Source organism: Kitasatospora sp. NPDC058184 (assembly GCF_042883725.1).
Classification (GTDB): domain Bacteria; phylum Actinomycetota; class Actinomycetes; order Streptomycetales; family Streptomycetaceae; genus Kitasatospora.
In genome coordinates this window covers 1-55,187 of sequence record NZ_JBHVVE010000026.1, presented here as the reverse complement: position 1 = coordinate 55,187, position 55,187 = coordinate 1, and the positions used below count along the sequence as shown (strand labels likewise).

Below are 55,187 nucleotides of genomic sequence, written 5' to 3'. Positions count from 1 at the left end.
ATACCGCGCTACCGTACCGTTCCCCGGTCCCGGGGGCCGATCAGGCGTCCAGCAACACCACGTCCACCTCGCTGCCGGCCGGCAGTTCGGTGGTCTCCTCGGGGACGGTGATCAGGCAGTCGGCCCGGGCCAGCGCGCCCACCAGGTGCGACCCGGCGCCGCCGACCGGCTCGACCGTGCCGTCGGCCGCCGAGTAGCGGCCGCGCAGGAACTGCCGGCGGCCGGCCGGGGAGCGCAGCGGGGACGGGCAGAGCGCGCGGACGACCGGGCGGTGCACGTCGGCGGCGCCGAGCATGGTGCGGATGACCGGGCGGACGAAGAGCTCGAAGGAGATGTAGGCGCTCACCGGGTTGCCGGGCAGGGCGAGCAGCGGCACCCCGGTCGCGCCGCCGATCCGGCCGAAGCCCTGCGGCTTGCCGGGCTGCATCCGCAGCCGCCGGAAGTCGACCCCGCCGTAGGACTCGAAGACCTCCTTGACCACGTCGTACGCGCCGACGCTGACCCCGCCGCTGGTGACGATCAGGTCGGCCCGGCCGAGCTGGTCCTCCAGGACGGCGCGCAGCCGGTCGGCGTCGTCCGGGACGGCGCCGACCCGGAAGGCGATGGCGCCGGCGTCCTGGGCGGCCGCGGTGAGGGCGAAGCTGTTGGAGTCGGCGATCTGCCCGGGGCCGACCGGCTCGCCGGGCTGGACCAGCTCGCTGCCGGTGGACAGCACCACGACCCGGGGGCGGGGGCGGACCTTCACGGTGGGCCGGCCGATCGCGGCGAGCAGGCCGAGCTGGGCGGGGCCGAGCCGGGTGCCGGCCTCCAGTACCCGGACGCCGGCCGCGACGTCGCTGCCGCGGCGGCGGATGTGCGCGCCCGCGGCGACCGGGCGCAGGACCCGGACCTCCTCGTCCGGGACCGGCGCGGTCATCGCGGCGGCGGCCACCCCGGTGCCGGTGCCGCCGTCGGTCCACTCGACCGGGGCGACGGCCTGGGCGCCGGGCGGCATCGGGGCGCCGGTCATGATCCGGGCGGCCTGGCCGGGGCCGACCCTGGGCAGCGCGTCGGCACCGGCCGCGATGTCGCCGACCACCGAGAGCACCGACGGGTAGGTGTCGGTGGCGCCCTCGGTGTCGGCGGTGCGGACCGCGTAGCCGTCCATCGAGCTGTTGTCGAAGGGCGGCAGGTCGCCGTCGGCGACCACGTCCTCCTCGAGCCGGCAGCCGCGGGCCTCCAGCAGCTGGAGCTCGATCGCGGGCAGCGGGCCGACCGCGGCCAGCACGTCGGCGAGGTGCTCGTCCACCGTCCAGAGGCGGGGGGCCGCCGGGGCCGGGTCCGCTCCGGCGTCGCAGCAGGCGCTGGGCATGGTGCTGTGCTCGGTGGACCCGGTCATCGGCGGCTCGCTCCCTCGGTCGTGGTCCTGCGTCAGTCCTGCATCTCGGAGCCGACGAACTCCCGCAGCCAGGAGCGGAACTCCGGGCCCAGGTCCTCGCGTTCGGCGGCCAGACGGACGATAGCGCGCAGGTAGTCGGCGCGGTCGCCGGTGTCGTAGCGGCGGCCCTTGAAGAGCACGCCGTGCACCTGCCCGCCGTCCGCCGCCTCGCGGTTGGTCAGCTCGCGCAGGGCGTCGGTCAGTTGGATCTCGCCGCCGCGGCCGGGCGGGGTCTCCCGCAGCACGTCGAAGACCAGCGGGTCGAGGACGTAGCGGCCGATCACGGCGTAGCTCGACGGGGCCTCGCCGGGCTCGGGCTTCTCGACCAGGTCGGTCACCTGGAAGACGTCCTCGCCGAAGCCGTTCGCCTTGACGGCGGCGCAGCCGTAGAGGTGGATCTGGGAGGGGTCGACCTCCATCAGGGCGACGACCGAGCCGCCGAGCTGCTGCTGCACCTCGATCATCCGGGAGAGCAGCGGGTCGCGCGGGTCGATCAGGTCGTCGCCGAGCAGGACGGCGAAGGGCTGGCCGGCGACGTGCTGCTCGGCGACCGAGACGGCGTGGCCGAGGCCCTTCGGGTCGCCCTGGCGGACGTAGTGCATGTTGGCCAGCTCGACGGACTCGCGGACCCGGGCCAGGCGCTGCTCGTCGCCCTTGCGGACCAGCAGCTCCTCCAGCTCGTAGGCGCGGTCGAAGTGGTCCTCCAGGGCCCGCTTGTTGCGCCCGGTGACCATCAGTATGTCGGACAGGCCCGCGGCGGAGGCCTCCTCGACGACGTACTGGATCGCCGGCTTGTCGACGACCGGGAGCATCTCCTTCGGGGTGGCCTTGGTCGCCGGAAGGAAGCGGGTGCCCAGTCCGGCCGCGGGCACCACGGCCTTGGTCACCGGAACTCGGGGGTTGGTCGTCGTCATGCGTTCACCTTACTCAGGCACGTTTTCGCCCGGCCGAGTACGGGCGGACGGCTAGGACAGCACGTCGCTGGGCCCGGCCGCGGTGGCAGTCGTATGGGTCGCGACCGGCTGGGCGAACGGGTCCCGGCCGACACAGGCCGACACACTACCCGCCTTTTCCGTACGGTCACGTTCGGCATCCGTTCCGTGATCGGGCGTGCGAGCGGCCTGTTCGGAGCGGTCGGCGCGGGGCTCCCCGGACTCCCCGGGCGGCCGGGCCGAGAGCCGCCAGCAGTCGCCGCCGGCCGCCCGGGCCGCGGCGAGCGCCGTGTCGGCGGCGCGCAGCAGGACGGCCGCGTGGGTGCCGTTCTCGGGCAACACGGCGATGCCGGCGGCGGCGGTCAGGCCGTTGCCGGCGGCGGGGCGGGACTCGCGCGGGCCGGAGGACCAGTCCAGCAGCAGGTGCCGGCGGACCGACCAGACCAGCCGCTCGGCGACCTGGGCGGCGCCCTCGGCGCCGGTGTCCGGCAGCACCACCAGGAACTCCTCGCCGCCGTAGCGGCCGAGGGTGTCGGCCCGGCGGATCTCCATCGCGAGCCGCTGGGCGAGGTCGCGCAGCACCGCGCCCGCCCGGCCCCGGCCGTGCTCGGCGACGACCGCGTCGAAGCCGCTGATGGCGAGCATCAGCACGGCGAGCGGGCGCGGGCCGTCGGCCTGTCCGGTGTGCTCGGCGCGACGGGCCCGTTCGATCTCCCGGTCCAGGGTGAGCTGGAGGTGGCGGTAGTTCCACACGCCGGTGAGCGGGTCGCAGGAGGCGGTGCGCTCCAGGTCGGCGCAGCGCTCCTCGAGTTCGGCGATCCGCCCGCGCAGCCGCTGCGCCCCGGCGGCGGCCCGGGCCCGCTCCCGGCGGCCGCGCAGTCCGAGGGCGGTGGCGCCGGCCAGTGCGGGGACGCCGAGTGCGGCCAGGGCCTGGACCAGCAGCGGGGTGGTCAATGGGGGGTGCCCCTTCGCGTGTCAGGCTCTGCGCGTCGGCGGTGCGGAGGCCAGGAGGATCGGATGAACGAGGATCGGATGCCCAACGAGAAGAGCGGCCTGAGGACACGGCTGTTGTCGCGGCGGCGCGAACTGGCCGTCGAGGAGCGGGCGGCGGCGGCCGACGCGCTGGCCGGGCACGCCGGGGAGCTGGCCGCCCCCGGCGCCACGGTGGCCGCGTACGTCTCGGTGGGAGCCGAGCCCGGGACCAGGCCGCTGCTGGACGCGCTGCGGGCGCGCGGGGTGCGGGTGCTGCTGCCGGTGCTGCTGCCGGACAACGACCTGGACTGGGCCGCGTACGCGGGGCCGGACGCGCTGGCCCCGGCCGGGCGCGGGCTGCTGGAGCCGGTCGGTCCGCGGCTCGGCCCGGAGGCGGTCGCGCGGGCCGCGGTGGTGCTGCTGCCGGGCCTGGCGGTGGACCGCTCCGGGCTGCGGCTGGGCCGGGGCGGCGGCAGCTACGACCGGGTGCTGGCCCGGCTGGCGCGGGCGGGGGCGCGGCCGGTGCTGGCGGTCCTGCTGTACGAGCACGAGCTGCTGGAGCGGGTGCCGGCCGAGCCGCACGACCGGCCGGTGGACCTGGCGGTGCTGCCCTCGGGGGTGCGCCGGCTCGGGTGAGACGGCGGCGGCCCCGCTCCCTCGGGGGGAGCGGGGCCGCCGGTGTCCGGGCCGTACGGGCGTCAGCCGGTGGTGAGCACCAGCTTGTGCTTGGTGGCCTTCTCGACCGCGTCCGGCGTGTAGGCCCAGGTCAGTAGCTTGCCCTTGAGCCAGAGGTCGGTCTGGTCGTTGTAGTTGTCGTGGAAGGCGTGGCCGGAGGCGCCGCCGACGTTGATCCAGCGCGAGGAGTCGAGGTCGTTCAGGTCGACCACCATGCGCATCGACGGGATCCAGTCCACCTGGTAGCCGGCCGCCGCGTTCCAGCCGGCCGCGTCGACCGCCGCCGAGCCGCCGGAGAGCCGGTACGGGCCGCGGTTGAGCAGCTTGTGCACCGCGCCGGAGGCGATCGAGGAGTCGTCGGTGCCGAGGGTCTGCTCGCGCAGCTCCAGCTTGTGCAGGCGGCCCCAGCTCCAGGTGGAGACATCCTTGCTGAGCAGCGAGGTCAGCTCCTGGCGGGCGTTCTTCATCGCCTCCTGGAGCAGGTTGTCCAGGCCCTTCTGCTCCTTGTGCTGGTCGTCGATGTACGTCCACCACGAGCTGTCGGGCTTCTCCAGCTGCTGGCGCACGACCTCGGTCCAGCGGTCGCCACCGTCCGGCTGGGCCTTGCCCGGTTCGCGGGTGCCGCACTCGGTGACGATCTTGGTGGCGCTGTCCGGCTTGGTGGGGTCGTCCTGCTGGCGGACCAGCAGGCAGTTGTCCTTGGCCCGCAGGTCGGCCGGGAACTTCTGGCCGAAGGCGAGGATCAGCAGCTGGCGCCAGACGCCGTTGTAGTAGGCGGCGGCGGCCGAGTCGGCGTCCTGGTGGAAGTTCCAGTCCTTCAGCAGGTCCTGGGCCTCGCGCACGTACGGGTCGTTGACCGGCTGCTTGAGCAGCAGCGGGACCAGCGTCTTGGCCATCACGCTGGTGTTGTCCAGCTGGAGGGTCTGCATGTCGTCCGGCGAGATCTTGCCGTTGTTCTTGAGCAGGCCCTCGATCTGGTCGGTGATCTCCTTGGCGCGGGTGCCGTACTCCCAGTCCTTGGTGAGGGTGTACTTGTAGCTCGGGTCCACCACGGCCTGGTTGGCGGTGACGATGTAGCCGGCCGAGGGGTTGAGGCTCCACGGCAGCGCGTTGAAGGGGATCGGGTCCTTCCACTGGTACGCGGAGTCCCAGCCCAGCGCCGGGAGGGTGCCGTCGCCCTTGCCGCGGACCGGGATGGTGCCCGGGGCCTGGTAGCCGATGTTCTTGGCGTCGGCGTAGATCAGGTTCTGCGCGGGGACGGTGAAGTCCTTGGCGGCGGCGCGGAACTCGTCCCAGTTCTTCGCCTTGTCCAGCTCGAAGACGGCGTCCATGGTCTTGCCGGGGCTGAGCGCCGTCCACTGCAGGGCGACGCCGTAGCCGCTGGTGCCGCGGTCCGGGGCGGAGGGGCCGTTGGGGGCGTACTTGCCGACGTTCTGCTGCTCGGTGCTCTGGTCGGAGATGAGCGGGGCGCCGGTCTGGGTGGTGCGGACGGTGATGGTGCGGTCCTCCCCGCCGGCGACCTTGATGGTCTCCTTGCGGAGGTCGAACTTCACGTCCTTGCCGTCCACCTGGTAGGTCTCCGGGCCGGTGACCTTCTCCAGGAAGAGGTCGGTGACGTCGGCGCCGAGGTTGGTGAAGCCCCAGGCGATGTCCTTGTTGTGGCCGATGACCACGCCGGGCATGCCCGCGAAGGTGAAGCCGGAGACGTCGAACTGGCAGGCCGGGGAGCTGGTCCGGCAGTGCAGGCCCATCTGGTACCAGACCGAGGGCAGGCCGGGGCCCAGGTGCGGGTCGTTGGCCAGCAGCGGCTTGCCGGTGGTGGTGTGCGAGCCCGCGACCACCCAGGAGTTGGAACCGATGCCCTGGCCGGGGCGGCCGAGCAGCTGCGGCATCGCGTCGACCCGGTCCGTCAGGCTCTGCAGCATCGCCTTGGTGGTGGCCGCGCCCTGGGCCGTGGCGGCCGTTCCGGCGGCCGTGCCGGACTGCGGGGAGCCGTCCGCGGGGCGGTAGTTGTCGCCGGTCACCGCGCCGGTCTTCACGATGGTGCCGTTGCGGGCGTACGGGTAGTCCGGGTACAGCTCGGCGATCTTGTCCGGGCCGAAGTCCTGGGCCAGCAGCGAGCGGTCGATCTCCTCCTGGAGGTTCCCGGAGAGGTTCCAGGCCATCGCCTTGAGCCAGGCCACCGAGTCGACCGGGGACCACTGCTCGGGCCGGTAGCCGCCGTTGACGACGCCGAGCAGGCCGTACTCCAGCGAGGCCTTCGCGCCGCCGGGGTGCTCGGAGAGCCAGGCGTTCACGCCGTCCGAGTAGGCCTGGAGGTACTTCTTGGTCTCCGGCGAGAGCTTGGTGTCGAACTCCTTCTGCGCCACCTGCCGCCAGCCCATGGTGCGGATGAAGGTGTCGGTGTCGACCTGGCTGTCGCCGAACATCTCGGAGAGCCGGCCGGCGGTGATGTGCCGGCGGACGTCCATCTCCCAGAAGCGGTCCTGCGCCTGGACGTAGCCCTGGGCGCGGAACAGGTCCTCGTCGGTGTCCGCGTACAGCTGCGGGATGCCGTTCGCGTCCCGCTTGACGTCGACGGGCGCGCTCAGGCCCGCCACCTTCACGCTGCCGTCGACCTCCGGGAAGGAGGCGCGAACCGCGGAGACCCCGCGGTAGCCGCCGTAGCCGGCACCGGCCACCAACAGCACGACCAGCACGATCACGATCAGACGGGCGCGCCGGAACTTCTTCGAGCGGGGCATCTGGGTCCTTGCGGTCCTGACTTCGGGGCGGGCGGGCGTGTCCAGGGCCTGCGGCCGTGGCAGGGCACCACATTAGGCCGAGTCGGCCGGGCACCGTGAACGGGGGACCAAGCTAAAGATATGGCAAAATGTTAGACTGCGTAACGATCCGCAAGGGGAGCATTGACGACTTCTTAACGGGTCACCCCACAGCACCACCAGACACCCCGCCCGCCCCTGCCTGCCCGAGGTGCCCCTGCGTGAACATCTCCCATCTGAACCAGCTCCTGCTCGAGTCCTCCGTGATCCTGCTGTTCGCGGTGGGCGCCGTACGACTCTCCACCCGATCAGGGCTGCCCAGCCTGCTGATCTATCTGGGGATCGGCGTGGCGCTGGGCCAGAACGGGATCGGTGTCACGTTCAACAACGCGGAACTCACCCAGGTGCTCGGCTACGCGGCGCTCGTGGTGATCCTGGCCGAGGGCGGCCTCAAGACCAGCTGGCGCGAGATCAAGCCCGTGATGCCCGCCGCGACGGTGCTCGCCACCCTCGGCGTCGGCGTCAGCGTGTTCGCCACCGCGGCCGGCGCCCACTGGCTGGTCGGCCTGGACTGGCGCACCTCGCTGCTGCTGGGCGCCATCGTCTCCTCGACCGACGCGGCCGCCGTCTTCTCGGTGCTGCGGATGGTCCCGCTGCCGCACCGGCTCACCGGCCTGCTGGAGGCCGAGTCCGGCTTCAACGACGCGCCCGTGGTCATCCTGGTCGTCGCCTTCGCCACCACCGGGGAGCTGGACTCCTGGTACGTCCTGATCGGCACGATCGTCGCCGAGCTGGCCATCGGCGCCGTCATAGGCCTGGCCGTCGGCAAGATAGGGGCCTACGGGCTCAAGCACGTCGCACTGCCCTCCTCGGGCCTCTACCCGATCGCCGTGATGGCGCTCACCGTGCTCGCGTACGCCGGCGGCGCGCTGCTGCACGGCTCCGGCTTCCTCGCCGTCTACATCAGCGCGGTGATCCTCGGGAACTCCAAGCTGCCGCACGGCCCGGCCGTCCGCGGCTTCGCCGACGGGCTCGCGTGGATCGGGCAGATCGGCATGTTCGTGCTGCTCGGGCTGCTCGTCACGCCCGAGACCATGGGCGACGCGGTGGTGCCCGCGCTGGTGATCGGCGGGGTGCTGGTGTTCCTGGCCCGGCCGCTGTCGGTGATGGTCTCGCTGACCCCCTTCAAGGTGCCGGCCCGCGAGCAGGCGCTGCTGAGCTGGGCCGGGCTGCGCGGGGCGGTGCCCATCGTGCTGGCCACCATCCCGGTGGTGTCCGGCGCGCACCGGGCCGAGGACGTCTTCAACATCGTCTTCATCCTGGTCGTCGTCTTCACCCTGCTCCAGGGGCCGACCCTGCCCTGGGTGGCCAAGCGGCTGCGGATCGACGAGGGCGACATGGGCCAGGACCTGGGCATCGAGTCCGCCCCGCTGGAGAAGCTGCACGGACACCTGCTGTCGGTCGCGCTCTCCCCCACCTCGAAGATGTCCGGCGTGGAGATCAGCGAACTGCGGCTGCCCAAGGGGGCCGCGGTCACCCTGGTCGTGCGCGAGGGGAACTCCTTCGTGCCGGACAAGGCGACGGTGCTGCGGGCCGGCGACGAACTGCTGGTGGTCACCACGGACGAGGTCGGCGAGGCCGCCGAGCGGCGGCTGCGGGCCGTGGACAAGGGCGGCAAGCTCGCGGGGTGGCTGAACGGGCGGTGACGGGCGCCGGGCCCGCCCCGGCTCTCCTCGGTCCGCCTTGGCCCGGGGGCCCGGACGGGCCTGCGGGCCGGGGTGGGCTGGCGGTGTCTACGCGCGTAACTGTATGCTGGTTCGACCACGCCGTATAACCACCGCTAGACCACCCCAGCATCTGCCTGACGCAGAGTTGGCGCGACCGCTCGGCGGCCGCGGTCCGGCCCCCGGCCACCACGCCGGACCGACCCGGTATCTACCCCGGTCGACGCGCGAGAGGACGACTCTCGGCGCCGTCGGGGCCACACCATGCCCTGCCGCGCTACCAGGCAGCAGGAAGGACCGACCGTGACGGCGCGCCGAACGGTCGACACCGCCGCGCACCCCGCGGCCACCCCCGCAGCTCCCGCCCCCGCCCGCGTCGGGTACGGCGAGCTGCTGCGCACGCCCGGGGCCTGGACGTTCCTGTCCCCCGCCCTCGTCGCGCGACTGCCGTACGCGATGCTCAGCATGGGCATCCTGCTGCTCGTCACGCAGACCCACGGCTCGTACGGCACCGCCGGTACGGTCACCGCGGTCGCCGCCGTCGCCCAGGCCCTGATCGGGCCGCAGACCGGGCGGCTCGCCGACCGCTACGGCCAGGCCTCGGTGCTCGTCCCGACCGTCCTGGTGCACGCCGTCTCGGTCGGCGTGCTGGTCGCCCTCGCGCTCGGCCACGCGCCCGCCTGGAGCCTGTTCCTGGCCGCCGTGCCGGCCGGTGCGAGCGTGCCGCAGGTCGGCGCGATGGTCCGGGCCCGCTGGGTCGCCAGGTTCACCGCCGACGGCGCCTCCGACGCCTCCGCGGCCCGGGTGAGCACCGCCTTCGCCTTCGAGTCCGTGACGGACGAGTTCACCTTCGTGATCGGCCCGATCCTGGCCTCCGGCATCGCCGCCCTCGCCAACCCGGCCACCGCCCTGGTCGCCGAGGCCGCGCTGACCCTCGTCGGCGGCCTGGCCTTCGCCGCCCAGCGGGGCACCGCCCCGGCCCGGATCGTGCCGCAGCCCGGCACCAGGCGCGCCTCGGCGCTCGCCTCCCCCGGCGTCCGGCTGCTGGCCGGGACCTTCCTCGGGGTCGGCGCGGTGTTCGGCGGCATGCAGGTCTCGGTGAACGCCTTCGCCGACTCGGTCGGGCAGCACGACGCCGGCGGCACCGTGTACGGGATCTTCGCCGGCGGCTCCATGCTGGCCGGCGTGCTGTACGGCGTGATCGCCTGGCGGCGGCCGGTGCAGCAGCGGATGCTGTTCAGCTACGCGCTGCTGGTGCTGGGCTGCTCGGTGCTGTGGGCGATGCCCAACCTGGTCGCGCTGACCGTCGCCGGGCTGGTCTGCGGACTGGCCATCGCGCCGACCCTGATCAGCGGCTACACCCTGGTCGAGACGCTGGTCGCGGACGGGGCCAAGACCGAGGCCTTCACCTGGCTGACCGGCGCCATCGGGCTGGGACTGGCGGTCGGCTCGATGGCGGCCGGCCGGCTGATCGACGGGCACGGGCCCTCCACCGGGTTCCTGGTGCCGGTGGTCGGGGCCGGGCTCGGACTGGTCGTGCTGGCCTCGCTGCGGCACCTGCTGGTGGCGCCGCGGGGCGAGGAGACCGCCGCTGCGGGGACCGCGGAAGGCGGGCGTCCGATGCAGCTGGCGGGTGTCGCCGAGGGCTGAGCGGGGCGGCGGCCGGGGGCCGGGCCTCCGGCCGCCCGGGGCCGAGCCGACGGCGGCCGGAGGCTGCGCGGGTGTCGTCCGGGAACCGGGCCGACGGCGGCCGACGGGTGCTCCGGGGCCGATCTCACACCGGGGTCGCTGGACTGATCCCGCGGAATGCCGCATCATTGACCATCGTTAGCACTCATCAGGCGAGAGTGCCAGGAGGAAGACAAGTGCCCACGTACCAGTACCAGTGCACCGAGTGCGGCAACGGCCTGGAGGCGGTGCAGAAGTTCACCGACGAGGCGCTGACCACGTGCCCCGACTGCCAGGGACGGCTCCGCAAGGTCTTCTCGGCCGTGGGCGTCGTGTTCAAGGGCTCCGGCTTCTACCGGACCGACAGCCGTTCGTCCTCCAGCAGCTCGGTGGGCGCCGGGTCGTCGTCGACCCCCTCGACGTCGTCCACCGCGTCCACGTCCTCCTCGTCGACGTCGTCGGGCTCCGGCTCCTCGACCTCGTCCAGCCCGGCTCCGGCCGCGAGCTGATCCCGGCGCCGGGCACCATCGGCCCGGACGGCCCGTAGACCAGGGAAAGGCCCGTCGACCCCGCTTCCACGCGGGGCGGCGGGCCTTTTCGCATGCCCGCCCGGGCGCCCTGTCACCCCGGAGGGGTCGACCTCACTCCGGCGAGTGAACGAAGTTGTCCACAGGGGCGAGTTGTCCACAGGCCTGGGGAAAGGGCTTTCCGAGTTCGCCGGAAACGCCCATCGTGTGGGCATCCGGTCGGTCCGCGAGGGGCCGGCCCGCCGACACCTCGGAGGTGCGTCGATGACGACCGCGAGCTTCTCCCTCCCCCTGCCGCTGCCACTGCCCGCACCCGCCGTGCCGCCCCGGCAGGAGCTGCCGAGCTTCCCGCCGATCCGGCGCGGGTGCGGCGGGTGGCACCGCTGGCGCAGTGCGGTGCGGCGGCGGGCCGCAGTGCCCGTCCTGGTGCTGCTCGCGGTGGCGTCGGCGCTGGCACTGGGGCCCGCGCGGGCCGGGCTGCCACCGCCCCAGGGAGGCGCACTGGGCCGGACGGGTTGTCAGTCCGGGGCTGCGGAAGATCACCCGTAACCGGGAGGCGACTTCGTCGTTCGAGGCGGCATGAAAGGCTTCAAGGAATTCCTGCTGCGTGGAAATGTCGTCGAACTCGCCGTCGCCGTGGTCATCGGCGCGGCTTTCACCAACATCGTCAACGCCTTCGTCAAAGGCGTGATCAATCCGATCGTCGGCGTCTTCGGGACCAAGGACCTCGCGTCCTACAGTTCCTGCCTCAAGGGGCCCTGCGAGGTGAGCCCGACCGGTGAGGTCACGTCCGGGATCCTCATCCTGTGGGGATCGGTGCTCAGCGCCGTGCTCCAGTTCCTGATCACCGCGGCGGTCGTCTACTTCGCCCTGATCGTGCCCATGAACAGGTTGGCGGCCCACCGCAAGAGCCTCGCCGAGGAGGCGGCGGAGGCCGAGGCCAAGGAGGTCCAACTGCTGACCGAGATCCGCGACGCGCTGGTCGCACCGCTGCGCTGACCGGCGGGCGCCGTTCGGCCCCGGTCCCCGTTCCTCAGTCCCCGTGGTGCGGCGGGCGCTGGCTCAGGTACCAGTCCAGCCCCCGTCCACCGCTCTCCCCCGCCCCGGGGCGGCCGCCCCAGCCTGCGTCGGTGTCGTCCCCGGACTGCTGGTCCAACGGGTCCCGGAAGACCAGCCGGGCCTTCACGGCCGCGGCCTTCCGGAGCTCCTGCTCCTGCTCCCCGCCCTGCTCCCGGTCCTTTTCCTGCCCCTGCTCGCTCACGCCGTCCACTCCGTCCGCTCGTCCCTTTCCTCCAGCCTAAGAGCCCCGTGGCACGCCTCGGGCCCCGGTGCGGGGCGCTCCGCACCAGGGCCCGATGAGGGCGGGTCCAGGCAGCCTGCCGGGAGGCTTCCCCGGCGGCCTCTCAGGCGGCTTCCTCAGGCGGCTTTCCCGGCGGCCTCTCAGGCGGCTTCGAAGCCCGCGTGGTCCGCGATCTTCTTCAGCTCGGCCAGCGCGTGCTTCTCGATCTGGCGGATCCGCTCGCGGGTGAGGCCGTGCTGCTTGCCCACCTCGGTGAGGGTGCGCTCGCGGCCGTCCTCCATCCCGTAGCGGGAGCGGATGATCGAAGCGGTGCGGTCGTCCAACCGCCCGATCAGGCCGTCCAGTTCCTCCCTGCGGAGCATGACCATCACGGCGTCCTCGGGGGACGTGGCCCCGGTGTCCTCGACGAGGTCGCCGAACTGGGTCTCGCCCTCGTCGTCGACCGACATGTTGAGGCTGACCGGATCGCGCGCCCAGTCCAGCACGTCCTTGATCCGGGCCTCGGTGGTGTCCAGCTCGGCCGCGATCTCGGCCGGCTCCGCCTCGCGGCCCAGCTCCTTGGACTTCTCCCGCTGCACCCGTCGGATCCGCCCGAGCTCCTCCACCAGGTGCACGGGCAGCCGGATGGTGCGGGACTGGTCGGCGATGGACCGGGTGATCGCCTGCCGGATCCACCACGTCGCGTACGTGGAGAACTTGAAGCCCTTGGCGTAGTCGAACTTCTCGACGGCGCGCACCAGGCCCGCGTTGCCCTCCTGGATGAGGTCCAGCAGCGGCAGGCCGCTGCGCGGGTAGCGACGGGCGACGGCGACCACGAGCCGGAGGTTGGAGCGGATGAAGACGTCCTTGGCGCGCTCGGCGTCGGCGGCTATCGCCTCCAGCTCCTCGCGCGTGACGCCGTCGGGGAGTTCGCCCTCGTCCAGCATGTGCTGGGCGTACACGCCGGCCTCGATCCGCAGCGAGAGCTCGACCTCCTCGGCGGCATCGAGCAGGGGTGTCCTGGCGATCTCGTCGAGGTACATGCCGACCAGGTCGCGGTCGGCCTCGAGGTTGGTCGGGCGGGCCGCGCGACTCCGGTCGGCCCTGTCGCGAACGACGGCACGGGTGGCCATGCTTGCTCCCTTTGCTGGTGTTGCCGAGGTCTGCCTGCCTGCCTCGTGAGGGCAAGAAATGCGGGCCCCTCGGGGCCTCACACGTAACGATCCAACGAACAGATTCCGGACAACATTCCCAAGTCACTCAGATTCTTCCCGGCGATGCAGTATCCTGCCGGTTTTCACCCCGCTTCTGGACACTGGGTGACCGGTCGGGCACTTCCCGTGTCATCGGGTGACCGCTCCGGGAGTGTTTTCTTCACTCGACCCTCACGCGACCACCGCCCACCCCTTGAACCCGCGAACGGCCGCCGACGTTCCCCGCGCACCCCGCCGTCCGTCCCGGCCCACACCCCGGCGCACGCAGGTCCTCCGCACAAACGATGCCGAATCGCTATCACTCCGGCCCTTGCTCGGCACGGGACACTGGGAAGGTGTCAGCCATGCACCTGACCAACAGCACGACCATCCTCACTGCGCGTAATCGCAGTCTCCTTCGGGACGCCGCGCTCGCGCTGGGCTGTGCCGCGCTGTTCGGCCTGCTGGCGGCCCTGGTCACCGGCCAATGGCGCCCGCTCGCCCGCTTCGACCAGGAGTGGATCGGCGAACTGCACACCTACGCCCGGGAGCACCGGATCTGGACCGCCTCGGTGCAGACGCTCTCCGACATCGGCGGCACCGTCACGATGCGTACGCTTCTCGGAATCGCCGCCGGGTGGCTCTGGTTGATCGGCGCCCGGGTGCTGGCCGGCTGGGTGGCCGCCCAGGCCCTCGTCGGCTGGGGCGTCCTGTGGGCGCTGAAGCTGTCCTTCGACCGCGCCCGCCCCTCCTTCACCGATCCGGTCTCGCACGCCGGCGGGCCGTCCTTCCCCTCCGGGCACGCCATGGCCTCGGCGATCACCTGCGCCGTCCTGGTCGGCCTGCTCTGGTACCGGGTCCGCCGGCGCGGCCGGACCGCCGCCTGCCTGGTGGCCGCGGCGACGGTGCTGACCATCGGCTGGACCCGGGTCGCGCTCGGCGTGCACTGGCCCAGCGACGTGCTGGCCGGCTGGCTGGCCGCCGGGATCGTGCTGGGCACCGTGACCGCCGTGATCCAGGTGTGGCGCCCCGGCGCGCTGGCCCAGGACGTACGGCGGGTCAACTGGCGTACCAGGCCCCGGGTGCAGCGGGTCCTCGTGTCGGCCGGGCACCCCTCGGGCACCGCCGCCCCGCTGGACGAGGACGGACCGCACGGCGCGCGGGACGGCGCCCCGGGCGAACCGGTGGACCCGTCCGACCCCGTCGACCGGCCGGACGAGGCCGTGCGCTGAGGCGCCGTCACCCCGCTGCCCCGCCCCCGCCGCCCCGTTACTCCGACGCCGGCCGAGAGCCGTCGCGCTAGGTTGGCGGCCATGTCCGACACCCCTGCCCCCACCGCTCCCACGGCTCCCAACGCCCCCACCGCACCGGACGGTTACCCCGGGCGCCCGCTGCGGATCGCCACCGTCCAGGCCCAGGCCGTGGCCGGTGACATACCGGCCAACGCCGCCCAGGCCGCCGGACTGATCCGCGAGGCCGCCCGGGCCGGCGCCCGGCTGGTGCTGTTCGCGGAGAAGTTCCTCTCCGGCTACGAGCCCGAGCTGATCAGCGCCGACCCCGTCAGGTACGCGGTCCAGCCCGGCGATCCGCGGCTCGCGCCGATCGCCGAGGCCTGCCGCGAGACCGGCACCGCCGCGATCGTCGGCGCCGCCGTACGGGACGGCGACGACCTGCGCATCTCCGCCCTCGTCCTCGGGCCGGACGGCGGCTTCGTCACCCGCTACGACAAGCAGCACCTGTTCAAGAGCGAACGCGAGCACTTCCGCCCCGGAACGGCCGGCTGCACCGTGGAACTGGACGGCTGGCGGCTCGGCCTCGGCGTCTGCTACGACTCCGGCTTCCCCGAGCACGCCCGCGCCGCAGCGCTCGACGGCTGCCACGCCTACCTGGTCGGCGCGCTGTTCAGCATGGGCCACGGCCACCACGAGTCCCGCACCTGGTTCCCGGCCCGCGCGCTCGACAACACCCTCTACACGGTGCTCGCCAACCACATCGGCCGCACCGGCGAGTGGCACACCTGCGGCGGCAGCGCGGTCTGGGGCCCGGACGGCCGGCTGATCGCCGAGGCGGGCGAGGACCGGCGCGAACTCGTCGTCGTCGACCTCGACCCGGACGTCCTGCGCACCACCCGCGAGACCGAGACCCTCCTCGCCGACCTCGCCCTCGCCGCCGACCGGCCGCCCGCGCCCCGGACCCGCTTCACCCTGGCCTGAGCACCCCGCCGGGCCGGCCACCCGAGAGCCGGGAGCCGGTTGCCGGGCACCCGGCTGCCGGCCCGGTCAGGAGGCCCGCATCGCCGCCACCGCGCTCATCCGCCCGACCCGGCGGGCCGGGAGCACCGCGGCGGCCAGGCCGACCAGGACGGTCAGGCCCAGGGCGGCCAGCACCGGCAGGACCGGCGGGGTGCCGACCGTCCCCACCGTCGAGGTGATCGAACGGGCGGCCGCCCAGCCGTAGGCGGCCCCCAGGCCCGTCCCGACCAGGGCGCCGGCCAGGGAGAGCAGCAGCGCCTCCAGGGTGAGCATCCGGCGGAGCTGTTCGCGGGACATCCCGATCGCGCGCAGCATGCCGATCTCGCGGGAGCGTTCGCTGATGCTGAGCATCAGGGTGGCGGCGACGCCGAGGCCGGCGATGGCGACGGAGAAGGACAGCAGGGCCATGCTGATGGTCTTCAGCCGGTCCAGCAGGGAGCGCAGGGTGTCCGCCTGGGCGGCCGTGTCGGCGACGGTCACCTGCGGGTGGTCGGCGAGGGCGTGGTCCAGGGCGCGGCGGGCGGTCGGCCGGTCCTCGCCGGCGGCCGGGCTGATCCAGGCCGTGGTGACGGGCGCGCCGGGGGCGAGGCGGTCCAGGGTCGCGGGCGCCACCAGCAGGGTGGCGCCGCTCTGCAGGGTGAACGGCAGGCTGCTGCGGCCGGGTTGGAGCCGCAGCTCGACGCCGCCGACCCGGCGCACCCCGGTGTCGCCGAGCCCGCTCAGCGCGCCGCCCTCGGTGAGCGCGCGGGCCCGGTCCACGTCGTCCGTCGAGGAGTTGAGCCGGGTGGCGTCGACGGCGGCGACCACGGTGGGCCGGCCGTCGAGGTCGACGGTGGCGGACCGGACCGGGGTCACGGTCAGTCCGTGCTCGGCGCCGAGCGCGCCGAGCGCCCCGGCGGGCAGGGCGCCGCCGCCGGTGGCGGCCGCCGAGAAGACCCCCGGCTGGCGCGCGGACACCACGGGCACCAGCGACTGGGAGGTGATGTCCAGCGCGGTGACCGCGCCGACCATCACGGTGACGCCGAGCAGCAGCGCCGAGCCGGTGGCCCCGGTGCGGCCCGGGTTGAGCCGCAGCTGCTGGGTGGCGAGCCGCCCGGCCGTACCGCCGAGCCTCCGGGCGGGCCGGCCGAGCACGGCGACGACGGCGGGCAGCACCCGGTGGGAGAGCCGCAGCACCCCGAAGAAGTTGGCGATGGCGCCGACGGTGACGGCGAGCAGCGACAGCGGCGGCGGGGCCACCGCCCCGGCCACCAGCAGCGCGGTGCCCGCGACCAGCAGTCCGGTGGTCCACACCGCGGCCCGCACCCGGGCGGCCCCGTCGGCCGGCGCGGGGGTGCCGCCGAGCGCGGCGATCGGCGGCACGGCCGCGGCGGCCTTCGCCGGGCCGCGGACGGCCAGCAGGGTCAGCAGCACGCCGAACAGCCCGGCCAGCAGGCAGGTCAGCGGGGAGGGCAGCAGTGACAGGTGCACCGGGCCGAGGTCGAGCCCGCCGACCACGGCGGTGCCGGCCGCGCCGAGGGCGACGCCCAGCAGCACGCCCGTCGCCGAGGCGCCCACCCCGAGCAGCAGCCCCTGGCGGCGGATCAGCCGGCGCAGCTGCTGCCGGTCGGCGCCCACGCAGCGCAGCAGGGCGAGCTGGCGGGTCCGCTGGGCGAGCACCACGGTGAAGGTGTTGCCGACCACCATCCGCGCCACCGCGAGGGCGATCAGGACGAAGGAGAGCGAGGCGATCAGCACCATGCCGTACAGGGTGCTGCTCTGCCGGGTCGCCTCGTTGACCGAGGCCTCGTGGCTGTGCACCTGGACGTCGGCGCCGAGGGCGGCGCGCAGGGCTTCGACGGTCCCGGTCCGGGAAACGCCGGGCGCGACCCGGACGTCGAGCCGGTCGGTGACGGCGCCGGCCGCGTAGCCGGCGACCGCGTCCGCCGGGACGCCGATGATCGGGACCCCGGCGAGGCTCGGGGCGCCCCGCTCGTCCAGGGTGCCCACCAGCCGGGCGGTGGCGGTGGTGCCGTCGGCCCGGGCCAGGTGCACCTCGGCGCCCACGGCGGCGTCCAGCCGGTGCGCCGTCCCGGTGTCGAGCAGCACCTCGCCGGGTCCGGCGGGCCAGCGGCCGTCCTTGAGCAGCTGCCAGCGCAGCGCCGGGTCCTCGGCGACGGCGCTGACCGCGGCGGTGCGGTCGAGCGGCCGCCCGTCGGCGGCCAGCACGCCGCCCTTGCCGGTCAGCCTCGGCGCCACCGCAGCCACCCCGGCGGTCTGCCGCACCCGCTCCGTCGCCGCCGCGTCCAGCCCGCCGGCCGCGGTCTTCCCGGTCACCTGGATGTCACCGGGCCCGACCTCGGCGGCCGCGGTCTGGCTGAAGGAGTCCACCAGTGCCCCGCTGCCGCTGACGGAGGCGATCAGGAAGGCCACCCCGAGCGCGATCGCGGCGCCGCTCAGGAGCAGTTGGCGCAGTTGGCCGCGCAGTTCGGCCACGGTGTATCGGTACGTCGTCATGGTTCCCCGGCTCGTCCACCCTGGCCGGTACGGTGCTCCGGCAGGGGTCTCGACGAGCCTAGGAGCGGAGCGGCCGCGGGCCATCGGCACGAGGTCTGCTTCATGATCAATCCGTGGGCGGACGGTCTCCCGCCCCCTCCTCCTCCCGGAGAGGTACGCCGCCCCTGACACCGTCAGCCCCGGGAACGCCGACGACCCCCGACCGGTCGGGCACCGCCGGAAATGGCACAGGCCCCCCGCCCGACATGGGCGGAGGGCCTGTGACCTGCGTTTTCGTTGTGCCCCAGGCAGGATTCGAACCTGCGACACCGGCTTTAGGAGAGCCGTGCTCTATCCCCTGAGCTACTGAGGCGGGGCCCGCGTGCTGCCGGGCCGTTCACAGCGTACCGGATCGGGGCTGGGGCTCGGGGTGCGTCCTGTGGATCTTGTCGGATCGGGCCGCGGCGGCGCGGACCGGGCGGGATCCGCGGGAGGCGCCGCACGGCGGCGGAGGGGGTGCGGGTGGCCGACGGCGTGTCAGGGCGGGTCAAGTAGCCTGCCGGGCAGGGCGGGATCCGCCCCGGCGCGTCGCGTGAAGGAGACGAAGGACTCGATGAGACCTGCTGTGCGCCCGGTGGGCCGGCTGTTGGGGCAGGTGTGGGTGTGGCCCGCGCTGGTCATGCTGGCGGTGGGCGGGTACCGGCTGGGAACGCCGGACCTGTGGCGGGACGAGATGGCGACCTGGACGGTCTCCACCCGCTCGCTGGGCGACCTGCTGCGACTGCTCCAGCACGTGGACGCCAGCAACGGCGCGTACTACCTGCTGATGCACGGCTGGACGGCGGTGTTCGGCGACTCGACGCTCTCCCTGCGAATACCCTCCGTGCTGGCGATGGCCGGGGCGGCGGCGCTGGTGGCGCTCACCGCCCGACGGCTGTTCGGCAGCAAGGTGGCGGCGGTCGGCGCCGGGCTGCTGCTCGCGGTGCCCCCGGAGATCTCCCGGTACGCCCAGGAGGCGCGCTCCTACGCGCTGGTGACCTGCGCGATCGCGGCGGCCTCGTACTTCCTGCTGCGGGCCCTGGAGCGGCCGACCTGGCGGCGCTGGGCGCCGTACTGCGTGGCCATGGCGCTGGCCGGCGCCGGGCACCTCGTCTCCTTCAGCACCGTCGCCGGGCAGCTGGGGCTCCTGGCGCTGCACCTGTGGCGCACCCGTCCGGCGGTCGACCGGCGGCTGCTGTGGCAGTACCCGCTGGCGGTCGCCGTGGCGGCGCTGCCGGTGCTGCCGGTGGTGCTCCTGGGCAGCCGGCAGTCGGACCGGCAGCTGGGCTGGATACCGACCCCCTCCCTGCGCGGCCTCGCCTACTTCGGCGAGCGCCTCTTCGGCTCGGACCTCGTCTTCTACGCCTTCGTCCCGCTGGCGCTGCTGGCACTGGCACTGCCCGGCCGGCGGATCCAGGCCTGGCAGGCGCTCCTGCTCGCGGAGCTGCCGGTGGTGGGCGTCTGGCTGGTGTCCCGGCTGACCGACACCTCGTACTTCCTCGGGCGGTACCTGCTGTTCACGGTGCCCGCCTGGGCGGTGCTGGCCGGCGGCGGCGCCGGGGCGGTGTACGGCGCGGTGGCGGCCCTGGCCCGACGGCGCGGCCGGGCGCCCCGGGGGGCCGTCGCGGTGGCCGGGCTGCTGACGGTCGGGCTGCTCGCGGCGCCGGCCGTGGTCGCGCTGCCGAAGCAGCCCGAGATCCGGTACGCGGACTCGCACAACGGCTCGGAGGAGCCGTTCAAGGCGGCGGCCCGGGAGATAGCGGCCGGCTACCGCACCGGGGACGGGATGGCGGCCCCGCTGGGCGACCAGGCCTGGGCGATGGCCTGGCCGGGCGTCAGCTACTACCTGCCCCGGGACGTCGTCCCCTTCCCGGTCTTCGTCGCGCAGAGCGCCGACGACGCCGAGGACCTCTCCCCGACGCCCTGCCCGCAGCCGGCGGACTGCCTGGGCGGGGTGTCCCGGATATGGCTGCTGGTCCTCGGCGACACCGAGGACCCGCTGGGCGCGATGCCGACCGACCAGGCGCAGGTGCTCCGCACCCAGTACGGCGACCCGGACCGGGTGACGCCGCTCGGCGGCCTCACGCTCGCGCTGCTCGACCGGGACGTGTAGGGGGCGGAAGGAACGGAAGAAGGGGAGCCGGTGTGGACCGGCTCCCCTTCTTCCGTCCCGCGTTCGGCGCCTCGGCCGCTCAGCGCCTCACAGCGTGCGCAGCAGCCGGGACTGGATGGACGGCGGGTTCAGGTCGGCCTGGAGGGCCACCGGGACCTCCGCCTTGTCCTCGCCCGCGCCCACCCGCAGCGTGCCGACCTCCGTGCCGGCCAGCGCGCGGTGGCCGATCTTCGAGGTGTCCAGGGTGACCGTGCCGGAGATGCCGGGGAAGCCCGCCACCACCAGGTCCTTGGTCGCGACGACCGCGACCTTGCCGCCGATCCCGTCGTCCACCGAGCCGACGACGTCGCCCTTCTTCACCACGGTCTGGCCGGTCACGCCGTTCTGCGCGGCCTGGATCTGCTTGCCGCTGACCTTCAGCACGGTCGGCAGGATGCCGTCGCCCGGGTTGGGCGAGGTGGCCTGCTGGCCCAGCGTGACGCCGAGGATCAGCCGCTGCACGCCGCCGATCTCCTTGTAGGCGGCCCACATCAGGCAGCCGCCGGCCGGGGTGCTGGAACCGGTCTTGACGCCGATGACGCCGGTCTTCGGGTTGATCAGGTTGTTGGTGTTGGAGATCTTCACGTTGTTGAAGTTGGTCTCCGGGGTGGAGACGATCTGCCGGAAGATCTCGTCCTGCATGACCTGCTCGGCCAGCTTCAGCTGGTCCTTGGCGGTGGACTTGGTGTCCGCGCTGAAACCCGCCGGGTCGGCGTAGATGGTGTTGGTCATGCCGAACTTGGTCGCGGTGTCGTTCATCAGCTTGACGAACGCGTCCTCGGAGCCGGAGTGGAAGCGGGCGAGCAGCCGGGCCACGTTGTTGGCCGAGGGCAGCATCAGCAGTTCCAGCGCCTGGTACTCGGTGATGACCTGGCCCTCGGTGAGGGTCACCCGGGACTCGTCGACGTTGCCGGACTCCTGCGCGGCCTGCTTGTCGACGGTGATCTTCGGACCGCTCTCCCCCTTCTTCAGGGGGAACTTCTGGAGGATCAGGTAGGCGTTCATCACCTTGGTGACGCTGGCGATCGAGGACGGCGTCTCCTGGCCCGAGCTGCCGAGGCTGCCGACGCCGACCACCTCGGCGGCGGACTGGCCCTTGGCCGGCCAGGCGAGGTCGAGCACGTCGCCGGAGAAGCTGTAGCTGCCCGCGGCGGTCATCTTCAGCTTGGGGTCCGGCAGCGGACGCAGCAGCTGGGCCACCGCGAGCGCGCCGAGCACCACGGCGAGGAAGACGGTCCAGATGGTCACCCGCTTGAGGGCGCGCCGCAGCGGCGAGACCGGGCGGGCGTTGAGGGAGGCCAGGACCTCCATCGCCTCGGCGGTGTTCTCCGGCGACGGCAGCGGCTCCGGGGCGGGCAGCGGCTCGGGCTTGGGCAGCGGCGGGACCGGCGGCACCGGCCGCGGGTCGGGCTCCGGCAGCGGCTTCGGGGCCGGTACGGGGGCGGGCTCGGGGGTCGGCTTCGGCAGCGGCGCCGGACCGGGGGTCGGCTCGGGCTCGGGAAGCGGCTTGGGCTCGGGCCTGGGCTCGGGCTTCGGCTCCGGCACGGTGCCGGTCCCGGGGACGGCGGCGGCCGCGGAGGCGCGCAGCGGCGCGGGCTTCTCCAACTTCTCGGCCTGCCCCGGCCGCTGACCCGACTGGCCGGGCTGAGCGGGCTTGGTCAGCGCGAGGGTCACGGAGCCGATGGCGGGAGCGCCGTCGTCGTCACCGGTGTCGCCGGTCTCCCCCGGGGTCTCCTCGGCCTTCCCTGCCTTCTCGCTCTTCTCGGTCTTCGCGGCCTTCTCGGCCTTCTCGGTCTTCGCGGCCTTCTCGGCCTTCTCGACCGGCTCCGCCGTGGCGGCTTCGTCGGCCTTGTCGGCAGCTTCGTCGGCCGCTTCGTCGAGCTTCTCCGCCGCCTTCTCCACCGGTGCGGCGGCAGGCTCGGAGCCGCCCTCGGAGCTGGTCTCCCCCGACGGCTCGGCCTCCTTCTCCCCGGCCTTCCCCGCCACCGCGGCACCTGTCCGCATGGCGAGACGCGGGTCGGCGGCGACCGGACGCCCGGCGGGCTCCGTCACCTCCGCGGTGTCCGACGAGGACTCCTTCTCCTCGCCCCCACCTTCGGAACTCCCCTTGCCGGCAGCCTTCACCAGCTCCTCGGGCAGCCGCAGCGCGGTGGTCCGGTTGTCCACCGGCAGTCGCAGCATCGTCGTCCGGCTGTCCACATCCCGGACGCGGAGCTGCACGGTCGAGCCGCCCTTGGGCGCCGTCGCCGGGGCGTCGTCGGACGCCTCCGGGGCGGCCTCGGCGGAGGTCTCCGCGGGGCTCTCCGAGGCGGTGCCGGAGTCGGCGGCCGAGGAGGCGTCGGAGGCGGCGTCGGAGGAGGTCTCCGCGGTCGCCCCGGTCTCAGCCGCGGCTGACGCCCGGTCGGCCGCCGCACCGGAGCCGCCCCCGGCCGGCCCGGCGGCGCCGGCCGCCGCACCGGTCCGTTCGGGTTCGCGGTCCCGCTGCCGCTCGTCGCCGTCCCTCAGCACCCTGTCGGGGGACTCGCCCACGTATCCCAGCCTCCTCAACGCCCGGCGGGGCACCGGCGAACCCGATTTCGGGAAGCCGACGCCCCGCCCCGTGTACCTGTACAGTCTCCGCCACCGGCGGCCGTTCCGGCCGCGCACACCCCGCCCGACCGGCGCTTATTGTCGTCGCCCGGCCGCGCCGCGGTCTGTTCACCGCTCAGACGCAGGGCCCGCCGCCGCCGGTTCCGCGCCTTCACCGCAAGGTCACGATTCGGAGGCGTACTCGACAAGCCCGTGTGAGAGGCGTCACCCTGTCTCTCATCCACGCGGGGAGGCTTGGATGGGCAAGAGCCGCAGAACTGTTCCCGAGGAACTCTTGCTGCTCGCTTTGGACCCGACCACGGGTACCACGGCGCAGCCGCAGACCCTCGACCTCGGACTTGCCGGGGCCCAGCTCGTCGAGCTGTCCCTGGCCGGACGGATCGTACCGGAGGGAGACCGGATCGCCGTCGTGCTCGCACGGCCGACCGGCGACCCGACCCTCGACCATGCACTGGAACTGCTGCGCCGACGCGGCAGTCCGGTCCGCGCGGCGCACTGGATCGGCGGGCCCCGGCTGGGGCTGCGGCAGACGTATCTGGCGCACCTGGAGCGCTGCGGCATGGTCACGGCCGTACCGGGCCAGGTGTGCGGCGTGCTGCCGACGACCCGGTACCAGGCGTCCGACGACTGCACCAACGCCGCGATCAAGCAGCGGCTGGACACCGCGATCCGCACCGGCGTCCCGCCGGATCCGCGGACGGCGGCGCTCGCGGCGCTGGCCCACTCGGTCGGCCTGGGCAAGCACCTGTACCCGGGCAACGAGGGCCGGTCCTCGCGGTCGCGGCTGCGCGACCTGATCCGGTACGACCCGCTGGGCGGGATGGTCGCGCACGCCGTGATGGACGTGCAGAACGGCCTACCGGCTCAGCAGAACCGTTCTTCCCAGGGTTCCGGGGCCGCTTCCGGCCGTCCTGGCGCCCGTACGGCGGGCCGGGGTTCGGGCGGGCGGGTCCCCGCCTCCCGGGTCGGCGTGCGCTGATCACAGCGGCGTGCACTGATCTCGGCGGAGCGCACTGACCGCGGCGGTCCGCGCGGCCCGGCGGGCAGCCATCACGGCGCCTGACACCACCGGCCGCACGCCCGCCGCACGCCCGCCGGCACCGGTCGCGCGTCCGACGCCAACGGCCGCGCACCCGGCGGCGCACGCCGCCCCGCTCGCACCGCCCGAGGGCGCCGAGCGACCCGACGCACGACCGGTACCACCGGCGCCAGGAGCACGACGCGCACCGGCCGCACCGGACGCACCACCGGCACCACCAGCACCGAGGGGCGGTCGCCCCGCGACGCGAGTCGCCCGGCGACCGCCCCTTCGCCGTCCCCGGACGCCCGGCAACCGCCCGCCCCCCGCACGCGCCGGGGCAGGTGCGGGCCGGTCCGGGGACGGCCTCCGCAGTACCTGTCCGAGTCGTCCGAGCCGCATTACCACCTGGGGGCTTTCGCTGTCTCGCGGAAGTGCTTTTCCGATGATCTGTTCTACCGCGCTGCTGTGATTCCCCGGCGCCGACCTGGCCCAAGGTGACATGCTGCTCCAAGTCAGGGGGGTTGGTCCCAATGTCCGAAGTGTTCCGAGGACTGCCGTTCCAACGAGCACCAGAGGTCCGGCCGGAGGTCGAAGTGTCCGCCAACGTCAATCCCACCGTGCGCCGTCGGCGCCTCGGTTCGGAGCTGCGCAAACTCCGTGAGGGCCTCGGTATGACGGCGGAGGAGGTCGCCGGCCGGCTGATGGTCTCCCAGTCGAAGATCAGCCGGTTGGAGAACGGCCGGCGCAGCATCAGCCAGCGCGACGTGCGCGACCTCTGCGACGTCTACAAGGTGCCCGACGACCAGTTGCGCGCCAGCCTGATGGAGATGGCCAAGGAGTCCCGCCAGCGCGGCTGGTGGCACGACTTCAACGACATGCCGACCCCGTACAGCGTCTACATCGGGCTGGAGGCCGAGGCCTCCTCGATCCGCGCGTACGAGTCCTCCTTCGTCCCCGGCCTGCTGCAGACCGAGCACTACGCCCAGGCCGTGGTCGAGGGCACCCAGCCGGACACCGACGCGGTCGCCGTGCAGCGCCGGGTGCAGGTCCGGATGAAGCGCCAGGAGCGCGTCCACGGCGAGAACCAGCTGGGCAGCCTGTGGACCGTCATAGACGAGGCGGTGCTGCGCCGCGAGGTCGGCAGCAAGGCGGTGATGGCCCAGCAGCTGCGGCAGATGCTGGAACTCAGCCAGCGCCCGAACATCACCATCCAGGTGATCCCGTTCTCGCACGGCGCCCATCCCGGAATGACCGGGACATTCTCGCTGCTGGAGTTCCCCGAGTCAGCCGATTCCACAGTTGTCTACTTCGAAGGTGTGACGAGCGATCTCTACCTGGAGAAGGAGGCGGACGTGCGCCGCTATACCGGTCTGTACGACTACCTGAGAGCGGCCGCACTCGGTGTCTCGGAGAGCCGGTCGCTGATAGCCGACATCGAGAAGGAATTCCACGAATGATCACCCCGTCCGAGTACGGAACCCCTTGGCACAAGAGCAGTCACAGCGGGGGCCAAGGCGCCTGTGTGGAGATCGCCGTCCCCGGCGCGGGGGAGGTGGCCGTCCGGGACTCCAAGGACCCCCGGGGCCCCCAACTGCGCTTCTCGACCGAGGCATGGAACACCTTCGCCTCGGCGGCGGCGGGCGGCGCCTTCGGCGAGCTCCCGGGCTGACCCCCCTCCGGTTCCGCACTCGGACCAGTTGCCCGTAGCGGTGTCCGTCGCCCGTCGGCGGCCGGCGCTACGGGCAACTCCCGTTCCGGGGGCCGGCCCGGCCCGGCGCCGGTCCCGAGGGCCGGTCCTGAGGGCCGGTCCCGGTGCAACTCCGGCACGCAAGGCCCCGGTTCAGCCCGCCACCGGGTAGCGGGTGGTCCAGTTGGCGCCCTCCGGGGTCCGCCGGTCGTGCAGTTCGGTGCCGTGCACCAGCTCCATCACGAAGTCGTCGGCGAGTTCGAGGATCGCCCCGCGCCCTTCGAGCCCGGCCAGCAGGCCCGGCGGCAGCGCGGTGTCCCCGTGCAGCGCCCCGAGCAGGTTGCCGCAGATCGCGCCGGTGGAGTCGCTGTCCCCGGAGTGGTTGACGGCGAGCAGCAGGCCCGAGCGGACGTCGTGCGCGACGAGGGCGCAGTAGACCCCGATCGCCAGCGCCTCCTCGGCGACCCAGCCCTCCCCCAACGCCTCGACCCGCTCGGCGGACGGCTCGCCGGCCCGCACCGCGTCCAGGGCGGCCCGCAGCGCCGCGGTGGTCTCCTCGTGCGCCGACCGCTCGGAGAGCAGGGCGAGCGCGAGGTGGACGCCCTCCTCCAGGGTGCCGCCGCGGGCGACGGACTGGACGATCACCGCGAGCGCGCCCGCCGCGAGGTAGCCGGTGGGGTGGCCGTGGGTGAGCACCGAGCACTCCACCGCGAGCTGGAACACCAGGCCCGGCTCCCAGGTGGTGAGCAGTCCGAAGGGCGCCGCCCGCACCACCGTGCCGCAGCCCTTGGAGTGCGGGTTCTTGGGGGCCTCCAGGGTGCCGAGCCGCTCGGCGTGGGCCCCGCTGAGGCCGGACAGGCAGCCCTGGCCGGGGGCGCGCTGGGCGTACAGCCACTCCTCGCGGCCGAGCCAGCCGAGGTCGGGGCGGCGCTCGTCCGGGCCCCAGTCGCGCTGGGTGGCGGCCCAGCGCAGGTAGGCCAGGTGCAGGTCGGTGGGCGGGTGCCAGCTGCCGGTGTCCCGTCGGATGTGGGCGCGTATCAGTCCGTCGACGGTGAAGAGGCTGAGCTGGGTGTCGTCGGTGACGGCGCCGGTGCGCCCGTACGCGGGGACGTAACCGGTGACGCCCTGCGGGCCGTGCTGGGCCCGGATCTTCTCCAGCGACTCGAACTCGACGCCGGCTCCGAGCGCGTCGCCGATGGCACCGCCGAGCAGACAGCCCCGCACCCGGCTGCGGTAGTCCTGCTGCTGGGCGCGTGACCACAGTGGCATCACGACGGGGCGCCTTTCCTCGGGCGTGTGGGGGTCCGCGCGACGCTCGGCCGGGCGCGCGCCCTCGCACTGTATTCGAAGAGCCGGTCGGACCGGCCCCGTCCCCCGGACTTCGGCGCACCCGTCCCCGGGAGTTCACCGCCCCGTCCCGGCCGCCGCCCGTACGGCGGCCGGGACGGCGACCGGGACCGTCGCGGGCCTCAGTCCAGCACCGGCAGCAGCTCCGGCAGGTGCCCGTCCGAGGCCAGCGCCGCGGCCCGCCGTTCGGCCGGCACCTCGCCGTAGGTGGTGGTGCGCTGGCGGTGCGGGCGGCCCGCCGCCTCGGCGATCGCCTGGAGGTCGCGCACCGACTTGTAGCTCCCGTACGCCGAGCCGGCCATCCGCGAGATGGTCTCCTCCATCAGCGTGCCGCCGAGGTCGTTGGCGCCCGAGCGGAGCATCTCGGCCGCGCCCTCGGCGCCCAGCTTGACCCAGCTGGTCTGGATGTTGGGGATGTGCGGATACAGCAGCAGCCGGGCCATCGCGACCACCGCGCGGTTGTCCCGGGCGCTCGGGCCGGGCCGGGCGATGCCGGCCAGGTAGACCGGGGCGTTGGTGTGGATGAACGGCAGGGTCACGAACTCGGTGAAGCCGCCCGTCCGCTGCTGGATCTCCGCGAGCAGCCGCAGGTGGCCGAGCCAGTGCTCCGGGGTGTCCACGTGCCCGTACATCATCGTGGACGAGGAGCGGATGCCCAGCTCGTGCGCGGTGGTGACCACCTCGACCCAGGTGGCGGCCGGCAGCTTGCCCTTGGTGAGCACCCAGCGGACCTCGTCGTCGAGGATCTCGGCGGCGGTGCCCGGGATGGTGTCCAGGCCCGACTCCTTGGCGCGCTGCAGCCAGTCCCGGATCGACAGCCCGGTGCGGGTCGCGCCGTTGACCACCTCCATCGGCGAGAAGGCGTGCACGTGGATGCCGGGCACCCGCTCCTTCACCGCGCGGGCGATGTCGAAGTAGGCGGTGCCGGGCAGGTCCGGGTGGATGCCGCCCTGCATGCAGACCTCGGTGGCGCCCACCTCCCAGGCCTGCGCGGCCCGGTCGGCGACCTGCTCCAGGGAGAGGGTGTAGGCGTCCGCGTCGGTGCGCCGCTGGGCGAAGGCGCAGAAGCGGCAGCCGGTGTAGCAGACGTTGGTGAAGTTGATGTTCCTGGTGACGCAGTAGGTGACGTCGTCCCCGACGGCGTCCCGGCGGACGTCGTCGGCGATCCGGCAGAGCGCGTCCAGGGCCGGGCCGTCCGCGTGGAACAGGGCCAGCGCCTGGTCGTCGGTCAGCCGCGCCGGGTCGGCCGCGGCCACCGCCAGGGCCTCCCGGAGGTCCCCGGCGAGGCGCTCGGGCGCGCCCTTGGCGAGCACCTGCTCGCGCAGCACCTCCCAGTCGCCGTACACGTCCTCGAAGTCGGCCCGGCGGTCGCCGGTGCGGCCCTCGGTGTCGACGGCGGTGTGCAGGTCGGTGCGCCCGTACGACTCCGGCAGGTCCTCGGGCTCCTGCCAGGGCAGGCCGCGGACGACGGCGTCCGGGTTCGCCAGGCCGGTGGCCGGGTCGGCCAGGGCGCGCACGTGCGGCAGCACCCGCGGGTCCAGCCAGGGCTCGCCGCGCAGCACGTACTCGGGGTAGACGGCGAGGCGCTCGCGCAGCTCGAAGCCGGCCGCCGCCGAGCGCTCGGCGAGGCGCTCGATCTGCGGCCAGGGGCGCTCGGGGTTGACGTGGTCGGGGGTGAGCGGGGAGACCCCGCCCCAGTCGTCGACGCCGGCCGCGATCAGCCGCTCGTACTCGCCGTCCACCAGGTTCGGCGGGGCCTGGAGGCAGGCGGCCGGGCCCATCAGGTGCCGGGCGACGGCCACCGTGGCCACCAGCTCGTCCAGTTCGGCGTCCGGCATGCCGCGCATCGCGGTGTCCGGCTTGGCGCGGAAGTTCTGCAGGATCAGCTCCTGGACGCCGTGGTAGGCGCGGGAGACCCTGCGCAGCGCGAACAGCGACTCGGCGCGCTCCTGGTGCGTCTCGCCGATGCCGATCAGCAGGCCGCTGGTGAACGGGACGGAGCTGCGTCCGGCGTCCTCCAGCACCCGCAGCCGGACGGCCGGTTCCTTGTCCGGGGAGCCGAAGTGCGGGCCGCCGGGCTCGCTCCACAGCCGGGTGGCGGTGGTCTCCAGCATCATGCCCATCGAGGCGGAGACCGGCTTGAGCCGCTGGAAGTCCGTCCAGCCCAGCACCCCGGGGTTGAGGTGCGGCAGCAGGCCGGTCTCCTCCAGGATGCGGATCGACATGGCGCGCACGTAGGCGACGGTGTCGTCGTAGCCGTGCGCGTCCAGCCACTCGCGGGCCTCGGGCCAGCGGTCCTCGGGCTTGTCGCCGAGCGTGATCAGGGCTTCCTTGCAGCCGAGTTCGGCGCCGCGGCGGGCCACCTCCAGCACCTCGTCCGGGGACATGAACATCCCGTGCCCGTCCCGGCGCAGCTTCCCGGGGACGGTGGCGAAGGTGCAGTAGTGGCACTTGTCGCGGCAGAGCCGGGTGAGCGGGATGAAGACGCTCTTGGAATAGGTGATGACGCCGGGGCGGCCGGCCGCTTCGAGTCCGGCGTCGCGGACCCTCGCGGCGCTCGCGCAGAGGTCCAGCAGGTCCTCGCCTCTGGCCTGCAGCAGCACGGCGGCCTCGGTCACGTCGAGGGCGACGCCGTCCCGGGCGCGGCGCAGGGCGCGGCGCATCGCGTTCGCGGTCGGCGGGGTGCTGGAGTCCGTGGCGGTTCCGTCCATGGCGCGACCCTACGCCAGGGGTGGTACCGCGGGTGGATGCAACCCTGAGGCGGCATCAGGGTCGGCGTACCCACGAAGGTCAACCCGATCTGGCCCCACAGGGCGATGACGGCGGCGGCGCGGCGGCCTCTAATGGAAGGGCAAGGCCAACCACACGTGTTCGCGGAGGAGTTGAGGACGCCATGACCAATGAGAAGGCGGCGGGGGACGATCTGGACGCCGGTACGCCGTACCGCTCCCGACGGCGCGTACTGATGCGCGCCGGGGTGCCGGTGGCGGTGGTCGCCGCGATCGCCGCGGGGGTGGGACTGGTCCCGGCACTGGCCGCCGACAGCGCGCCCGACCTGCCGGCGGTGAGCGCGGAGCAGCTGGTCGCGAAGGTGCTCGGCTCCGAGACCCAGGCGCTGTCCGGGTCGGTCGCCATCTCGACCGACCTCGGCGTGCCCGGCCAGCTGCTGAGCGGCGCCGCCGGCCTCGGCGGGGCGGTCGGCGGGCACGGCGGTGACGGCGGGGGCTCCACCGCGGACCCGCAGTCCAAGCTGCTCGGCCTGCTCGGCGGGGACCAGACGCTGCGGATCGCGGTGGACGGCCCGGACCGCCAGCGGGTGGACGTGCTGGAGAAGATGGCCGGCTACTCCATGGTCCGCAACGGCGACCAGGCCTGGGCCTGGGACAGCTCGTCCAACTCCGCGGTGCACATGACCGGTCGGGCCGCCGGCCGGGAGCACGCCAAGACGCCGCTGTCCGAGCTGCCGACCACCCCGCAGGAGGCCGCCAAGCAGTTCCTGGCCGCGAGCGCCGGCACCACCTCGGTGACCGTCGCCGGGACGGCCAAGGTGGCCGGGCAGAACGCCTACCAGCTGAGCGTGAAGCCCACCCAGTCCGGTTCGACCCTCGCCGAGGTGCGGATCGCGGTGGCCGCCGACAACGGGGTGCCGCTGTCGGTGGCGGTGAAGTCCATCGACGGCAGCACCGTGCTGAACGTCCGCTTCACCCAGGTGTCCTTCGCCCGGCCGGACGCCAAGACCTTCGACTTCACCGCCCCCAAGGGCGCCAAGGTGACGGAGCAGAAGGCGCAGGACGCGGCCAAGGGCGCGCCGGGCGACGCCCGGGAGCACGTGGGCACCGGGGCGCCCGAGGGCCTCGACGTGATCGGCGAGGGCTGGACGACGGTCCTCGCCACCCGGCTGCCCGCCGCGGTGGACGGGGCCGCGGACGGCGCGCCGAAGGGCGACGCCAAGGGCGGCAAGCACGGCGGCCACGGGGCGGGGGCCGGTCAGTCGCTGAACCCGCAGTCGATGGTGAAGTCGCTCGGCAAGCCGGTCGCCGGCGGCACCCTGGTGAGCACCAAGGTGCTCAACGTCCTGCTCACCGACGACGGCCGGGTCCTGGCCGGCGCGGTGACCCTGCCGGTCCTCCAGCACGCCGCCGGGGTGAACTGACGGATGACCCAGGCTCCCGTAACGGGGGACGTTACGGAGCCGGCCGGGGGTCCGGGCGCCGCGTCGCGCCCGGCCCCCGCGCCCGTGCCCGCTCCTACCGCTCCTACCGCTCTTTCGACTCCCACTCCTTCGGCTTCCGCTTCTGCTCCGGCTTCCGACGACGTCATCCGGACCCGCGGCCTGACCAAGCGCTTCCGCGGCGGCCAGCTCGCCGTGGACGGCCTGGACCTCGCCGTGCCGCGCGGCTCCGTCTTCGGCTTCCTGGGCCCCAACGGCTCCGGCAAGACCACCACCATCCGGATGCTGATGGGCCTGATCGCCCCCACCTCGGGCGCGGCCACCGTCCTCGGCGAGTCGATGCCGCAGTCCGTCGCCACCGTGCTGCCCCGGGTGGGCGCGCTGATCGAGGGCCCGGCCCTGTACGGCTTCCTCACCGGACGGGACAACCTGGTGCGCTTCGACGCCGCCGACCCGACCGCCGACCCGCGCACCCGCCGCCGGCGCGTCGACACGGCCCTGGACCGGGTCGGCCTGAGCGCCGCGGCGGGCAAGAAGGCCCGCGCGTACTCGCTGGGCATGAAGCAGCGCCTGGGCCTGGCCTCCGCGCTGCTCCAGCCGCGCGAGCTGCTGGTGCTGGACGAGCCGACCAACGGGCTGGACCCGCAGGGCATGCGGGAGATCCGGACGCTGGTCCGGGAGGTCGCGGCGGAGGGCACCACGGTGTTCCTCTCCTCGCACCTGCTGGACGAGATCGAGCAGGTCTGCACCCATGCCGCGGTGATGTCCCGGGGCCGGCTGGTGGTGCAGGGCACCGTCGCCGAGCTGGCCGCCCGGGCGCAGGGCCGGCTGGTGGTCCGCACCCCGGACGTGGCGCGGGCCGCGGAGGTGCTGGCGGCCCACCGGGTCACCGCCCTGGTGCCCGGCGAGGACCGGGTGGACGGCGAGCCGGGCGTCCTGGACGAGGAGGCGCTGCCCAGGCTGTGCGCGGCGCTGGTCGGGGCCGGGGTGCGGGTGCACGGCTTCGGGCTGGAGCGGGGCACGTTGGAGGACGCCTTCGTGGCGCTGACCGGGGAGGGCTTCGATGTCGCGGGCTGAGGCACCGGCCGTGGGCGGGACGCTGCCGTTGACGACCGGCCGGCGGCCGCAGACGGCGGCCGGGTTCCTGGCGCTGTTCCGCAGCGAGCTGCACCTGACCTTCCGCCGGATGCGCACCAAGGTGCTGCTGGGCATCCTGGCGGCGCTGCCGATCCTGATCGGGGTGGTGGTCAAGCTCAACACGGACAGTCCGCACCAGGGCGGCGGCGGTCCGAGCTTCATCGCGCAGACCACGCAGAACGGGCTGTTCCTGGTCTTCACGGCGCTCGCGGTCGCGCTGCCGGTCTTCCTGCCGATGACGGTCGGCGTGGTCGCCGGGGACTCGGTGGCGGGCGAGTCGGCCGCCGGGACGCTGCGCTACCTGCTGGTCGCCCCGGCCGGGCGGACCAGGCTGCTGGCCGCCAAGTTCACCGCCGGGCTGGTGTTCTGCCTGGCGGCCACGGCGGCGGTCGCGGTGACGGCGCTGGCCGCGGGTGCCCTGCTCTTCCCGCTCGGCCGGGTCACGCTGATCTCCGGGGACACCATCGGCCTCGGCGACGCGCTGCTGCGCGCGCTGCTGGTGGCGCTGGTGGTCGCGGCCTCACTGGCCGGGCTGGTGGCGATCGGGCTGTTCGTCTCCACGCTCACCGGCAGTGGCATCGCGGCGATGGCCGCGACCGTCGGGCTGGTGGTCACCGTCCAGATCCTGGACGTCTTCCCGCAGCTGCACGCCGTCAGTCCGTTCCTGTTCTCCCACTACTGGCTGAGCTTCGCGGACCTGCTGCGGGCGCCGATGTACTGGGACGGGGTGCTGAAGGACCTCGGCCTCCAGGCCGCCTACGTCGCCGTGTTCGGCTCGGCGGCCTGGTCCCGCTTCACCAGCCGGGACATCAGCGCGTGACGGCCTCCGGGGCGGCGGCGGGGGCGGCCGCCGCCGCGGGGGCGGGCTGCGGCACCGCCGCGGCGGCCCGCACCGCGCGGTCGGCCCGCACCTGGCGCAGCGCGTCCCAGGTGAGCAGCGCGAGCGCGACCCAGACCAGGCCGAAGCCGGCCCAGCGGGCGGGCGGCATGGACTCGTGGAACACCGCGACGCCGATCAGGAACTGGAACACCGGCGCCAGGTACTGCAGCAGGCCGAGCACCGTCAGCGGCACCCGGACGGCGGCCGCGCCGAAGAACAGCAGCGGGATCGCGGTGATCACCCCGCTGAGCATCAGCAGCCCGGAGTGCCCCCAGCCGTACGAGCCGGCCACCGTGTGCCCGAAGGTGCCGCGCCCGCTGACCTCCAGGTAGACCAGGTAGCCGAGGGCGAACGGGAACATGAAGGCGCTCTCGGCCGCCAGGCTCTCCAGGCCGCTCAGCCCGACCTGCTTCTTCAGCAGGCCGTAGGTGGCGAAGGAGAGCGCCAGGGTGAGGGCGATCCAGGGCAGCTGCCCGTACGCGACGGACAGCACCGCGACGGCGGCGGCGCCGATGCCCACCGCCGTCCACTGGGCGCCGCGCAGCCGCTCCTTGAGCACCAGGACGCCGAAGCCGATGGTGACCAGGGGGTTGATGAAGTAGCCGAGGCTGGTCTCGACCACGTGGCCGGCGTTGACGGCCCAGATGTAGACGCCCCAGTTGACCGAGATCACGGTGGCCGCGCCGGCCAGCATGGCGAGCCGGCGGGGCTGGCGCAGCAGCGGGCGTATCCAGCCCCAGTGCCGCTGGGCGACCAGCAGCAGGACGACCGCGACCAGGGACCAGACCATCCGGTTGGCCAGGATGTCGTCCGCGGCTCCCGGCTCCAGCAGCGGCCAGAACAGGGGGAAGAGGCCCCAGATGCCGTACGCGGCGACGCCGTACCAGAGGCCCCGGCCGTTGTCCTGCTGGTCTGTTCCCGCCATGGCCGAGTGCCCTCCCGCGCGCGTGTGTCGATGGCGACGGTAGCGGGCGGGAGGGGCGACTGTCATCTCCGTTTCCGGATTTTGGTCATGACATTGCCTGCATGCTGGACCCGTCCGGAGTTCCGGGAGCTCAGGGCGGGTGCCCCGGGGGTCGGGAGCCGTCGTCTCAGGCGTCGAGGGCCGTACGGACGGACTCGGCCAGCGGGACGGTCGGGCGGCCGATCAGCCGGGCCAGGTCGCCCGGGGTGCCGGCGAGCTCGCCGCGCGCGATGCCCGCGTCCACGTCCACCAGGGCCTCGGCGAAGCCCTGCGGCAGGCCCGCGCCGACCAGCGCGTCCAGGTGCTCGGCCGGGGTGACGTCCCGGTGCCCGACCGGCTCGCCGGAGGCCTTCGCCAGCTCGGCGGCCAGCTCGGGCAGGCTCCACGCGGCGTCGCCGCTCAGCTCGTACACCCGGCCCTCGTGGCCCTCGCCGACCAGGACGGCGACCGCCGCGTCCGCGTAGTCCCGGCGCGGGGCGGTGGCGACCCGCCCGTCCCCGGCGCTGCCGAGCACCACGCCGCGCGCCACCGTGCCGGCCGCGTCGCCCAGGTAGTTCTCGGTGTACCAGCCGTTGCGCAGGAACGCGTGCGGCAGCCCGGAGGCGAGGATCAGCTCCTCGGTCGCCTTGTGCTCGTCGGCCAGCCGGAAGGTGGCCGCGCCGGGGATGCTGGTGTAGGCGAGCAGCGCGACCCCGGCGGCCTTGGCGGCCTCCACCACGGCCCGGTGCTGCGGGATCCGGCGGCCGACCTCGCTGCCCGAGATCAGCAGCACCCGGTCGCCCTCGGCGAAGGCGCCGGCCAGGGTCTCCGGCTTGTCGTAGTCGACCACGCGGACGGCGACGCCGCGCGCGGCCAGGTCGGCGGCCTTCTCGGCGGAGCGGACGGCGACGGCCACCTCGCTCGCGGGGACCTGGGCCAGCAGGCCCTCGACGACGAGACGGCCGAGCTGGCCGGTGGCACCGGTGACGACGTACATGGTGAAGCTCCTCGGGGTTACGTTTTGCGGTTCTGGCCTCGGAACTCACCCTAGGGGTGGCACTAACCTTTCGAAAGTACGCACTTCAAAGTAGGGTACTGATATGAAGGTAAGCGAGATGAAGGCCGGCGGGCTGCCACCCGCCGACGTCTTCGACCGGATGTGTCCGTCCCGGGGCGTGCTGGAGCACGTCACCAGCCGCTGGGGCGTGCTGGTCCTGGGCGCGCTGAACGAGCGCGGCTACCGGTTCAGCGAGCTGCGCCGCAAGGTCACCGGGGTCAGCGAGAAGATGCTCGCCCAGACCCTCCAGACGCTGGAGCGGGACGGCTTCGTGCTGCGCGAGGCGCACCCGGTGATCCCGCCGCGGGTCGACTACAGCCTCACCCCGCTGGGGCGCGAGGCGGCGGAGCTGGTCGCGGCGCTGGCGCACTGGTCGGAGCGGCGGGTGCCGGAGGTCGAGGCGGCGCGCCAGGGGTACGACGGACGGGCCGCCGCCCTGCGGTGAGGCCGCCTCCCCGCGGTGATCGGGCGGGCCGCCGGCCTCGGCTACCGCTCCGCGACAAGGGCGGCGAGCCCGTCCAGGACCCGGGCCAGGCCGAAGGCGTAGGCGTGGTCCGGGCTGTACGCGCCGCCGTGCGCCTCGCCGGCCGCGGCCCCGACCCGGGCGGCGACCGGGTAGCGCTCGGCGTCGAAGACCCGGGCGAGCAGGTCGGCGTTGGCGGCCCACCACTGCTCGTCGGTCATCGCGCTGTCCTGCCGGGCGGCGCGCTCGTCGGCGGCCATCCGGGCGCAGGTCTGGACGAAGCCGAGCAGGTGGGTCAGCGCGGCGTCCAGGTCGACGTCGGGCAGACCGGTGCCCTCGAAGGCGCGCAGCTCGTACTCGTACTTGGCCATCAGGCCGGGCCCGAGCGGCGGGCGGCTGGTGGAGACGGCGGCGACCCACGGGTGGGCGCGGTGCAGCTCCCGGTTGTCGTCCGCGACGGCGGTGACCCGGGCGCGCCAGCCCTCCCCGGCCGGGGTGCTGCGGGGCATCGTGGCGTAGACGGTGTCCAGCATCAGGTCGAGCAGCTCGGCCTTGCCCGGCACGTAGGTGTAGAGCGCCATCGGGGAGAGGCCCAGCTCCTGCGCGACCCGGCGCATGGTGACGGCGTCCACGCCCTCGGCGTCGGCGAGGGCGATCGCGACGGCGGCGATCTCGCCGGTCGAGCGCGCCTGCCGGGGCCCGCGCCGGCCGGGCTTCTCCTCGGCGGTGAGCCCCCAGAGCAGGGCCAGGGTGCGGGCCGGGTCTCCTGCGCTGCTGCGGTCGGTGGCCATGGGGCCATCGTTTCACGCACCGGCCGGGGGCCCTGACGGCGCGGACGGCTACCGTCTCACCATGACCAGCCCGACCACCCCTCCCGGCCGTCCCGGCCCTTCCGGACCGGCCGAGCCCGAGACGCTCCCCGGGACGGACACCGCGCAGACCCTCCGCCCGCGGGTGACCTGCCGCCGCTGCCACCGGCCGCTGCACGACCCGGAGTCGCGGATGCTGCGGCTGGGCCCGGAGTGCCGGGACCCGGCGGAGCGGGTCGCCCGGTACGACGTCGACCAGGAGCCGCTGCCCGGGGTGGGGTAGGCCCTCTGAGCCTCAGCCCCGGCCGATCAGCCCCGGCCGAAGAGGCGGCGCAGCCGGCCGCGCCGGGGCTCCTCCTCCGCGGCCGCCGCTGCCGGGGCCCGCGGCTCCGCGGCCTGCGGCTCCGACTCCTGCGGCTCCGGCTCCGCCCCCGCGTCGGCGGCGTCCTCCCGGGCCGTCAGGTGGCGGGCGAGCGCGCGGTCCTCGGCGGACGTCCAGGGCGCGGCGAGCACCAGCGCGGACAGCGAGCGCAGGATCGTCACCGCCCGGGTGCGGCGGGCCCGGGCGCCGTGGTGCAGCCGCTGCCGGAGCAGCTCGGCGATGTCGGCCCTGGTCCGCGGCTGCGTCCAGCCGATCGCGACCAGCGCGAAGCCGGCCGCCTCGACCACCCAGTCCTCCGGCCCGAGCAGCAGGTCGCGCAGCACCCGGCGGCGCTCGGAGCCCTCCCAGGGCTGGTCGGCCCGGTGGTGGGCGATGCCGAGGCAGGCGAAGACCTGGACGGCCCGCACCCAGAGTTCGGGCTGGTGGGCGAGCAGGGCGCGGCCGAGGTCGTCCTCGCGCGGCACCGGCGGGTGGACCAGGACGCCGAGCAGGTCGTCCAGCGGCAGTCCGGCCAACCGGACGGCGTGGTCGTAGGCGGCGGGGACGGTCGGCCAGAAGATCTCGGCGGTGGCCCGGACGAGTTCGGCGCTCTGCGGCGCGGGCGGGTCGACGGCCGGGCGCGGGTCGGTGCCGTCCCAGGCCCAGATCCGGGTGGTGGGCTCGGTCAGCGGCAGCCGGGGGTCGGGCTCGCCGACGGCCTGGTAGCGGACGGTGGAGCGCGGCAGCGCGAGCCGGACGGCCAGCACCGAGCTGGGCGGCTCCACGGTGGAGGCCGTGCACTCGATCTCGGTGTCGCGGCTGGTGTCGGCGGCGGCGAGCACCTGGTGCAGCACGTTGACGGTGGCCTCGGTGGCGCCGGAGACCAGGCCGAGCCAGGGCTCCCGGTGGCTCAGCCGCTCCAACAGCTCCTGGGCGTACCCGTGTTCGGGGTGGGCGCGGTGGTGGTCGGCCAGGGCGAGCAGGTGCGCCGGGTCGCCGTCGAGGGCGTGGCGCAGCCCGTACCGGGCCGGGCCGGCCTTGGGGTGGTCGGGCACGGCGGCGAGCACCCGGTCCAGCCAGGGCAGGCCCTCGGCGGGGCGGCCGAGCGCGCCGTACAACTCGGCGACGTCGACGGCGAGGTAGCTGTTGGAGTCGTCGAGGTCCGGTGCGACCCGCTCCAGTTCGGCCTCCCAGACGGCGAGCGCCTGCTCCGGGCGGCCGGCCGAGCGCAGGGCGTTGCCGAGCATCACGGCGGGCAGGTAGCCGGGGGCCGACCGGTGCGCCCGGTCGGCGAGTTCGACGGCGCGGGCGGTGTCGCCGAGCCGGCGGGTCAGGCCGGAGGCCATCGCCAGCAGCAGGACGTGGTCGCCGTGGCGGTCCAGCACGGCCTGCACGAAGTCGTGGAACGGCCGTACGGCTTCGGCCGGTTCGGCCGGGAGCGGGTCGGGCAGCGCGCCGGTCGCGCGGGCCACCGCCTGGGCGACGGCGTCCGGGTCGACCAGGCCGGGCAGGTCCTCGCGGGCGAGCCAGGCGGCGTGCGCCCAGGGGCGGGCCGGCTCGGCCTGGATGGCGGAGGCGAGCAGTCCGACGGCGGCGTTCCAGTCCCCCGCCGCGGCCTCCACGTGGGCCCGGCAGACCGCCGTGCCGAGATACACCCGGCCGTCCAGCGGGAACAGCTCGCGGGCCGCCGCCGGGCCGCCCGCCGCGGCGCACAACTCGGCCAGCGCCTCGTGCAGTTCGGGCAGCTGAGGGGCGGCGAGGATCGCGTCGCCGAGGTGCTCGGCGGCGTGCGTCAGGTCCCCGGAGTCGATCGCCAGCCGGGCGACCGCGACCTCCCCCTCGGCGGCCAGGCGCTCGGCGCCCTCGTCGTCGGTGTGACCGCTCATGCGCCCCTGCTCCCCCGGTTGTGCCGTCCGACTCGGAAGGAGGCTATCCGGTACGACCGACAGCCCGGTGATCACCCCGAGGGCGGCCGGCGTCCAACGACCGGATCGGATACGACCCGTACGAGTGGTTTAGACCTCCGTTGGACATATTTGACGCTTTCCGCCCGCCAGGATGGCGGAGGCCCTTCGCGAACCTTCGCGAGCTGTCGAGACCCTTCGCGACTCTTCGCGGATCTTTGTGACCTTTTGCGCGAATCTGCGCGTCCCCGCGAACCGTCCCGAGCCGTCGCGAGTCCTCGCGAACGAAGTGCCGCCCCCGCCAAGGAAACCCGAGGAACGAGGAAACCGATGAAGCTTTCCCGCACCCTGTCGCTGGCGGCCTCCGCCGCCGTGCTCAGCACCCTCGCCGTCGCCGGCCAGACCGCCCCGGCCTCCGCCGCCGGCCCCTTCGTGGTGAGCGAGGCCCAGTTCAACAAGATGTTCCCGAACCGGAACGCCTTCTACACGTACAAGGGCCTGACCGACGCCCTGGGCGCCTACCCGAAGTTCACCACCACCGGCGACACCGCGACCCGCAAGCGCGAGGCGGCGGCCATCCTGGCCAACGTCAGCCACGAGACCGGCGGGCTGAAGTACATCGTCGAGCAGAACACCGCCAACTACCCGCACTACTGCGACACTTCGCAGCCGTACGGCTGTCCGGCCGGGCAGTCCGCGTACTACGGGCGCGGGCCGCTCCAGCTGAGCTGGAACTTCAACTACAAGGCGGCCGGCGACGCCCTGGGCATCGACCTGCTGCACGACCCGTACCAGGTCGAGAAGAACCCGGCGACGTCCTGGAAGACCGCGCTCTGGTTCTGGAACACCCAGAACGGCGCCGGCCGGATGACGGCGCACGACGCCATCGTCAACAACAAGGGCTTCGGCGAGACCATCCGCACCATCAACGGCGCGCTGGAGTGCGACGGCAAGAACCCGGACCAGCGCAACAGCCGGATCAACCTCTACAAGCAGTTCGTCGGCGTCCTGGGCACCGACGTGGGCGGCGGCAACCTCTCCTGCTGACGGGCGCCTCGGCCGCCCGGTGCGCGGGGTCCCGGTGCGGCCGATCAGCCCGTTCATCGAACGTCGACCGCCCGTCGACCGCTTGTCCACGCCCCACCCCGACCGTGATCACCTGCCGGCCACCGGGGCCGGCCCCCTCCGAGGAGCTGAAAATGATCACGAAGCGGATCGCACGGGCGTCGACACTGGCCCTGGCAACCGCCGCACTGGCCGGCACGTTCACCGTCGGCGGCGCGGGCAACGCGTTCGCGGCGTCGGGCGGCGGCTGCAACGGCAGCACCCAGCAGGCGTGCGTCAGCGTCAACGGGAGCACCCTGGTCGCCGACGCGTACACCAACTTCGCGAACTCCAACTGCACGGTCGACCTGGTCCTGTACGACCGGAGCACCGGCTACCGGTGGGACACGATGGCGGGCTGCGGGCTCGGCTGGTCCCACTACGTCGGCACGCAGGTCCCCAACCCCACCCCGGGCCACGTCTACCAGACCCAGCTCATCGTCAACTGGGGCGCCGGGAACGTGGGCGTCACGTGGAGCCCCGAGCTGACCGCCTGACGCCTCCGGGCCGTCGCGGAGCGGGAAGTCGGCCGGGCCCGACTTCCCGCTCCGTGTTCGGCGGCTCAGCGGGGCACCGGGGTGGCGCCGGTCGCGGCCAGCGAGAGCTCCCAGAGGCGGGCCGCCCCGTCCGGGTCGACGGCGTACGGGCGGACGCCGCCGTCGTCCATCGGGGTGTCCGGGCCGGCGGGGCGCGCGACCTCGCAGTCCTCCAGGTAGAGCCCGCCCAGGCCGTCGAGCAGCGGCGAGGTGGCCGCCCACAGGCCCGTGGCGGCGCCCTGGGAAGGGGACTTGAAGTCCGCGCCGATCACGGTGCCCCGCTCGTCCACCCAGCCGCGATCGACCTGCTCCCGCCGGGTCATCTCCCGCTGGAGCCCGGTGATGATCTTCCCGGGGTGGAGCGCGAACGCCCGGACGCCGTCGCCCCGCCCGAGCGCGTCGAGGTGCACGGCGAACAGCACGTTGGCGGTCTTGGACTGGCCGTACGCCAGCCACTTGTCGTAGCCGGTGCGGAAGTGCGGGTCGTGCCGCCGGATGTCCGTCAGGAAGTGCCCGGCCGAGCTGTTGACGACGACGCGGGCGCCGTCCGGGGCGGCGGCCAGCAGCGGGTACAGCTCGCAGGCGAGCAGGAAGTGCCCGAGGTGGTTGGCGGCGAACTGCCCCTCCCAGCCCGGCCCGACGCGCCGCTCGGGGGTGGCCATGACGCCGGCCACGGCGAACAGCAGGTCAAGGCGGTCCGTGGTCTCGCGGACCAGCCCGGCGGCGGCCCGGACGCTCGCGGGGTCGGCGAGGTCCATCGGGACGATCCGGCTCCCGGTCCCCGCGAGCGCGGCGCGGGCGGTGTCCGGGCGGCGGGCCGGGACGATCACCTCGGCCCCGGCGGCGGCCAGTGCCCGGCTGGTCTCCAGGCCGAGGCCGGAGTAGCCGCCGGTGACGACGGCGGTACGGCCGGAGAGGTCGAGGCCCGCCAGGACCTCCTCGGCGGTGGCGGCGGCGGAGAAGGGCGAGCCGATCGGCTGCTGCCGGCGCTGGAGCTGAGTGGTGGTCATGGCGATGACCGTAGGAAGTGGAGCGCGGTCTAGATCAAGTCCCGCCCCGGTGTTCTTCCTATGCTCTGACGACATGACGGAACTCAGCATCGGCGAGGTCGCCGAACGCACCGGGCTCAGCGTGCACGCCCTGCGCTTCTACGAGCGCGAGGGGCTGCTGGTCGGCCCGGTGCGGCGCACGGCGGGCGGGCGGCGGCGGTACGCCGTGCTGGATGTGCAGTGGCTGGAGATCTGCGTCAGGCTCCGCGAGTCCGGCATGCCGCTCGCCGACCTGCGCCGCTTCGCCGAACTGGTCCGGCAGGGCCCGGGCAACGAGGCCGAACGGCTGCGGCTGCTCGACGCCCACCGGCAACGGGTCGACGAGCGGATCCGGGAGCTGGAGGAGTGCCGCTCGCTGATCGCCTGGAAGACCGCCGTCTACGCCGACCACCTGGAGCGCGGCGAGGCCGCCGGGCTCTGGGACCCGACGGTGGAGAACCGGTCGGCCCGGGCCTGATCCGCCCGGCACCACGGCCGGCGCTACCATCGGCCCGGCTCATGGGGCCCTCGGGTGCCCGGGGCGGGCCACTCGAACGGGGGGATCCAGGAATGGCGTCCGACGCGGCCGACACCACCGACGCCGCAACCACAGCCGACATCGCCGACATCGCCGGAACGACCGACGGCGACGCGACGACCGGCACCACTGACGGCACCGGCACCGGCGCCGGCGCCCGGAAGCGCGGCGGCCGACCGGGCCTCCGGACGGCGGCCGCGGCGGCCCTGGCCGTCGCCCTCCTGGGCGGCCTGTGGGGGCTGGGGTTCCTCCACCTCCCGAAGCCGGGGCACGAGCCGGGCGGCCCCGGAAAGCCGGCCGAGTGCGCCGCGCCCCGCCCCACCGACAAGCCGGGCTACCCGGCGCTCTGCGCGGCGCTCAACCGCCCCGACCTCCCGGCCCTGCTGGGCACGCCCGAGGACCGCGTCACCGTCGCGCAGCCGGCGCCGATCACCTTCGGCACGGACGTCATGGCGGAGGTGCGGCTCACCCACACCGTCGTGAGCCTGCTGGACAGCAGCACCTCGCTCGAGGACACGCGCGACATGCGGCGGGTCTACACCTGGCCGGCCACCGTCCTCGGCCACCCCGCCGCGACCTACTGGTCCAACGCGACATCGGTCATCCCCGGCGGGAAGCTCGGCCCCGCCACGCGGAACATCGTCGTCGCCCAGGACCCGGCGGCGCCCGGCGGACGGGCCTTCGAGGTCGTCGTCTTCCGCGACGACGGCCTGACGCCCGACGAGGCGACCCTGACCCGGCTCGCCGAGACGGTGCTGCCCACCGTCCCGGGCTGGGTCCCGGCCCCGTAGCCGGACACGGCGGGCCTCCCCCCTCAGGCGTCTCCCTCGTCCTCGTCCTCGCCGTAGGGCGGGATGGTCCAGCGCAGGACCGTCCCGCCCGCCCCGTCGGCTTCGAGGGTGACCGGGAAGGCCTGGCCCCAGTCCCGCCCGCCGTGGTGCCGGACGGCGTGGTCGCCCTGGCACCAGTCGATCCCGAGCACCTGGCAGCCGCCGACCTCGATCGCGCCCACGTGCAGCGGGTGGTGCAGGCCGGCCCGCCGGAAGGTGAAGTAGTCGACGTGCTTCTCCACCATGGTGGCCACTCCCCTGCCGGGCAGGCCGCCCCGCCAGGCGCTGATCTCGGCCTCCAGCGCGACCGCCTCCGCCACCGGGAGGTCGAGCCACCCGTACGGGCCCCCGTCACCGTCGTACGAGGGCATCCGCTCGCCGCCGAACCGCTCGTGCGCCTCCTGCTGGTACCGGCCCCAGTAGGAGAGGTCGGCGAGCCCGTCGGCCGGTTCGTCGTCCAGGCTCGTCCACGCGTCCAGCCCGACGGCGTCGCCGACCACCATGCCGCTCCGGTCGACCGGCAGGTCCCCGAGCAGCACCGGGCCCTCCGCACCCTCCGGCCAGGGCAGGCCGAGGGCGATCTCCAGCGTCGCGATCGTCGGCTCCTCGTCGAAGGCCGAGGGCTCGGTGGTGGCCCGCACCGCCAGCGGCCGGTCGGCGGCGGCAGGGACGGCGACCGCCTCGCACTCCTCGTCCCGCAGGTGACCGCCTCCCGTCTTCGCCGCCGCCGCGGCCCGCACCGGCAACGGATCCCCCAGCTCCCGCCAGTAGTCGATCCAGGTGGCCATGCCGAGCACCACCACCCCGGAGGGCGCGGTGACGAATCCCAGGTCAACGAAGGTTTCGGGCATCCGTCGATTATCTCCGGGCAGGACGTCGCCCCGTCGCCTAGCCTGGCCCGGTGAATCTTGACGATCTCGCGTGGCAGCGGCAGTTCGACGGCGGGATAGAGCCCGCCATGGCGGAATACCTGGCCCGACAGGGGCAGTTGGAGCTGCTGATCGAGACCGCACGGGACCGCGGTGAGTGGTTCTGCGCCGAGGTGGCGGTCGGTGAGCTGTGCGAGGCGGGGGAGTTCGAACGGGCCCTGACGGTCCTGGAGCCATTCGTCGCGGTCGGCTGGCCGTTCGCCGTACGGGAGTCCGCCACGATCCTGGTCCGGCAGGGCCGGATCGAGGAGGGGCTGGCGCTGGTGCGTCCGGACGCGGCCGGCCTGGAGTCGGCGTTCGACTGCCGCTGGTTCGCCGGGGCGCTGGTGGAGGCCGGGCGGGTGGACGAGGCCATCGGGGTGCTCACGCCCCACCTCGGGGAGCCCTGGATCCTGGAGTCCCTGGTCGATCTGACCAGGGGGGAGAACTGTGACGCCCGCGTCCTGGAACTGCTCGCCCCGTGCGCCGAGCGGGCCCTGGGCGGCGCGGCGGACTGCCGGTGCTCCGCGGCCGGGGGTCGGCGCGAGTGCCGGCACCAGCCGTCGGAGGTGCTGGTGAAGTACAGCCGGGTCCTGGAGCGCATGGGCCGGGCGGACGAGGCGATCCGGCGGCTGGGCCCGGTCCTGCCCGCCGTCCCGGGCGTCGCCTGGCGGTACGCGGAACTCCTCGCCGACCAGGGCCGGTTCGAGCAGCTGCGCGAGCTGGCCACCGGCGAGCACGCGGGGCTCGCCCTGAACCAGTACGCGAAGGCGCTGGAGGAGCAGGGCGAGCTCCGGGAGGCCGAAGCCGTCCTGCACGAGGCCCTGGCAACAGACGCCGAGTACACTCGCCGACGCCTCATGGCCTTCTTGGCCCGCCAGGGGCGCCTCGACGAGGTCGTCGACGTCGGACGGCCCACGTACGAGGACGCCGAAGGGAGCCTCCTCCACGAGGCGATCGACCTGCTGATCAGGGCGGGCAGCCCGGAGCGGGCGCTGGAGCTCGTGGACGGCCTCGGCGCCGCGTACGTCGAGGCGCATGCCGACGTCCTGGGCTACACCCGGCTGCGCCTGCTCGCGAAGGCCGGGCGCTACGCCGAGGGCATCGCGGGGGCGCGGGCCCTGAGCGAGCGGGAGCCCGGCCAGTGGGACACCACGCTGGCCTGGCTGCTGGATCTGGACGGCCGGCCGGACGAGGCCCTCGACCTGCTCCGGTCGTCCACCGAGCGCGAGGCCCACCGGGCGATCGCCCAGATCCTGACCAGGCACGGCCACTACGCCGAGGCCGTCGCCGTCATCCCCACGGTGTCTGCCCAACGCGAGGCCTGGGACCGGCGCTGAGGCAGGAGGCCGCCGACCGGCTGGCCCGAATAGTTCAGTGAGAGAAATATTCAGGTGGACGGGGGCGTTCCGGCAGGAGCAGGCGCGGGAGGTCCCCGCGAGGCTGGAAGGAGTGCGGCGCCGTGCGCGTGGAGATCTGGACCGACATCAACTGCCCCTGGTGCTACATCGGCAAGGCCCGGTTCGAGCAGGCACTGGCGGCGTTCCCGCACCGCGAGGAGGTGGAGGTCGTCCACCGCTCCTTCGAGCTGGACCCGAGGGCGCCGCACGAGGCCCGTCCGGTCGTACCGCTGCTCGCCGCCAAGTTCGGGATGAGCCTGGAGCAGGCCGAGGCGGCGGAGGCCCGGATCGCCGAGAACGCGCACGCCGAGGGCCTGCCGTACCTGCGCGAGGGGCGCGACGCGGCGAACTCCTTCGACATGCACCGGCTGCTGCACTTCGCCGAGGAGCACGGCCGGCAGGGGCAGCTGCTGGACGCGCTGTACCGGGCGAACTTCGCCGAGGAGCGGTCGGCCTTCGAGGAGGGCCGGCTGGTCGAGCTGGCGGTCGAGGCCGGACTGGACGGCGAGGCGGCCGCGGCCGTCCTGGCCGACCCGGAGGCCTACGCGGAGGCGGTGCGCGAGGACGAGACCACGGCGAGCGCCATGGGGGCGACGGGCGTGCCGTTCTTCGTCCTGGACCGGCGCCTCGGCGTCTCGGGCGCCCAGCCCGCGGAAACGTTCACCCGCGCACTGGAGCAGGCCTGGGAGAGCCGGGTCGCCCTGCCGCTGGCCCCGCTCGCGCCCAAGGAGTGAGGCGGGGCGGAGCAGGAAGTCGGCCGGGCCGACTTCCTGCTCACCCGGCTTGCCAGCGGTGGGCGTAGACGATGTGCAGGCTCGCCGGAACCCCCTTGGCCGCCCGCCCGGAGCCCCAGCCCTCGTGGTCGAGCTCGATGCAGTAGTGCTCGTCGGGGCGCCACCCGAAGCGCCACCCGGGGGCCTCGCGGGTGAACTCGTGGAGCTGGGAGCCCGACCAGCGGAAGGCCGTGGGACTGCCGGTGACCACCAGCGTGTGGGCGGCCCCGGAGAAGCGGAGCCGGTCCCGCCAGCCGGCGAAGCGGTGGCGTTCGTAGTCGATCTCCTCCTCGGACGGGAAGTCCGTCACCGGCAGGTCGACGGTGTGCGGCGTCCCGGCGCCGAGCCGCGCCCGGACCTCCTTCCAGCGTGACGCGGGGAAGCCCAGGCTGTGGTGGACCAGCAGCAGGTCCAGCCGGTCCTCGGACGGGACGTCGCCCAGCCCGGCCGGACCGGCGTTGGCCCGCAGCGGCAGGTGCACCAGGGAGCGCCGGGAGCGGGCCGCCAGGGCCCAGGCGGTGGCCAGGTCCTCGGCGCCCTGCCGGTCGAGGTGCAGGTGCATGTACGTGCTGCCCGGGCCGGCGTACAGGAGGGCCCCGGCGGTCTGCCGCGCCGGGGTGATCACCCGGTACTCGTCCCGGCCGAGCCGCACCCGGTGGATCTTCGTTCGCAGTCTCACCGGGCCTTCGTACCGGAGACCGGCCCGGGCTGTCCTTCGGTTTTCCTCCGGCCGGAGCCGCGCGGCGCTGCTCCGCCACGAGCCAGGCACCCCGGGGTGTCCTTGAGGGATCCGGATCCCTGCCCGGCCGGAGACGCCCCGCGCGACAGTTCCGAAACATTCAACCCCCGTGTGTAAAAAGACCATTGAGGCTGCCTCGCCGTCTGGCACACACTGTGCACCGACGCCCTTCCGGGGGCGGGGTCATGACACACCAGGGGGTAGGGGCATGATCGACAAGGACACCGTCCTCAACCACCGGTACCGGCTGCTGGAGCAGCTCGGCCGCGGCGGGATGGGGACGGTCTGGCGCGCCCGGGACGCCGTCACGGAACAGGACATCGCCGTCAAGGTGCTCAACCCGGGCCTGCTGGAGGATCCGACCGCCACCAAGCGTTTCCGCCGGGAGGCGAAGGCCGTCGCCGGAATCGGCCACCCGGGCGTCGTGGGCGTCCACGACTACGGGGAGAGCGGTGCGGAGGGCACCGGCAGCACGGAGAGCACCGACAGTACGGACAGTACGGACAGTACGGAGGGCAACGGCGCGGACGGCACCGACAGCCCGAAGGGCGCCGACACCGGCCCGCGCTACGCCTACATCGTGATGGACCTGGTCGAGGGCCGGCCGCTCAGCGCGGTGCAGAAGGACGAAGGGCCGATGCCGCCCGAGCGGGCCCTGGCCATGGTGGCCACCGCACTGGACGCCCTCCAGGCCGTCCACCAGTCCGCCATCGTCCACCGCGACGTCAAACCGTCCAACCTGCTGGTGCGCGAGGACGGCGCCGTGCTCGTCGCCGACTTCGGCCTCGCCCTGGCGATCGCCGACTCCAAACTCACCACGTCGAACGGATTCATCGGCACCGCCTCCTACGCCTCCCCCGAACAGGTCGACCCTTCTCCCGACAACCCCGTCACACCCGCCGCCGACCTCTACTCGATGGGGGTCGTCTGTTACGAACTGCTGGTCGGGAAGCTGCCGTTCGAGGGCGGCCGCGCCATGCAGGTCGCGTACAAGCACGTCAACGAGCCGGCGCCGGAGCTGCCGGACACCTTCCCGCCGGCCGTCCGGGCGCTGGTCGCCAAGGCGCTGTCGAAGGCGCCGGAGGACCGGTACGAGAGCGCCGCCGAGATGGCGGCGGCGGCACGAGCGGCGGTCGGACTGCCGGTCGGTGAGGCCGCACAGCGGCCGGTCAGGCTGTGGAAGAGCGCCCCGAGGACGGGCGGTGCGGGCCCCGCTCCGCGGAGCGAGCCGGTCCCCACGGCCGAACTGGTCGTGAAGGTGTCCCCGGTCATCCAGGCGGACGCTCAGCAGACGGCCGAGCAGAGCCGCCGCCGCTCGCGGCGGCGCCGCCTGCTGGTACCGGTGATCATCCCGGTCGTCGTCTCGTTGGGTACGGCGGGCGCCCTGCTGGTCGACCGCAACCCGTTCAGCGCCGATGCCGCGCCCGGAGGCCGGTCGACCACCGCCGTGACCGCCCCGCCGCTCGGGGGCACCGGTGTCCCGGACAGCACCGCGCCCGTCGACACCCCGGCCGCCACCCCGCCGGGCGACCAGCCGCCGGGGACCACCCCCGACCAGCAGACGCCGCAGCAGCAACGGCCCGTGCCGCCGGCCTCCTCCGGCGGCAACGGGGGTACGAACGCGGGCAACGGCGGAGGCGCGAACAACGGAGGCGCCAACAGCGGCGGCACGACCGCCGGACAGAACGGAGGCACCCAGCCCCGCCAGTCACCGGCCAACACCCCCGCCCCGCAGCCCCCGGTGACCAACAACCCCGCCCCACAGCCTCCGCCGCAGAACTCCGCCGGCGGGACCACCGCACAGCCCGGCGGCGGCAGCACCCCGCCACCGGAGTCCCCGGCCCGCCCGGCGGAGTGCGGCGGAACCAACTGGACGCGCATCATCAGCGTCCAGTCCGGCCTGCCGATCGGGCTGGCCAACGACAACCTGAACGCGAGCAACCCGGTCGTCCTGGGCGGCGCCACGCAGTACGGCTGGGTCGTCAGCTACGACAACTGGAACGAGTACCACGCCTGCAACTCCGCAGGCTACCGCCTGATCAGGGGCGCCCCCTTCAACAACGCGGTGACCCTCGGCAACGGCCTCGACTTCGCGTACCGGTGGACCGTCCAGCCCGCCGCCTCGGGCGGGTACACCCTCGGCGACGGCACCAACTGCATGACCGCCGGCGCGCAGGGCAAGCCCATCACCATGACCACCTGCACCGACAACCTCGCGAGCCAGCTGTGGAAGTTCCAATGACCGCAGGGGTGTCCACCTCTGCCCGCACGGCCTCACATCCGGGATTCCTGGCCCGCGCCCAGGGGCCAGGCTGTCACTCGCTCAACGCGCGATCGAAACAGCGGGCGGCGAGCCAGGCGGCGGCACGCTGTCGTTCCTCGCGGTTGGAGAAGCGACCGTCGTGACGCGCGATCCACTCCAGGTGTCGCAGGACGTTCTCCGAGCGGTCCGGGTCGCGCACCGCGAGCACGTCGATGCCGGTCTCGCCCGTCGAGGCGCCGACGTACACGCTGCTGTCCAGGGCCATCATGCCGAAGCCCGGGTGGCCCGAGTGCACGCCGAGGAACGCCGATGCCGCGCCTCGGCCCATGATGTCCCAGCGGTCCAGGAGCCGGACCCGGGTCCACTGCGCCGGTGCGCGGCTGCGGCCGTGCTGGGTGGCTCCGGGGTGCTCCGGGCGCTCAGTCGTAGAAGAACTGGCGGAGGTCCTCCGCCGAGCCCGGGCCGAACAGGAAGGTCTCGCACCCGGCGAGCGCCCGGGGCGGTGGCGGCCCGTCGGCGGGTAGCCGCCGCAGCCAGGCCTCGCCCTGCTCCCCCACCGCGTGGACGGCGGAGAGCAGTTCGGCCATCCCCGCCGGGCGGGGCGGGGCCGCTCCGGTGACGGGGGCGAGCTCCCACCCACCGGCCCGGGCGGCGAGCCGCACCGCGCCCGCCCAGGTGGCGATGCGGCAGAGGCGGTTGCGCAGGGGGAGTTCGACGGACGGGTCCAGGTACCCGAGTCCGACGGTCGCGGCGGCGAGGTCGTCCATCACCCGGCGCTCGACGGGGGTGCGGGTCCAGTGGCCCTCCTGGGCGTCCTCGATGGCGGCGCCCCACCACTCCCAGGCGCTGTCGAGGCGGGCCGCTGCCTCGGACTCGGCCTCTGTCCGCGAGGGAGGACCCGGCCGGGACGCCTGCGGCCGGTACAGGTGGAACAGTTCCGGATCACCCTCGTCGAGGCCCTGGACGAGGCCGACCGGCTGCCACCCGGCCCGGTGCAGGAGCCGTCGCATCGGCTGGTTGGAGACGTTGGTCGAGGTGAACAGCTTCGGGGTCTCGCAGGAGGCCGCCGCGGCGTCCAGCAGCCGGCGGCCGACGCCCCTGCCGCGCGCGGCGGGCGAGACCATCAGCATCGTGACGAAGCCCTGCTCGAAGAACGTGTACTCGGTGACGCAGTAGCCGAGGAGCCCGGACGCGTCTTCGGCCACGAGCACCGGGCCCGGGGCCTGCCGGCACCACCGCCGGATGCTCGCCGCCCGCTCCTCGTCGCCTTCGAGGGCGACCGAGTCGATACCGGTCAGCCCGTCCGCGTCCGCGTCGGTGCCGCGCCGAACGACGAAGTCGCCGAAGTCGCCGAAGTCCACTGTGTCCATGGGGACATGCTGCCAGGTGGCTCCGGCACGAACCTCTACTGCGGCCCCGGTCCTCCGTAAACGACCCGGGGGTTCAGCCGGGTCGCCTGCCAGGGCGAGTTACGGCCGGCGGCCTCGCGGTAGGCGACGCGCTGGACGGCGAAGAGCAGGCGGTAGAGGTTGAGGGCGGTGTCGGAGTCGTCGGCGGCGAAGCCGAGGTCGTGGACGAAGGTCTCGAGCTTGGGCCAGTCGAAGTCGTCGGGGACGGGCGGGGCGACGGCGACGCCGAAGAGCGCGTTGAAGGCCGCGGCGACGGCGTAGTGGGAGGCGGCGAGGGCGTTGAGGACGTCGGGGTCGGCGGCCGGGTCGAGGACGGGGTCGGGCACGTCAGGTCTCCTCTTGGTCGGGCCTTGCAAGCTTGAGCGTGGTGACGACGCCCAGGGCGACGGTGGCGAACGCCAGGGCGAGGAGGGAGAGGAAGGCGGCGGCGATCAGGAACCGCACGAGCGCTCGCGGTCGGCGTCGAAGAGGAGGGTGAGGAGGTTCATCAGCGTCGAGGCCGGCGCCGTGTTGAAGGCGACCAGGACGCGGCCGTCCATGGTCGTGTCCGTGGTGGCGGAGGGGAAGATCAGACCGAACGCGCGGCCGCGCTCCTGGAGTTCGGCGAGGAGGATGCGGACCTGGCCCTCGGTGTAGCCCCGGATGCGGGGGTCGGTGGGCTGCATGGGGAAGCGGCGGCGGTTCACGCGGAGGCCTCCAGTTCGAACCAGACGACCTTGCCCGTCTTGCGGGGCTCGGCGCCGAGGCGGTGGGTGAGGGCACGGACGAGGAAGAGGCCCCGGCCGGAGGAGGCGAGCGGGTCCGTGGGGAGGTGGACGGTGGGGAAGATCGGGTTGTTGTCCGCGACCGAGACCCGCAGACGGTGGCCGGTGAGGGCCAGCACGACCATGGGGGCAAGGGTGCCCCCGTGCCGCCAGGCGTTGACGAAGACTTCGTGGAGGGCGAGTTCGGCGTCGGAGATGACGGACGGTCGCCACCCGGCCGAGACGAGGAGGTCGGAGAGCTCGGAACGAGCGGTGGACCAGTCCGGAAGGTTGCAGGCACGCATGAGAGACCCCAAGGGAGGAAGAGGGGAATCGACGAAGCAGACACTCCGTCATGTGATCGGTGCAACACTGAGAGTAGGACCGTCGGTCACACGCGTGCAACCTGATCGCCGAGATGTCTCCCCCAACTTGGCTAAGCTCACTCGTGTGGGTGGAGACTGGCCCGACACGGAAGGAACCCCCCTTGGCACTCAGGACCCAAATCAGCGAGCGACAGCGGCGGTTCGGCGCTGAGCTGAGAAGGTTGCGCGAGGCCGCAGGCCTGGCGGTCAAGGACGCCGGCGCCCTCATCGGCATCGCGGGCCCGCAGCTGAGCCACATCGAGGCAGCTCGAACGGCGCTCGACCCGGAGCGACTCTCGGTCTTGCTCGAAGGCTACGGGTGCACGGATGAGACCTACATCGCGCTGCTGCACGCTCTCGGAGCGAGTGACGGGAAGGGCTGGTGGAGCGCATTCAAGGGGCGGGTTCCGGCTCTCGCCCTGGACCTGGCAGAGGCCGAAGACCGAGCAGAATCCTTCGCTGTCTTCGACTCCCTGTACATTCCGGGAACGCTCCAGGTTCCAGGCTACGTCGAGGCCATCTACAAGGGCGCTTACAAGGATGGCCGTTGGGACGTTGCCACGGCCGTTGAGTTCCGCCTACAACGTCAACGCATCATGACCGACAGCAAGCAGCGACAGTTTCGGTACGTCATCCATGAGGCAGCACTCCGGATGCAATTCGCTGGCAGGCTCGTGATGCGCGACCAGCTCCACCATCTCGTAGACATGGCAGAACTCCCCAATGTCACGATCGAGATCTTGCCGTTCGATGCCCCCGGGAGGGCGCCATACGCTGGCGCGTTCCTGATCTGCGACCCCGGGTGCACGGACCTCTCAACCATCATCCTGGATGGACCGAAGCGGGCGGTCCACCTTGGCGATCCCGATGACGTGGCGGCGTACCACCAGAAGTTCCAAGAGGCCCGGGATCTCGCACTACCTGCTGTTGATGCCAGCAAGCCCAGGCGTGACAGCTCTCGCGACTCCTGGGGGCTCCTTCAACACATTCTCTATGAACTCCAGCACTGAAAGGCACCCGATGTCCCACCTGGCCTGGCAGAAGTCATCCTTCAGCAACGCCGATGGCGGCAGCACGTGCGTTGAGCTGGCCGCCGAAGGAAACGACGTCCGCTTCCTCCGTGAGTCGGACGACCCTTCCGTCATCGTCACCACCACAACCACGAAGCTCCGCGCCTTCCTCCTCGGCGCCAAGGCCGGCGAGTTCGACCACCTCATCTGAACCACGCGACGGGGGCGGGACGGCGCTACCACCATCCCGCCCTCTGTCTCTGCCGCAGGAAGTCACCGTGACCCCGAACGATCCCTGCTCCCCGACCTCCGTGAGGCCGTCCTGGGATGAACTCCCCCTCCCCGCAAAGGAGTCCGTCGAGACCCACCTCGGCGCACCGGTCACCGGCGCCCGGACCCAGGCCGGCGGGTTCAGCCCCGGCCTGGCGGTCCGCGCGACCCTTGCCGACGGCCGAGCCGTGTTCCTCAAGGGCGCCGCCACCGACCACCCCGTCCACGGGAGGTACGCCGCCGAGGCAGCCATCAACCGAAGCCTGACCCGGCAGGTCCCCGTGCCGAGGATGCTCGTCTCCTGGGAGGCCGGCGGATGGCTGCTGATGGCCTTCGAGGACGTCGGCGGCGGCCACCCGGACCTCGGCCCCGGGTCGGCCGACCTCCCCGCCGTCGTCCGGCTGCTCGACCGACTCCCCAGGGCGGTCAGCCCGTCGCCGATCCCCGACGCCCCGTCCATCGTCTCCGTCCTCGGGGGCGGCTCCCGCAGCTGGCGGGCTCTCGCCGACCAGCAGGCCGAGCTCGACCCGTGGTCCACCCGGCACATCGAGCAGCTCGCGGCCGTCGAGCACGACTGGCACGCCGCATCCGCCGGGGTCTGCCTCCTCCACGCGGACCTGCGCGCCGACAACATGCTCATGCGCGGTGACGACGCCCTCGCCATCGACTGGGCCTACCTCCACCAGGGCGCCGCCTGGATCGACCCGGCCTTCCTCGTCACCCAGCTGATCCGCGCGGGCCACACCCCGGCCCAGGCCGAAGCCCTGCTCGCACCCGTGGCCTCGTGGGCTGCCGCCCCGCCGGACGCGATCACCTCCTTCGCGGTGGCCCAGGCCGGCTACTGGGAGCTGAACTCCAGGCTCCCGGCCCCGCCGGGAGTGCCGTACCTGCGCGGCTACCAGGCCTCCATGGCCGCCATCGGCCGGACGTGGATCGAGCACCGAACCGGCTGGCACTGACCGAACTCGCAGCACCCGCAGCGCTGTTCGCGGAGCCCACCTGCGGGCACGAGCCCTGCCGCTGATCCCCGCCCGCTCATTGGCCCCCCGACGAGCGGGCGGGGCCGTGTCCGCTCCCGCCGCCGCTCAGGCGACGGCGCGACCGAGGTGGGCGGCCAGGCGGTCGAGGGCGGTCGCGTCGTGGGGCGCGGGCCGGGGCGGGGCGAAGGAGCCGCCTTCCGTCCGCGGCAGGCCCGCGTAGATCTCCCGCACCACGGGCATGGCCACCGTCGCAATGTCCGGGACCAGGTCGCGCGGGTGTCCGATGGCTTCGGCCAAGTCCCAACCGTGGACCAGCATTTCGATGACCAGCTGCTCGACGAGACGTCGGCCCGGCGCCGGCCCGTACCGCCGGTCGAGCATGCCGGGCCGGCGAAAGGCCGTGAGCGTCCGCCGGGCGGCGGTCCGGAACGCCGCGACATGATCACCGCCCAGGTGATCCGCGGCGGCATCGGACCGGGGCCTCCCGTCCGCCAGGCCGGCCCACATCAGGTTCTCCCAGACCAGGTGGTCCAGCAAGGCGCGGACGTCCCAGTCGGCGCACGGTGTCGGCCCGTCGAGGCGGCTCGGGTCGACGGCGCTGACGAGGTCACCCACGGCCTGGAGGACTCGCTCGCAGGCGGCGATCAGACCCACCGGCTCCCAGGCCTCGGCTCCGGAGTCGTACAGCGCGTCGAGATCGGCGGCTCGGCGTCCGGGTTCGGGGTTGGCACGCAGGGCGGTCTTCAGCCAGTTGCCCGCCGTCTCCAGACTCGGCCGCGCCGGTTGGCCGTTGATGAGGCAGAGCAGCTGCCAGTACCGCTCGACGCACGGGACGGAGACGATGCCGAGTTGTTCGAGCAGCAGGCTCCGGGCCGGCGCGCCGTCGGTGCGGACCCCGTCGACGGTCCGCGCCTGGGAGGGGAGCCACTTCTCGACGACGGCCGCGACAACGGGTTCCGCCGCGGGCGAGTCCGGCGCGATCCCGTCCCGGACGGCCTCGTCCACCCGCCCCGTCCAGTAGTCGGTGACCCGCTGTGCCTCCTGGAGTGTGGCGTCATCGTGCTCGCCGGGGGCGTGTTCGGCCGCGTACTGCGCCATGCGCCGCATCGCGCCCCGCAGTTCGGGATCGGCCACCAGCTCGCCCAGTTCGATCCAGGCGTCGACCTGCGCGTCCGTGGGGTCGTCGGGCAGCTCCGGGGTGGCGGCCAGCAGGCCGCTACGGTAGGTCGGTACGTCCAGGCCGGCGAGCGTCCCGGTCACGAACTCGTGGATGGTCTTCCGGCGTTCGGCAGCGGACAGTCGGGCGGTGCGGTTCATGAAGGCGAGTCCTTCGGCAGTGGTTTCGCGACGGGCGGCGGAGCGCAGGACCGCCTGTTGCGCACGCAGCAGGCGGATCCGCGTCTCCAGCACGTCGACGTGGACCGCGGCCACCTCCGCCAAGGTGTGCTCCCGGTCGAGGACTTCGCGGATAGCCGGCAGGCCGAGCCCGAGGTCCCGCAGCGTCCGTGCCAGCTCCAGGCGGGCCACGGACTCCGCGTCGTAGACCCGGTACCCGGCGGCCGTGCGTCGGGCCGGTGGCACGAGGCCCAGATCGGACCAGTGCCGGATGAGCTTCACCGACAGCCCGGTCTTCCCCGCGACCTCTCCGATGCTCCACAGCACCCTGTCGTCGACGTGCATGTGCCCCACTCTCGGCTCTCCCACGATGGGAGAGTCAACCAGCCGGGAGCTCTGGCCTACCGCGCGCGTTGACCGTCGCTCCGCCCCGCAGCCGGCCCGGAAACGCGAAGAGGCTCTGAAAACGCGAAGAACCCCCATCCGGGACCCGGATGGGGGTTCTTCTGAAGAATTGTTC

General features: G+C 73.7%; 50 protein-coding genes and 1 tRNA gene. 27 read left to right on the top strand and 24 right to left on the bottom strand.

What is annotated here, in order from left to right; translation table 11 throughout:
* Positions 1 to 40: 40 nt before the first annotated feature.
* The 3 genes from glp to ACFVXH_RS34610 are packed head-to-tail and all read right to left on the bottom strand — an operon-like array spanning position 41 to position 3,303.
* Positions 41 to 1,378 carry a gephyrin-like molybdotransferase Glp gene (glp, locus tag ACFVXH_RS34620; protein WP_375876006.1) on the bottom strand — a complete coding sequence of 446 codons (1,338 nt, stop codon included), beginning with the start codon at positions 1,376 to 1,378 and terminating at the stop codon, positions 41 to 43.
* 32 nt (positions 1,379 to 1,410) lie between these two features.
* Positions 1,411 to 2,331 carry a UTP--glucose-1-phosphate uridylyltransferase GalU gene (galU, locus tag ACFVXH_RS34615; protein WP_049660927.1) on the bottom strand — a complete coding sequence of 307 codons (921 nt, stop codon included), beginning with the start codon at positions 2,329 to 2,331 and terminating at the stop codon, positions 1,411 to 1,413.
* Positions 2,332 to 2,382: 51 nt separating this feature from the next.
* Positions 2,383 to 3,303 carry a GGDEF domain-containing protein gene (locus tag ACFVXH_RS34610; RefSeq protein WP_074001263.1) on the bottom strand — a complete coding sequence of 307 codons (921 nt, stop codon included), beginning with the start codon at positions 3,301 to 3,303 and terminating at the stop codon, positions 2,383 to 2,385.
* A 63-nt stretch (positions 3,304 to 3,366) separates the two neighbouring features.
* Here ACFVXH_RS34610 and ACFVXH_RS34605 point away from each other — a divergent pair, with 63 nt between their 5' ends.
* On the top strand, positions 3,367 to 3,957 hold the full coding sequence (locus tag ACFVXH_RS34605; protein WP_375876004.1) for a 5-formyltetrahydrofolate cyclo-ligase: 591 nt from the start codon (positions 3,367 to 3,369) through the stop codon (positions 3,955 to 3,957).
* 62 nt (positions 3,958 to 4,019) lie between these two features.
* Here ACFVXH_RS34605 and ACFVXH_RS34600 read toward each other — a convergent pair whose 3' ends face one another.
* Positions 4,020 to 6,740, bottom strand: coding sequence for a penicillin acylase family protein (locus ACFVXH_RS34600; protein ID WP_387829835.1), 2,721 nt, complete (start codon positions 6,738 to 6,740; stop codon positions 4,020 to 4,022).
* Between the two features lie 239 nt (positions 6,741 to 6,979).
* On the opposite strand from ACFVXH_RS34600, the gene ACFVXH_RS34595 reads away from it, so the two are divergent.
* The 5 genes from ACFVXH_RS34595 (at position 6,980) to mscL (ending at position 11,676) form a co-directional block, all read left to right on the top strand.
* Positions 6,980 to 8,464: a potassium/proton antiporter gene (locus ACFVXH_RS34595; protein WP_049654523.1), complete on the top strand. Its 1,485-nt coding sequence runs from the start codon at positions 6,980 to 6,982 to the stop codon at positions 8,462 to 8,464.
* A 321-nt stretch (positions 8,465 to 8,785) separates the two neighbouring features.
* Positions 8,786 to 10,132, top strand: a complete 1,347-nt coding sequence (locus ACFVXH_RS34590; RefSeq protein WP_387829833.1) for an MFS transporter — start codon at positions 8,786 to 8,788, stop codon at positions 10,130 to 10,132.
* Between the two features lie 215 nt (positions 10,133 to 10,347).
* Complete coding sequence (locus ACFVXH_RS34585; protein WP_049654525.1) at positions 10,348 to 10,659, top strand: FmdB family zinc ribbon protein; 312 nt, start codon at positions 10,348 to 10,350, stop codon at positions 10,657 to 10,659.
* Positions 10,660 to 10,941: 282 nt separating this feature from the next.
* Positions 10,942 to 11,226 carry a hypothetical protein gene (locus ACFVXH_RS34580; RefSeq protein ID WP_147409151.1) on the top strand — a complete coding sequence of 95 codons (285 nt, stop codon included), beginning with the start codon at positions 10,942 to 10,944 and terminating at the stop codon, positions 11,224 to 11,226.
* Positions 11,227 to 11,256: 30 nt separating this feature from the next.
* Positions 11,257 to 11,676: a large conductance mechanosensitive channel protein MscL gene (gene mscL, locus ACFVXH_RS34575; RefSeq protein ID WP_049654529.1), complete on the top strand. Its 420-nt coding sequence runs from the start codon at positions 11,257 to 11,259 to the stop codon at positions 11,674 to 11,676.
* A 34-nt stretch (positions 11,677 to 11,710) separates the two neighbouring features.
* Here mscL and ACFVXH_RS34570 read toward each other — a convergent pair whose 3' ends face one another.
* Both ACFVXH_RS34570 and ACFVXH_RS34565 read right to left on the bottom strand, forming a co-directional pair.
* A complete protein-coding gene (locus tag ACFVXH_RS34570; protein ID WP_049654534.1) occupies positions 11,711 to 11,938 on the bottom strand; it encodes a hypothetical protein in 228 nt (75 codons plus the stop codon).
* Positions 11,939 to 12,117: 179 nt separating this feature from the next.
* Positions 12,118 to 13,089, bottom strand: coding sequence for a sigma-70 family RNA polymerase sigma factor (locus ACFVXH_RS34565; RefSeq protein ID WP_049654530.1), 972 nt, complete (start codon positions 13,087 to 13,089; stop codon positions 12,118 to 12,120).
* Positions 13,090 to 13,514: 425 nt separating this feature from the next.
* Here ACFVXH_RS34565 and ACFVXH_RS34560 point away from each other — a divergent pair, with 425 nt between their 5' ends.
* On the top strand, positions 13,515 to 14,381 hold the full coding sequence (locus ACFVXH_RS34560; RefSeq protein ID WP_380740054.1) for a phosphatase PAP2 family protein: 867 nt from the start codon (positions 13,515 to 13,517) through the stop codon (positions 14,379 to 14,381).
* 81 nt (positions 14,382 to 14,462) lie between these two features.
* Complete coding sequence (locus tag ACFVXH_RS34555; protein WP_380740056.1) at positions 14,463 to 15,362, top strand: carbon-nitrogen hydrolase family protein; 900 nt, start codon at positions 14,463 to 14,465, stop codon at positions 15,360 to 15,362.
* Between the two features lie 66 nt (positions 15,363 to 15,428).
* On the opposite strand, the gene ACFVXH_RS34550 is transcribed toward ACFVXH_RS34555, so the two are convergent.
* On the bottom strand, positions 15,429 to 17,897 hold the full coding sequence (locus tag ACFVXH_RS34550; RefSeq protein ID WP_387829829.1) for an FtsX-like permease family protein: 2,469 nt from the start codon (positions 17,895 to 17,897) through the stop codon (positions 15,429 to 15,431).
* Positions 17,898 to 18,176: 279 nt separating this feature from the next.
* A tRNA-Arg gene (locus ACFVXH_RS34545) sits at positions 18,177 to 18,249 on the bottom strand.
* Between the two features lie 240 nt (positions 18,250 to 18,489).
* Here ACFVXH_RS34545 and ACFVXH_RS34540 point away from each other — a divergent pair.
* Entirely contained in the window at positions 18,490 to 20,028 is a 1,539-nt protein-coding gene (locus ACFVXH_RS34540) for a glycosyltransferase family 39 protein (RefSeq protein WP_387829827.1), read from the top strand.
* 87 nt (positions 20,029 to 20,115) lie between these two features.
* Here the strand turns inward: ACFVXH_RS34540 and ACFVXH_RS34535 are convergent, their stop codons facing one another.
* Positions 20,116 to 22,596, bottom strand: a complete 2,481-nt coding sequence (locus tag ACFVXH_RS34535; RefSeq protein ID WP_387829825.1) for a hypothetical protein — start codon at positions 22,594 to 22,596, stop codon at positions 20,116 to 20,118.
* Positions 22,597 to 22,894: 298 nt separating this feature from the next.
* Here ACFVXH_RS34535 and ACFVXH_RS34530 point away from each other — a divergent pair, with 298 nt between their 5' ends.
* The 3 genes from ACFVXH_RS34530 to ACFVXH_RS34520 all read left to right on the top strand — a co-directional run bounded on the left by ACFVXH_RS34530 (position 22,895) and on the right by ACFVXH_RS34520 (position 25,346).
* Positions 22,895 to 23,635, top strand: coding sequence for a GPP34 family phosphoprotein (locus tag ACFVXH_RS34530; protein WP_049656970.1), 741 nt, complete (start codon positions 22,895 to 22,897; stop codon positions 23,633 to 23,635).
* 635 nt (positions 23,636 to 24,270) lie between these two features.
* A complete protein-coding gene (locus ACFVXH_RS34525) occupies positions 24,271 to 25,134 on the top strand; it encodes a helix-turn-helix transcriptional regulator (protein WP_049656226.1) in 864 nt (287 codons plus the stop codon).
* The gene (locus tag ACFVXH_RS34520) at positions 25,131 to 25,346 is read left to right on the top strand and encodes a DUF397 domain-containing protein (RefSeq protein WP_049656225.1); all 216 of its coding nucleotides are present in this window, start codon (positions 25,131 to 25,133) and stop codon (positions 25,344 to 25,346) included. The genes ACFVXH_RS34525 and ACFVXH_RS34520 overlap by 4 nt, the downstream gene beginning before the upstream one ends.
* A 171-nt stretch (positions 25,347 to 25,517) precedes the next feature.
* On the opposite strand, the gene ACFVXH_RS34515 is transcribed toward ACFVXH_RS34520, so the two are convergent.
* Positions 25,518 to 26,633, bottom strand: a complete 1,116-nt coding sequence (locus tag ACFVXH_RS34515; protein WP_049656224.1) for an ADP-ribosylglycohydrolase family protein — start codon at positions 26,631 to 26,633, stop codon at positions 25,518 to 25,520.
* A gap of 200 nt (positions 26,634 to 26,833) precedes the next feature.
* Positions 26,834 to 29,422, bottom strand: coding sequence for a bifunctional FO biosynthesis protein CofGH (locus ACFVXH_RS34510; RefSeq protein ID WP_387829822.1), 2,589 nt, complete (start codon positions 29,420 to 29,422; stop codon positions 26,834 to 26,836).
* A gap of 182 nt (positions 29,423 to 29,604) precedes the next feature.
* Between ACFVXH_RS34510 and ACFVXH_RS34505 the strand changes: the two genes are divergently transcribed.
* The 3 genes from ACFVXH_RS34505 to ACFVXH_RS34495 are packed head-to-tail and all read left to right on the top strand — an operon-like array spanning position 29,605 to position 32,839.
* Positions 29,605 to 30,864 (top strand): outer membrane lipoprotein carrier protein LolA, encoded by a 1,260-nt coding sequence (locus tag ACFVXH_RS34505; RefSeq protein WP_387829820.1) that lies wholly within the window; start codon positions 29,605 to 29,607, stop codon positions 30,862 to 30,864.
* A 3-nt stretch (positions 30,865 to 30,867) separates the two neighbouring features.
* On the top strand, positions 30,868 to 31,959 hold the full coding sequence (locus ACFVXH_RS34500; protein ID WP_387829818.1) for an ABC transporter ATP-binding protein: 1,092 nt from the start codon (positions 30,868 to 30,870) through the stop codon (positions 31,957 to 31,959).
* On the top strand, positions 31,946 to 32,839 hold the full coding sequence (locus ACFVXH_RS34495) for an ABC transporter permease (protein ID WP_053112276.1): 894 nt from the start codon (positions 31,946 to 31,948) through the stop codon (positions 32,837 to 32,839). The genes ACFVXH_RS34500 and ACFVXH_RS34495 overlap by 14 nt, the downstream gene beginning before the upstream one ends.
* Here the strand turns inward: ACFVXH_RS34495 and rarD are convergent.
* Both rarD and ACFVXH_RS34485 read right to left on the bottom strand, forming a co-directional pair.
* Positions 32,829 to 33,824 carry an EamA family transporter RarD gene (rarD, locus tag ACFVXH_RS34490; protein WP_387829815.1) on the bottom strand — a complete coding sequence of 332 codons (996 nt, stop codon included), beginning with the start codon at positions 33,822 to 33,824 and terminating at the stop codon, positions 32,829 to 32,831. The two genes, ACFVXH_RS34495 and rarD, sit on opposite strands and share 11 nt — an antisense overlap.
* A gap of 166 nt (positions 33,825 to 33,990) precedes the next feature.
* Positions 33,991 to 34,839: an SDR family oxidoreductase gene (locus ACFVXH_RS34485; RefSeq protein WP_380779521.1), complete on the bottom strand. Its 849-nt coding sequence runs from the start codon at positions 34,837 to 34,839 to the stop codon at positions 33,991 to 33,993.
* A gap of 103 nt (positions 34,840 to 34,942) precedes the next feature.
* On the opposite strand from ACFVXH_RS34485, the gene ACFVXH_RS34480 reads away from it, so the two are divergent.
* On the top strand, positions 34,943 to 35,344 hold the full coding sequence (locus ACFVXH_RS34480; RefSeq protein WP_074001251.1) for a helix-turn-helix domain-containing protein: 402 nt from the start codon (positions 34,943 to 34,945) through the stop codon (positions 35,342 to 35,344).
* 41 nt (positions 35,345 to 35,385) lie between these two features.
* On the opposite strand, the gene ACFVXH_RS34475 is transcribed toward ACFVXH_RS34480, so the two are convergent.
* Positions 35,386 to 36,153, bottom strand: a complete 768-nt coding sequence (locus ACFVXH_RS34475; RefSeq protein WP_049659734.1) for a TetR/AcrR family transcriptional regulator — start codon at positions 36,151 to 36,153, stop codon at positions 35,386 to 35,388.
* A gap of 61 nt (positions 36,154 to 36,214) precedes the next feature.
* Between ACFVXH_RS34475 and ACFVXH_RS34470 the strand changes: the two genes are divergently transcribed.
* Positions 36,215 to 36,454 (top strand): DUF6011 domain-containing protein, encoded by a 240-nt coding sequence (locus ACFVXH_RS34470; RefSeq protein WP_049659733.1) that lies wholly within the window; start codon positions 36,215 to 36,217, stop codon positions 36,452 to 36,454.
* 26 nt (positions 36,455 to 36,480) lie between these two features.
* Here ACFVXH_RS34470 and ACFVXH_RS34465 read toward each other — a convergent pair whose 3' ends face one another.
* Positions 36,481 to 38,418, bottom strand: a complete 1,938-nt coding sequence (locus ACFVXH_RS34465) for a hypothetical protein (protein ID WP_387829812.1) — start codon at positions 38,416 to 38,418, stop codon at positions 36,481 to 36,483.
* Positions 38,419 to 38,766: 348 nt separating this feature from the next.
* Between ACFVXH_RS34465 and ACFVXH_RS34460 the strand changes: the two genes are divergently transcribed.
* On the top strand, positions 38,767 to 39,483 hold the full coding sequence (locus tag ACFVXH_RS34460) for a chitinase (RefSeq protein ID WP_387829810.1): 717 nt from the start codon (positions 38,767 to 38,769) through the stop codon (positions 39,481 to 39,483).
* 152 nt (positions 39,484 to 39,635) lie between these two features.
* Complete coding sequence (locus ACFVXH_RS34455; RefSeq protein WP_049658920.1) at positions 39,636 to 40,037, top strand: hypothetical protein; 402 nt, start codon at positions 39,636 to 39,638, stop codon at positions 40,035 to 40,037.
* 65 nt (positions 40,038 to 40,102) lie between these two features.
* Here the strand turns inward: ACFVXH_RS34455 and ACFVXH_RS34450 are convergent, their stop codons facing one another.
* The gene (locus ACFVXH_RS34450) at positions 40,103 to 41,086 is read right to left on the bottom strand and encodes an oxidoreductase (protein WP_387829808.1); all 984 of its coding nucleotides are present in this window, start codon (positions 41,084 to 41,086) and stop codon (positions 40,103 to 40,105) included.
* Between the two features lie 73 nt (positions 41,087 to 41,159).
* Between ACFVXH_RS34450 and ACFVXH_RS34445 the strand changes: the two genes are divergently transcribed.
* Together ACFVXH_RS34445 and ACFVXH_RS34440 are read left to right on the top strand one after the other, a co-directional pair.
* The gene (locus ACFVXH_RS34445) at positions 41,160 to 41,582 is read left to right on the top strand and encodes a MerR family transcriptional regulator (protein WP_387829806.1); all 423 of its coding nucleotides are present in this window, start codon (positions 41,160 to 41,162) and stop codon (positions 41,580 to 41,582) included.
* Positions 41,583 to 41,674: 92 nt separating this feature from the next.
* A complete protein-coding gene (locus tag ACFVXH_RS34440; protein ID WP_387829804.1) occupies positions 41,675 to 42,433 on the top strand; it encodes a DUF6215 domain-containing protein in 759 nt (252 codons plus the stop codon).
* 23 nt (positions 42,434 to 42,456) lie between these two features.
* On the opposite strand, the gene ACFVXH_RS34435 is transcribed toward ACFVXH_RS34440, so the two are convergent.
* Complete coding sequence (locus ACFVXH_RS34435; protein ID WP_387829802.1) at positions 42,457 to 43,323, bottom strand: hypothetical protein; 867 nt, start codon at positions 43,321 to 43,323, stop codon at positions 42,457 to 42,459.
* 50 nt (positions 43,324 to 43,373) lie between these two features.
* Here ACFVXH_RS34435 and ACFVXH_RS34430 point away from each other — a divergent pair, with 50 nt between their 5' ends.
* Together ACFVXH_RS34430 and ACFVXH_RS34425 are read left to right on the top strand one after the other, a co-directional pair.
* Positions 43,374 to 44,720: a hypothetical protein gene (locus ACFVXH_RS34430; RefSeq protein ID WP_387829800.1), complete on the top strand. Its 1,347-nt coding sequence runs from the start codon at positions 43,374 to 43,376 to the stop codon at positions 44,718 to 44,720.
* Between the two features lie 122 nt (positions 44,721 to 44,842).
* Entirely contained in the window at positions 44,843 to 45,514 is a 672-nt protein-coding gene (locus tag ACFVXH_RS34425) for a DsbA family oxidoreductase (RefSeq protein ID WP_387829798.1), read from the top strand.
* A 40-nt stretch (positions 45,515 to 45,554) separates the two neighbouring features.
* Here ACFVXH_RS34425 and ACFVXH_RS34420 read toward each other — a convergent pair whose 3' ends face one another.
* The gene (locus ACFVXH_RS34420) at positions 45,555 to 46,232 is read right to left on the bottom strand and encodes a hypothetical protein (protein WP_074001241.1); all 678 of its coding nucleotides are present in this window, start codon (positions 46,230 to 46,232) and stop codon (positions 45,555 to 45,557) included.
* A gap of 268 nt (positions 46,233 to 46,500) precedes the next feature.
* Between ACFVXH_RS34420 and ACFVXH_RS34415 the strand changes: the two genes are divergently transcribed.
* On the top strand, positions 46,501 to 48,534 hold the full coding sequence (locus ACFVXH_RS34415) for a protein kinase (RefSeq protein WP_387829796.1): 2,034 nt from the start codon (positions 46,501 to 46,503) through the stop codon (positions 48,532 to 48,534).
* Between the two features lie 73 nt (positions 48,535 to 48,607).
* On the opposite strand, the gene ACFVXH_RS34410 is transcribed toward ACFVXH_RS34415, so the two are convergent.
* The 5 genes from ACFVXH_RS34410 to ACFVXH_RS34390 all read right to left on the bottom strand — a co-directional run bounded on the left by ACFVXH_RS34410 (position 48,608) and on the right by ACFVXH_RS34390 (position 51,012).
* Positions 48,608 to 48,850, bottom strand: a complete 243-nt coding sequence (locus tag ACFVXH_RS34410; protein ID WP_387829794.1) for a hypothetical protein — start codon at positions 48,848 to 48,850, stop codon at positions 48,608 to 48,610.
* A gap of 124 nt (positions 48,851 to 48,974) precedes the next feature.
* On the bottom strand, positions 48,975 to 49,925 hold the full coding sequence (locus ACFVXH_RS34405) for a GNAT family N-acetyltransferase (protein ID WP_387829792.1): 951 nt from the start codon (positions 49,923 to 49,925) through the stop codon (positions 48,975 to 48,977).
* Positions 49,926 to 49,960: 35 nt separating this feature from the next.
* Positions 49,961 to 50,290: a hypothetical protein gene (locus ACFVXH_RS34400; protein WP_387829790.1), complete on the bottom strand. Its 330-nt coding sequence runs from the start codon at positions 50,288 to 50,290 to the stop codon at positions 49,961 to 49,963.
* Positions 50,291 to 50,395: 105 nt separating this feature from the next.
* Positions 50,396 to 50,650 (bottom strand): hypothetical protein, encoded by a 255-nt coding sequence (locus tag ACFVXH_RS34395; protein WP_387829788.1) that lies wholly within the window; start codon positions 50,648 to 50,650, stop codon positions 50,396 to 50,398.
* On the bottom strand, positions 50,647 to 51,012 hold the full coding sequence (locus ACFVXH_RS34390) for an ATP-binding protein (protein ID WP_380740105.1): 366 nt from the start codon (positions 51,010 to 51,012) through the stop codon (positions 50,647 to 50,649). The genes ACFVXH_RS34395 and ACFVXH_RS34390 overlap by 4 nt, the downstream gene beginning before the upstream one ends.
* Before the next feature lie 182 nt (positions 51,013 to 51,194).
* On the opposite strand from ACFVXH_RS34390, the gene ACFVXH_RS34385 reads away from it, so the two are divergent.
* The 3 genes from ACFVXH_RS34385 to ACFVXH_RS34375 all read left to right on the top strand — a co-directional run bounded on the left by ACFVXH_RS34385 (position 51,195) and on the right by ACFVXH_RS34375 (position 53,311).
* Complete coding sequence (locus ACFVXH_RS34385) at positions 51,195 to 52,082, top strand: helix-turn-helix domain-containing protein (RefSeq protein WP_387829786.1); 888 nt, start codon at positions 51,195 to 51,197, stop codon at positions 52,080 to 52,082.
* Positions 52,066 to 52,293: a DUF397 domain-containing protein gene (locus ACFVXH_RS34380; protein WP_380740109.1), complete on the top strand. Its 228-nt coding sequence runs from the start codon at positions 52,066 to 52,068 to the stop codon at positions 52,291 to 52,293. Before ACFVXH_RS34385 ends, ACFVXH_RS34380 begins: the two co-directional genes overlap by 17 nt.
* A 67-nt stretch (positions 52,294 to 52,360) precedes the next feature.
* Positions 52,361 to 53,311, top strand: a complete 951-nt coding sequence (locus tag ACFVXH_RS34375) for a phosphotransferase family protein (protein ID WP_387829783.1) — start codon at positions 52,361 to 52,363, stop codon at positions 53,309 to 53,311.
* 126 nt (positions 53,312 to 53,437) lie between these two features.
* Here the strand turns inward: ACFVXH_RS34375 and ACFVXH_RS34370 are convergent, their stop codons facing one another.
* Entirely contained in the window at positions 53,438 to 55,012 is a 1,575-nt protein-coding gene (locus ACFVXH_RS34370; protein ID WP_387829781.1) for a TIGR03086 family metal-binding protein, read from the bottom strand.
* Positions 55,013 to 55,187 lie beyond the last annotated feature (175 nt).

Bases quoted from the DNA above. Each gene is read 5' to 3' on its own strand.
- mscL (WP_049654529.1), top strand. From the start codon at position 11,257: ATGAAAGGCTTCAAGGAATTCCTGCTGCGTGGAAATGTCGTCGAACTC.
- ACFVXH_RS34530 (WP_049656970.1), top strand. From the start codon at position 22,895: ATGGGCAAGAGCCGCAGAACTGTTCCCGAGGAACTCTTGCTGCTCGCT.
- ACFVXH_RS34370 (WP_387829781.1), bottom strand. From the start codon at position 55,012: ATGCACGTCGACGACAGGGTGCTGTGGAGCATCGGAGAGGTCGCGGGG.
- ACFVXH_RS34520 (WP_049656225.1), top strand. From the start codon at position 25,131: ATGATCACCCCGTCCGAGTACGGAACCCCTTGGCACAAGAGCAGTCAC.
- ACFVXH_RS34405 (WP_387829792.1), bottom strand. From the start codon at position 49,925: ATGGACACAGTGGACTTCGGCGACTTCGGCGACTTCGTCGTTCGGCGC.
- rarD (WP_387829815.1), bottom strand. From the start codon at position 33,824: ATGGCGGGAACAGACCAGCAGGACAACGGCCGGGGCCTCTGGTACGGC.
- ACFVXH_RS34415 (WP_387829796.1), top strand. From the start codon at position 46,501: ATGATCGACAAGGACACCGTCCTCAACCACCGGTACCGGCTGCTGGAG.
- ACFVXH_RS34480 (WP_074001251.1), top strand. From the start codon at position 34,943: ATGAAGGTAAGCGAGATGAAGGCCGGCGGGCTGCCACCCGCCGACGTC.
- ACFVXH_RS34475 (WP_049659734.1), bottom strand. From the start codon at position 36,153: ATGGCCACCGACCGCAGCAGCGCAGGAGACCCGGCCCGCACCCTGGCC.
- ACFVXH_RS34500 (WP_387829818.1), top strand. From the start codon at position 30,868: ATGACCCAGGCTCCCGTAACGGGGGACGTTACGGAGCCGGCCGGGGGT.
- ACFVXH_RS34605 (WP_375876004.1), top strand. From the start codon at position 3,367: ATGAACGAGGATCGGATGCCCAACGAGAAGAGCGGCCTGAGGACACGG.
- ACFVXH_RS34455 (WP_049658920.1), top strand. From the start codon at position 39,636: ATGATCACGAAGCGGATCGCACGGGCGTCGACACTGGCCCTGGCAACC.
- ACFVXH_RS34600 (WP_387829835.1), bottom strand. From the start codon at position 6,740: ATGCCCCGCTCGAAGAAGTTCCGGCGCGCCCGTCTGATCGTGATCGTG.
- ACFVXH_RS34445 (WP_387829806.1), top strand. From the start codon at position 41,160: ATGACGGAACTCAGCATCGGCGAGGTCGCCGAACGCACCGGGCTCAGC.
- ACFVXH_RS34540 (WP_387829827.1), top strand. From the start codon at position 18,490: ATGAGACCTGCTGTGCGCCCGGTGGGCCGGCTGTTGGGGCAGGTGTGG.
- ACFVXH_RS34580 (WP_147409151.1), top strand. From the start codon at position 10,942: ATGACGACCGCGAGCTTCTCCCTCCCCCTGCCGCTGCCACTGCCCGCA.
- ACFVXH_RS34485 (WP_380779521.1), bottom strand. From the start codon at position 34,839: ATGTACGTCGTCACCGGTGCCACCGGCCAGCTCGGCCGTCTCGTCGTC.
- ACFVXH_RS34505 (WP_387829820.1), top strand. From the start codon at position 29,605: ATGACCAATGAGAAGGCGGCGGGGGACGATCTGGACGCCGGTACGCCG.
- ACFVXH_RS34515 (WP_049656224.1), bottom strand. From the start codon at position 26,633: ATGCCACTGTGGTCACGCGCCCAGCAGCAGGACTACCGCAGCCGGGTG.
- ACFVXH_RS34550 (WP_387829829.1), bottom strand. From the start codon at position 17,897: ATGACGACGTACCGATACACCGTGGCCGAACTGCGCGGCCAACTGCGC.
- ACFVXH_RS34450 (WP_387829808.1), bottom strand. From the start codon at position 41,086: ATGACCACCACTCAGCTCCAGCGCCGGCAGCAGCCGATCGGCTCGCCC.
- ACFVXH_RS34465 (WP_387829812.1), bottom strand. From the start codon at position 38,418: ATGAGCGGTCACACCGACGACGAGGGCGCCGAGCGCCTGGCCGCCGAG.
- ACFVXH_RS34470 (WP_049659733.1), top strand. From the start codon at position 36,215: ATGACCAGCCCGACCACCCCTCCCGGCCGTCCCGGCCCTTCCGGACCG.
- ACFVXH_RS34440 (WP_387829804.1), top strand. From the start codon at position 41,675: ATGGCGTCCGACGCGGCCGACACCACCGACGCCGCAACCACAGCCGAC.
- ACFVXH_RS34435 (WP_387829802.1), bottom strand. From the start codon at position 43,323: ATGCCCGAAACCTTCGTTGACCTGGGATTCGTCACCGCGCCCTCCGGG.
- ACFVXH_RS34565 (WP_049654530.1), bottom strand. From the start codon at position 13,089: ATGGCCACCCGTGCCGTCGTTCGCGACAGGGCCGACCGGAGTCGCGCG.
- ACFVXH_RS34380 (WP_380740109.1), top strand. From the start codon at position 52,066: ATGAACTCCAGCACTGAAAGGCACCCGATGTCCCACCTGGCCTGGCAG.
- ACFVXH_RS34560 (WP_380740054.1), top strand. From the start codon at position 13,515: ATGCACCTGACCAACAGCACGACCATCCTCACTGCGCGTAATCGCAGT.
- ACFVXH_RS34495 (WP_053112276.1), top strand. From the start codon at position 31,946: ATGTCGCGGGCTGAGGCACCGGCCGTGGGCGGGACGCTGCCGTTGACG.
- ACFVXH_RS34510 (WP_387829822.1), bottom strand. From the start codon at position 29,422: ATGGACGGAACCGCCACGGACTCCAGCACCCCGCCGACCGCGAACGCG.
- ACFVXH_RS34390 (WP_380740105.1), bottom strand. From the start codon at position 51,012: ATGCGTGCCTGCAACCTTCCGGACTGGTCCACCGCTCGTTCCGAGCTC.
- ACFVXH_RS34460 (WP_387829810.1), top strand. From the start codon at position 38,767: ATGAAGCTTTCCCGCACCCTGTCGCTGGCGGCCTCCGCCGCCGTGCTC.
- galU (WP_049660927.1), bottom strand. From the start codon at position 2,331: ATGACGACGACCAACCCCCGAGTTCCGGTGACCAAGGCCGTGGTGCCC.
- ACFVXH_RS34555 (WP_380740056.1), top strand. From the start codon at position 14,463: ATGTCCGACACCCCTGCCCCCACCGCTCCCACGGCTCCCAACGCCCCC.
- glp (WP_375876006.1), bottom strand. From the start codon at position 1,378: ATGACCGGGTCCACCGAGCACAGCACCATGCCCAGCGCCTGCTGCGAC.